General features: G+C 36.9%; 47 protein-coding genes and 6 pseudogenes. 34 read left to right on the top strand and 19 right to left on the bottom strand.

The window, feature by feature from the left end:
• Positions 1-27 precede the first annotated feature (27 nt).
• Positions 28-171 carry an IS3 family transposase gene (locus K6984_RS22590; RefSeq protein ID WP_476693195.1) on the top strand — a complete coding sequence of 48 codons (144 nt, stop codon included), beginning with the start codon at positions 28-30 and terminating at the stop codon, positions 169-171.
• 64 nt (positions 172-235) lie between these two features.
• Here K6984_RS22590 and K6984_RS22595 read toward each other — a convergent pair whose 3' ends face one another.
• From K6984_RS22595 to K6984_RS22615, 5 genes and pseudogenes are all read right to left on the bottom strand, one after another.
• Complete coding sequence (locus K6984_RS22595; RefSeq protein ID WP_221897540.1) at positions 236-793, bottom strand: recombinase family protein; 558 nt, start codon at positions 791-793, stop codon at positions 236-238.
• Positions 794-1,449: 656 nt separating this feature from the next.
• On the bottom strand, positions 1,450-2,130 hold the full coding sequence (locus K6984_RS22600) for a hypothetical protein (RefSeq protein WP_221897285.1): 681 nt from the start codon (positions 2,128-2,130) through the stop codon (positions 1,450-1,452).
• Entirely contained in the window at positions 2,130-3,197 is a 1,068-nt protein-coding gene (locus K6984_RS22605; protein ID WP_221897541.1) for a ParA family protein, read from the bottom strand. Before K6984_RS22605 ends, K6984_RS22600 begins: the two co-directional genes overlap by 1 nt.
• A 206-nt stretch (positions 3,198-3,403) precedes the next feature.
• Positions 3,404-3,517, bottom strand: a pseudogene (locus K6984_RS22610) (IS6 family transposase); the annotation flags it as partial.
• Positions 3,518-3,815: 298 nt separating this feature from the next.
• On the bottom strand, positions 3,816-5,159 hold the full coding sequence (locus K6984_RS22615) for an IS4 family transposase (RefSeq protein ID WP_420831625.1): 1,344 nt from the start codon (positions 5,157-5,159) through the stop codon (positions 3,816-3,818).
• Between the two features lie 320 nt (positions 5,160-5,479).
• Between K6984_RS22615 and K6984_RS22620 the strand changes: the two genes are divergently transcribed.
• From K6984_RS22620 to K6984_RS22630, 3 genes and pseudogenes are all read left to right on the top strand, one after another.
• Positions 5,480-6,253 carry an IS1 family transposase gene (locus tag K6984_RS22620; RefSeq protein ID WP_221894694.1) on the top strand — a complete coding sequence of 258 codons (774 nt, stop codon included), beginning with the start codon at positions 5,480-5,482 and terminating at the stop codon, positions 6,251-6,253.
• 357 nt (positions 6,254-6,610) lie between these two features.
• Positions 6,611-6,916 (top strand): hypothetical protein, encoded by a 306-nt coding sequence (locus tag K6984_RS22625; RefSeq protein ID WP_221897542.1) that lies wholly within the window; start codon positions 6,611-6,613, stop codon positions 6,914-6,916.
• 37 nt (positions 6,917-6,953) lie between these two features.
• Positions 6,954-7,211: pseudogene (locus tag K6984_RS22630) on the top strand (IS66 family transposase); the annotation flags it as partial.
• A gap of 136 nt (positions 7,212-7,347) precedes the next feature.
• On the opposite strand, the pseudogene K6984_RS22635 reads toward K6984_RS22630, so the two are convergent.
• From K6984_RS22635 to K6984_RS36970, 4 genes and pseudogenes are all read right to left on the bottom strand, one after another.
• Positions 7,348-7,908: pseudogene (locus K6984_RS22635) on the bottom strand (IS6 family transposase); the annotation flags it as partial.
• The gene (locus K6984_RS22640; protein ID WP_221897544.1) at positions 7,851-8,030 is read right to left on the bottom strand and encodes a hypothetical protein; all 180 of its coding nucleotides are present in this window, start codon (positions 8,028-8,030) and stop codon (positions 7,851-7,853) included. The pseudogene K6984_RS22635 and the gene K6984_RS22640, both read right to left, overlap by 58 nt.
• A 27-nt stretch (positions 8,031-8,057) precedes the next feature.
• Positions 8,058-8,186 (bottom strand): hypothetical protein, encoded by a 129-nt coding sequence (locus tag K6984_RS34580; RefSeq protein ID WP_263458596.1) that lies wholly within the window; start codon positions 8,184-8,186, stop codon positions 8,058-8,060.
• Positions 8,135-8,326: a hypothetical protein gene (locus K6984_RS36970; RefSeq protein WP_476693196.1), complete on the bottom strand. Its 192-nt coding sequence runs from the start codon at positions 8,324-8,326 to the stop codon at positions 8,135-8,137. Before K6984_RS36970 ends, K6984_RS34580 begins: the two co-directional genes overlap by 52 nt.
• Positions 8,327-8,692: 366 nt before the next feature.
• Between K6984_RS36970 and K6984_RS22650 the strand changes: the two genes are divergently transcribed.
• The 5 genes from K6984_RS22650 (at position 8,693) to K6984_RS22670 (ending at position 12,295) form a co-directional block, all read left to right on the top strand.
• A complete protein-coding gene (locus tag K6984_RS22650) occupies positions 8,693-9,403 on the top strand; it encodes a ParA family protein (protein WP_221897545.1) in 711 nt (236 codons plus the stop codon).
• Positions 9,396-9,764: a hypothetical protein gene (locus K6984_RS22655; protein ID WP_221897546.1), complete on the top strand. Its 369-nt coding sequence runs from the start codon at positions 9,396-9,398 to the stop codon at positions 9,762-9,764. Before K6984_RS22650 ends, K6984_RS22655 begins: the two co-directional genes overlap by 8 nt.
• Positions 9,761-10,846 (top strand): hypothetical protein, encoded by a 1,086-nt coding sequence (locus K6984_RS22660; RefSeq protein WP_221897547.1) that lies wholly within the window; start codon positions 9,761-9,763, stop codon positions 10,844-10,846. The genes K6984_RS22655 and K6984_RS22660 overlap by 4 nt, the downstream gene beginning before the upstream one ends.
• 970 nt (positions 10,847-11,816) lie before the next feature.
• A complete protein-coding gene (locus K6984_RS22665; protein WP_221897548.1) occupies positions 11,817-12,101 on the top strand; it encodes a hypothetical protein in 285 nt (94 codons plus the stop codon).
• A 41-nt stretch (positions 12,102-12,142) separates the two neighbouring features.
• Complete coding sequence (locus tag K6984_RS22670; protein ID WP_221897549.1) at positions 12,143-12,295, top strand: hypothetical protein; 153 nt, start codon at positions 12,143-12,145, stop codon at positions 12,293-12,295.
• A gap of 93 nt (positions 12,296-12,388) precedes the next feature.
• Here the strand turns inward: K6984_RS22670 and K6984_RS34585 are convergent, their stop codons facing one another.
• On the bottom strand, positions 12,389-12,511 hold the full coding sequence (locus tag K6984_RS34585; RefSeq protein ID WP_263458841.1) for a hypothetical protein: 123 nt from the start codon (positions 12,509-12,511) through the stop codon (positions 12,389-12,391).
• Between K6984_RS34585 and K6984_RS22675 the strand changes: the two genes are divergently transcribed.
• The 10 genes and pseudogenes from K6984_RS22675 (at position 12,468) to brxL (ending at position 24,305) form a co-directional block, all read left to right on the top strand.
• Positions 12,468-12,683, top strand: a complete 216-nt coding sequence (locus K6984_RS22675; protein WP_221897550.1) for a hypothetical protein — start codon at positions 12,468-12,470, stop codon at positions 12,681-12,683. The genes K6984_RS34585 and K6984_RS22675 overlap by 44 nt on opposite strands.
• Positions 12,680-12,814, top strand: a pseudogene (locus K6984_RS22680) (IS6 family transposase); the annotation flags it as partial. The gene K6984_RS22675 and the pseudogene K6984_RS22680, both read left to right, overlap by 4 nt.
• Before the next feature lie 149 nt (positions 12,815-12,963).
• Positions 12,964-13,050, top strand: a complete 87-nt coding sequence (locus K6984_RS36520) for a helix-turn-helix domain-containing protein (RefSeq protein WP_420831697.1) — start codon at positions 12,964-12,966, stop codon at positions 13,048-13,050.
• 12 nt (positions 13,051-13,062) lie between these two features.
• The gene (locus K6984_RS22690) at positions 13,063-16,311 is read left to right on the top strand and encodes a helicase-related protein (RefSeq protein WP_221897551.1); all 3,249 of its coding nucleotides are present in this window, start codon (positions 13,063-13,065) and stop codon (positions 16,309-16,311) included.
• Positions 16,311-16,958, top strand: coding sequence for a DUF4391 domain-containing protein (locus tag K6984_RS22695; RefSeq protein ID WP_221897552.1), 648 nt, complete (start codon positions 16,311-16,313; stop codon positions 16,956-16,958). Before K6984_RS22690 ends, K6984_RS22695 begins: the two co-directional genes overlap by 1 nt.
• A 44-nt stretch (positions 16,959-17,002) precedes the next feature.
• Positions 17,003-18,883 (top strand): site-specific DNA-methyltransferase, encoded by a 1,881-nt coding sequence (locus K6984_RS22700; RefSeq protein ID WP_230988250.1) that lies wholly within the window; start codon positions 17,003-17,005, stop codon positions 18,881-18,883.
• 1 nt (position 18,884) lies between these two features.
• Entirely contained in the window at positions 18,885-19,877 is a 993-nt protein-coding gene (locus tag K6984_RS22705) for a DEAD/DEAH box helicase family protein (protein WP_230988251.1), read from the top strand.
• A 265-nt stretch (positions 19,878-20,142) separates the two neighbouring features.
• On the top strand, positions 20,143-21,486 hold the full coding sequence (locus tag K6984_RS22710) for an IS4 family transposase (protein ID WP_420831625.1): 1,344 nt from the start codon (positions 20,143-20,145) through the stop codon (positions 21,484-21,486).
• Positions 21,487-21,597: 111 nt separating this feature from the next.
• On the top strand, positions 21,598-22,908 hold the full coding sequence (locus K6984_RS22715; RefSeq protein ID WP_221897553.1) for a PglZ domain-containing protein: 1,311 nt from the start codon (positions 21,598-21,600) through the stop codon (positions 22,906-22,908).
• Positions 22,908-24,305 (top strand): BREX system Lon protease-like protein BrxL, encoded by a 1,398-nt coding sequence (gene brxL / locus K6984_RS22720; RefSeq protein ID WP_087869664.1) that lies wholly within the window; start codon positions 22,908-22,910, stop codon positions 24,303-24,305. Before K6984_RS22715 ends, brxL begins: the two co-directional genes overlap by 1 nt.
• Positions 24,306-24,616: 311 nt before the next feature.
• Here brxL and K6984_RS22725 read toward each other — a convergent pair whose 3' ends face one another.
• Both K6984_RS22725 and K6984_RS36525 read right to left on the bottom strand, forming a co-directional pair.
• Positions 24,617-24,835: a Tn3 family transposase gene (locus K6984_RS22725; RefSeq protein WP_221897554.1), complete on the bottom strand. Its 219-nt coding sequence runs from the start codon at positions 24,833-24,835 to the stop codon at positions 24,617-24,619.
• Complete coding sequence (locus K6984_RS36525; protein ID WP_221897562.1) at positions 24,832-24,999, bottom strand: Tn3 family transposase; 168 nt, start codon at positions 24,997-24,999, stop codon at positions 24,832-24,834. Before K6984_RS36525 ends, K6984_RS22725 begins: the two co-directional genes overlap by 4 nt.
• A 67-nt stretch (positions 25,000-25,066) precedes the next feature.
• On the opposite strand from K6984_RS36525, the gene K6984_RS22735 reads away from it, so the two are divergent.
• Positions 25,067-26,233, top strand: a complete 1,167-nt coding sequence (locus tag K6984_RS22735; protein WP_087870166.1) for an IS3 family transposase — start codon at positions 25,067-25,069, stop codon at positions 26,231-26,233.
• A gap of 100 nt (positions 26,234-26,333) precedes the next feature.
• Here K6984_RS22735 and K6984_RS22740 read toward each other — a convergent pair whose 3' ends face one another.
• Positions 26,334-27,494: a cysteine desulfurase family protein gene (locus tag K6984_RS22740; protein WP_087869665.1), complete on the bottom strand. Its 1,161-nt coding sequence runs from the start codon at positions 27,492-27,494 to the stop codon at positions 26,334-26,336.
• Between the two features lie 143 nt (positions 27,495-27,637).
• Here K6984_RS22740 and K6984_RS22745 point away from each other — a divergent pair, with 143 nt between their 5' ends.
• Together K6984_RS22745 and K6984_RS22750 are read left to right on the top strand one after the other, a co-directional pair.
• Positions 27,638-28,243, top strand: a complete 606-nt coding sequence (locus K6984_RS22745; protein ID WP_230988252.1) for a P-loop NTPase family protein — start codon at positions 27,638-27,640, stop codon at positions 28,241-28,243.
• Positions 28,244-28,413: 170 nt separating this feature from the next.
• Complete coding sequence (locus tag K6984_RS22750) at positions 28,414-29,580, top strand: IS3 family transposase (protein WP_087870166.1); 1,167 nt, start codon at positions 28,414-28,416, stop codon at positions 29,578-29,580.
• Here K6984_RS22750 and K6984_RS22755 read toward each other — a convergent pair.
• A complete protein-coding gene (locus K6984_RS22755; RefSeq protein ID WP_221897555.1) occupies positions 29,548-30,450 on the bottom strand; it encodes an IS3 family transposase in 903 nt (300 codons plus the stop codon). The two genes, K6984_RS22750 and K6984_RS22755, sit on opposite strands and share 33 nt — an antisense overlap.
• A gap of 146 nt (positions 30,451-30,596) precedes the next feature.
• Between K6984_RS22755 and K6984_RS34590 the strand changes: the two genes are divergently transcribed.
• On the top strand, positions 30,597-30,722 hold the full coding sequence (locus K6984_RS34590; RefSeq protein WP_263458610.1) for a hypothetical protein: 126 nt from the start codon (positions 30,597-30,599) through the stop codon (positions 30,720-30,722).
• Positions 30,723-31,050: 328 nt separating this feature from the next.
• Here K6984_RS34590 and K6984_RS22760 read toward each other — a convergent pair whose 3' ends face one another.
• A complete protein-coding gene (locus tag K6984_RS22760; protein ID WP_087870166.1) occupies positions 31,051-32,217 on the bottom strand; it encodes an IS3 family transposase in 1,167 nt (388 codons plus the stop codon).
• A gap of 30 nt (positions 32,218-32,247) precedes the next feature.
• Complete coding sequence (locus K6984_RS22765; protein ID WP_221897556.1) at positions 32,248-33,267, bottom strand: replication initiator protein A; 1,020 nt, start codon at positions 33,265-33,267, stop codon at positions 32,248-32,250.
• Between the two features lie 365 nt (positions 33,268-33,632).
• Here K6984_RS22765 and K6984_RS22770 point away from each other — a divergent pair, with 365 nt between their 5' ends.
• On the top strand, positions 33,633-33,776 hold the full coding sequence (locus tag K6984_RS22770) for a hypothetical protein (RefSeq protein ID WP_167374225.1): 144 nt from the start codon (positions 33,633-33,635) through the stop codon (positions 33,774-33,776).
• A gap of 237 nt (positions 33,777-34,013) precedes the next feature.
• The gene (locus K6984_RS22775) at positions 34,014-35,357 is read left to right on the top strand and encodes an IS4 family transposase (RefSeq protein ID WP_420831625.1); all 1,344 of its coding nucleotides are present in this window, start codon (positions 34,014-34,016) and stop codon (positions 35,355-35,357) included.
• Positions 35,358-35,370: 13 nt separating this feature from the next.
• On the opposite strand, the pseudogene K6984_RS22780 reads toward K6984_RS22775, so the two are convergent.
• Positions 35,371-35,503 (bottom strand): annotated as a pseudogene (locus tag K6984_RS22780) (IS200/IS605 family transposase); the annotation flags it as partial.
• 166 nt (positions 35,504-35,669) lie between these two features.
• Here K6984_RS22780 and K6984_RS22785 point away from each other — a divergent pair.
• The 3 genes from K6984_RS22785 (at position 35,670) to K6984_RS22790 (ending at position 37,644) form a co-directional block, all read left to right on the top strand.
• Entirely contained in the window at positions 35,670-36,461 is a 792-nt protein-coding gene (locus tag K6984_RS22785) for a phosphoadenosine phosphosulfate reductase family protein (RefSeq protein ID WP_087869656.1), read from the top strand.
• The gene (locus K6984_RS36975; protein WP_087869657.1) at positions 36,461-36,643 is read left to right on the top strand and encodes a phosphorothioated DNA-binding restriction endonuclease family protein; all 183 of its coding nucleotides are present in this window, start codon (positions 36,461-36,463) and stop codon (positions 36,641-36,643) included. Before K6984_RS22785 ends, K6984_RS36975 begins: the two co-directional genes overlap by 1 nt.
• A gap of 242 nt (positions 36,644-36,885) precedes the next feature.
• Positions 36,886-37,644 (top strand): IS1 family transposase, encoded by a 759-nt coding sequence (locus tag K6984_RS22790; RefSeq protein ID WP_221897557.1) that lies wholly within the window; start codon positions 36,886-36,888, stop codon positions 37,642-37,644.
• A gap of 156 nt (positions 37,645-37,800) precedes the next feature.
• Here K6984_RS22790 and K6984_RS34595 read toward each other — a convergent pair whose 3' ends face one another.
• Together K6984_RS34595 and K6984_RS34600 are read right to left on the bottom strand one after the other, a co-directional pair.
• The gene (locus tag K6984_RS34595; RefSeq protein ID WP_263458842.1) at positions 37,801-37,926 is read right to left on the bottom strand and encodes a hypothetical protein; all 126 of its coding nucleotides are present in this window, start codon (positions 37,924-37,926) and stop codon (positions 37,801-37,803) included.
• A 27-nt stretch (positions 37,927-37,953) separates the two neighbouring features.
• Positions 37,954-38,082, bottom strand: coding sequence for a hypothetical protein (locus K6984_RS34600; RefSeq protein WP_263458596.1), 129 nt, complete (start codon positions 38,080-38,082; stop codon positions 37,954-37,956).
• 30 nt (positions 38,083-38,112) lie between these two features.
• Here K6984_RS34600 and K6984_RS22795 point away from each other — a divergent pair.
• The 6 genes and pseudogenes from K6984_RS22795 to K6984_RS22820 all read left to right on the top strand — a co-directional run.
• Positions 38,113-38,319, top strand: a pseudogene (locus K6984_RS22795) (hypothetical protein); the annotation flags it as partial.
• A 59-nt stretch (positions 38,320-38,378) separates the two neighbouring features.
• On the top strand, positions 38,379-39,242 hold the full coding sequence (locus K6984_RS22800; RefSeq protein WP_221897558.1) for a DUF4007 family protein: 864 nt from the start codon (positions 38,379-38,381) through the stop codon (positions 39,240-39,242).
• 12 nt (positions 39,243-39,254) lie between these two features.
• A complete protein-coding gene (locus K6984_RS22805) occupies positions 39,255-39,722 on the top strand; it encodes a hypothetical protein (RefSeq protein WP_087869661.1) in 468 nt (155 codons plus the stop codon).
• 19 nt (positions 39,723-39,741) lie between these two features.
• Entirely contained in the window at positions 39,742-43,404 is a 3,663-nt protein-coding gene (locus K6984_RS22810) for a hypothetical protein (protein WP_087869662.1), read from the top strand.
• Positions 43,405-43,406: 2 nt separating this feature from the next.
• Positions 43,407-45,686: a PglZ domain-containing protein gene (locus K6984_RS22815; RefSeq protein ID WP_087869663.1), complete on the top strand. Its 2,280-nt coding sequence runs from the start codon at positions 43,407-43,409 to the stop codon at positions 45,684-45,686.
• On the top strand, positions 45,686-46,578 hold an 893-nt coding region (locus tag K6984_RS22820), incomplete at its 3' end, for a BREX system Lon protease-like protein BrxL (RefSeq protein ID WP_221897559.1). The genes K6984_RS22815 and K6984_RS22820, both read left to right, overlap by 1 nt.

Here is a 46,578-nt window from a genome sequence, read left to right on the forward strand (position 1 = left end):
CGTATTTATTTAAATGAATATGGTTCAATTAGAGCGTTAATAGAAGATGTTGATGACTATATTGAGTTTTATAATCATCAACGGTTTCATGAAACCCTGGACTATAAAAAACCAATGAATGTATATAGAGAAAGTATTTTAGCTAATGAACAGCAGAATGAAGCGGCTTAGGAATATGGAATAAGGATTGTTGAAAAATCTGTCTTGACTCTTTGGGGTGATATAGGCTAAAATTTTATCTTGACAGGCGCGCCTGAAGTATGGTGTAAATAGTTTGTCTCGTAACACCAAAATGTTTTGCTATATCAGATTTCAATGCACCGCCGTTGAACATCGTTATTGCCATTTCCTTTTGTTGTTCATCAAGAGCTGAGGGCCTTCCTCCAATTCTTCCTTTTTTTCTAGCCGCCTCTAAGCCGGCTTTTACTCTATCTTTAATTAATGAGCGTTCGAATTCTGCAAGTGAGCCAAATATATTAAAAACAAGTTTGCCTGTGCTTGTAGTCGTGTCTATTGATTCAGTTAATGAAGTGAAACCGATTCCTTTATTTTCAAGATCATTTATAACTTCAAGTAAGTGTTGTAATGATCTTCCTAACCTGTCTAGTTTCCAGACAACCAGCGTATCAGCTTTCCTTAAAGACTTTAAACATTGTTCAAGTTCGGGTCTGTCTTTTTTACTTCCTGACGCTTTTTCCTTATAAATTATTTCGCAACCAGCTGCATTAAGCGCGTCTATTTGTAGTGATGTATCTTGAAATGTTGTTGAAACCCGGACGTAACCTATTTTCATTTGTTTACTTCTTTAACATGGGGTTTTATTAACGATAACACATGATATGTTTTTTAACAGCCTTTTTTAACTCTATTTGCGAAGAATCAGGGCGACTTGAAGGTGATTATTGGTGCGGATGGTGATGTAAAAAATACACTTGTTTTTTTTACATCGCCATCAGTGCATCTACCCCCACTCTCCTCTAGTGAGTGTCGAATTGTTAGGATTGCCAAGGGGATGCGTGGTTAAAGAATGAATAAACTAGGTGCGGTGGCAAATGGTACGTATCACCAGTCAAGAATATTGTTGAATGATAAAAGGAAATAAATAGTCTTAGCGTAGCTATCTCGATAACCTCTACGACTCTATCGAGAGCGGTCCACGAATCTTTGAAGCATACTTTATGTATTCCCCCTGTAACTACTCAGCGTAAATAATTAAAAAAGTTCTTGACATGGTTTTAGCCTGGTTTTTGTGATTTTTAGTGAACTGCCCAACAGTCGATTAATCCACGCTTTATTGCTTCTATCGCTATAGTCATCACAAAATGTCCCCTTAAACATCTACGACCTCGAAGAACTTTTTTATTCGCCTTACAATCGCTTAAAACAAGGAAAACTCGGTATTTAAAACCCAATTGCTTAATATAACATGGCTTTTTATGCGGCTTTATTTCATGCGTCAGGGCTAACAAAGCGGTGGTTATCTTTTCGTTTTGATTCTGGAAACTGGTGATTGTAATAGTCAATAAGCCAGATATGTTTACTCCTAATTGAAGGGTTGTCACTTAATTCATCGGGAATTACTTTACATATTGCTTTCCAACTATCATCAGCATTACCATTTTTCATATAGTTTATGAAATACAACCCATCACTCTCGAGTATCAAGTGCTCGTTTTTTGACAGCTCACTAGCAGGGTAAACTAAATCTATTAACTCTTTGCTAATTATAACTCTTGGAGTTAATGCAATGGTAGATTCAATCTTATAAGCATCAATCATTCCATTGCTAAACAAGAAATCTTCAGTTGAAAAATGTTTTCCGTATGAGGCACCACCACGGCATAATATTCCATCATTAAGCAAATCATATTGGTAGTTTGAAATAACGTCTACGACCTTTTTGTAGTTCTCTTGGCTATATGGTATAGCCAGCACGACGGAATCAGAGAACTGTGTTATTTCTAGGCCAATTATTGTCTTTTTCAGCTCTTTAGTTTTAAGGTGAATTGTATATAAAACTTTAATGTAACGATGTTCTTTTTTTGGTCTTTCGCAATCATGTTGTACCATTGCCGAAAACCCTAATAAATCTATAAAAGCGACTATATATTCCTTGAGTTCAATAGCCATTACTTAATTAAGTCCAAATTCGTTGCTATTTCTGATATAGATTGGCGGTATGTTGCCATCCTTTCTTGGGCTCCTTCCCAAGGAGCACCACTCCAAGCTTTACCATTAGAGGCTGAAATAATTTTTGTGTCATTTTGTGATATATCAAACATGGCTTTACCACACTCTTGCATTATTGGAATTAACCCTTCAAAGTCACGAATTTTTGATACAACAATTTTATCTTTAGCCAATCCGCTTGTAATATCTTTTTCATCAGTATTAAATTCACTAATTGAAGGAAGTAATGAGGATGATACTTTTTCTGGGATACGCTCCATCCACATTTGATAAGTTGCTTTTGGCTTACCACCTCTAATTTTAAAATTTTGAAGAATTACACCTAGAAATTGTGGCAGCCCATGCCGAATAGGTAGTTTTAACTCATAAAAATCATTATATATTTGAGAATGATCTTGCATCCATTTTTTAATTATTGTCGATAATGTTCCAATTGCTTGCACATTAAATCGATCAGGTGCTGTTGGTACAAAGTACCCATCACATATCAAAAAGCATGACCTTGTTAATGCTCCTGAACTTGGGCCTACATCGATAAGAATATAGTCAATTTTATTTTCAGCACCATATCTTGTTAAGATATCCCCCATCGCTACGTATGTTCGTTTTTCATGGGTTTTATTGGAAAATCTTTGTATATGAGCTTCTGCCAAAGAATCTTCTATAATACTTAAATTAACATCACCTTTGAGTAATTCAAGCCCTTCAGCTATTTTAATTGTCTTTACACTTTCGATAGATATTTCAGATATATCACCATCTATTCTGGGTTTTAGTAAATCTAATAGACTGCTTCCTTCAATTTCTGTTTCACTTCCTGTCCTTTCCTTTTCATCAAGATCAGCAATTATGGGAGACATCATTAACTCTGTTAAGTTTGATTGGGGATCAGCATCTACCGCTAAAACTTTTTTTCCATTTTGTGCCAAAAAATGAGCAAGATTGAAGGTCGTTGTTGTTTTTGACACACCACCTTTGTGGTTATATAGAGTTACAATTTTTGTCATACCGAAGTCATCCTTTATTTGTTAGCTTTTTAGTTTGAATTCACCATCGCTGAAAATCAGGGAAACGGAGCTAAAGCGAAGTGATGATTTTTAGTCCGTGGTAGGCGACAGGGCAATTCGCCAATCCGAAGGGTTCTGTCGCAAAAATTATCAAAAAGCGTAGTCCTCCTGCTCTTCAGACATAACTATCCTGCTAAAGCCATAAACTACTTATAAGCAGGAATATTTTCCTCAGATAATTGCCCCTTTCGGATGATATGTGCCGTTTCAATTCCATCAATTGTTGCTTGGGCGGAGTGAAACGCTTTAAAGCCCATCAACTATTTTTTGCTTTTTTTCTTTTAAGAAATCAATATATATATATATACAATGAGATATAAAACCTTTGTCATTTACGTTGTTTTTATTTTTGTTTTTTTATATTTGTATATAATGCATTTATAGCTGAGAATATTCCACTTAAGATATTGTTTTTAATAAGGTTTTAAGGGTTTAAGGTTTTGATTTTTTTGGTTTTTTTTCTTTTGTTTTTAAGATATATATCTCTACTGCTAACGTGATATGCGGATACGAAACATCAGGTCTCTTTCTTTTAGGCCACCTCCTTACACACAAGTCCTAAAATACGCCTTTTAGCTTTCTGGCCATTTGAATACCATATACGCAGTCCTGAATCCTCTGAAAACCGATCCAAATACTTTTCGCACCAGGGTCACCATCTGATTTACGCCCTAAAAAACCACCCAATGTCGCTAAATTTCTTAACACGGCATTCAGTGTAGGCACTTTTTTGGGTATCTTTTTGTCCAATAAACCATAAGATGATTTCCATTCTAAAGGATCAAAGATTAATTCAGCAGGCAAGTCAGGACAGATGCGACCTAAGCGCATAAGATACATCACCCGCCAAGCAATAACCATGGCCATGACTAAGGCTTTTTCAATGCGCTCTTTACTGGATAATTGAAGCTTTTCAACCTTGCAGCCCACTTTCAAAATATCAAAAAACATTTCTATTTCCCAGCGACAGCGATACCAGTCAATCAACTCACAGGCTTGATCTTCACTTTCTACCCTTCGATTGCTTAATAAGCGCCATATGAGCGGTGACTTCCCTTTAGGCGGGTTGATTTCTTTTGCCTGAACCAAAGTTACTTCAATACCTTCTTTCCCTTTTACGGGGAAAGTGCAGCGTAACACTTTAATTTCTTGCTGAACTTGTCGCGATTTTTCGCCTTTTTTTCGTGGCTTAATAAAACTAACGCGACTCATAACCTCTTGCTTATCGACGCTATCCCACAGTGTTTCATCCGCTGATAATTTACGGTTATGCCTGGCTCTTACTAGCCAGTCAGCAGGCGTATTTAACGCCTTACTTCTCTGCATAAGACTTAAAATATCACCTTCTCTATCGGCCACATAAACGAGCCGACTTTTAGGGCAACGTTCGGCCATTTCAGCGACACGTTCATAACCTTCTATCCAGCGATCACTTTCTTTTATCGTGGGATTATTTTGATCTTCTGCTTTGCTTTTTCCTCTTGCCCACATCCACGCATCACTAACCCCTAAAGGGAGCCGGTCTGGTGTAATGCAGAGTGTCGGATGCAAGTACATGCCTCTTTGGGCATCGTAAGATAAGCGACCTAAATCCTCAGTTTCTTGTCCATTAAAATCTAATTCTGTCGTATCTTGTAAGCATAAAATAACGGGCTCTTCACTGACTATAATGCGCTGTTCAACTTGATCTGTATGGGCGACTAACAACTTTTCCCATGTCACATTTTCATTTGCATAAAATCGATAAGTCGCTTGTGTTTCAGCCCAGCCTTGGCAAGCCTGAGGAATGCTTAGTTTAGGCGCTTTTACAAAAGTTTCTATCAATTTAACTGCTCTTTTATTAAGCCGTGAATCACCTAAATCTAAATTACAAAATTCCATTTCTGCCCAAGTCTCAGTCATCGTTACTAAAATAATGAGATTTTACACTCTTATATCAGACTTGTGTGTAAGGAGATGCTTTTAGGCTAAGAGTTAACCTTCGGTTTTTTAGTTGTTCAAGTACTAGCTTCATCATAGGAAGCTATACTACATTTTTGATATAAGCAATGATGGGTAAGTTTCTTTTAAAGAGTAGACGCCTCAACTACGCAAAAAACCCCCTAAACAACGTAAGTGATAATTGGTTTATATCTCATTGTATATATATCTGGTAGTGGGTTAAACCTGTGTTTAGCATGAGAGCAATAGAATAAGAAAGTGATTTATTGCATAATTCCCTCATGAAATATTATCAAGAAATCACCTGCCCTAACTGTACTAATTCCAACCTGATGAAATCAGGTAGTAGCGATCGTGGTGTGCAGCGATATCGTTGCCAGACCACAGCTTGCTCAACCAACACCTTCATGTTGGAATATTGTTATAAAGCATGTGAATTTGGAACCAAAGAACACGTTGTCGAAATGGCTATCAATAGTAGTGGCACTCGAGACACGGCTAGGGTTCTTAAAATCAATAAAAATACGGTGACTCGTACTTTAAAAAACAAAGAAAACAGTCTTGTTCAAGTGAACCCTCTTTTTCAGACCTTTGATCAAGGGAAACCATTGGAAGTCAGACTAGAACAGGTCTGCTGTGATGAAGCCGAAATGGATGAACAGTGGTCTTTTGTAGGAAATAAAAGCAATCAACGCTGGCTATGGCATGCTGTTGATCATAAAACCAACACGGTACTCGCTTATGTTTTTGGCAAGCGTAAGGACATTGTTTTCAAAGAATTAAAAGCGTTACTTTTGCCTTTAAATATCAGTCGTTATTACACCGATGACTGGGGCGCTTATGAACGTCATCTCGATGCTGAGAAACATGAAATAGGTAAGAAAAACACCCAAAAAATTGAACGTAAAAACTTGAATTTTAGAGCATGGATAAAACGATTAACTCGTCGAACAATCTGCTTCTCTAAGTTAGAGAAAATGCATGATATTGTGATTGGTCTGTTAATAAATAAGGTGGAATTTGGCAGGGATATTCATGCAAAAACACAGATTTAACCCACTACCATATATCTATTGATTTCTTAAGAAAAAAAACCAAAAAAAATCAAAACCCTAAACCTTTAAAACCTTATTAAAAACAACCCATTAAATGGATTGTCTTTAACTATAAATGTATTTTAGACAAGCTATAGAGGGTATAGATTAAGTTTTCTTCTAAAGCCTTCTCCTTATTAATTTGTTTTGTTTTTTCTTAAGAAATCAATATATATATATATATACAATTAGATATAAACCCTTTGTCATTTACGTTGTTTTGCTTTTTGTTTTTTTTATATTTGTATATAATGCATTTATAGTTGAGAATATTCCACTTAAGATATTGTTTTCAATAAGGTTTTAGGGTTTAGGGTTTTGATTTTTCAGGCGCGCCATGCTACCTCACGAAATTCCGGGACTCCTGTCGCCATAATTCGTTCACCTACGCAGCGAATAGGAGATGCCCTGAACGCCCTGCGTCCGCAACGACTACGCACAAAAGCCGCTTCGTCATTACTACCTCACTGGCTGGACGGCTATTCGGAATGCAATTCTTGCTCCTCTCGCGTGCTGCTAGCACACGTCGAATCAGCGAATTGCCCTGTCGCCTATCAGGGACTAAAAATCACCACTTCGCTAAGCTCCGTTTCCATGATTTTCAGCGTTGGTTTTTTTTCTTAAGAAATCAATGAATATAAATTACTTATCATTTACGTTGTTAGGTAAAGCCATTCGTTACACTATTAACCAGTGGGGTAGCTTGATCCGCTATATTGATGACGGTAATATACAAATTGATAATAATGCAGCTGAACGGCATATCAAACCGTTTGTGATTGGACGTAAAAACTGGCTGTTTAACCAGACACCACGCAGTGCAAATGCCAGCGCACTACTTTACAGTCTTGTGCAAACAGCCGTTGCTAATAACCTGGAACCTTTTGATTACCTGAAAGTAACTACTCAGCGTAAATAATTAAAAAAGTTCTTGACATGGTTTTAGCCTGGTTTTTGTGATTTTTAGTGAACTGCCCAACAGTCGATTAATCCACGCTTTATGGTTCTGTCGCAATAATTATCAAAAGCACAGACCTCCTGGTCTTCAGGCATAACTATCCTGCTAAAGCCATAAACTGCTTATAAGCAGGAATATTTTCCTCAGACAATTGCCCCTTTCGGATCATATGTGCTGTTTCAATTCCATCAATGGTTGCTTGAGCGGAGTGAAACGCTTTAAAGCACATCATTGGCTTTGTTATTTTTTTGATAAATCGATGATCCTGTTCGATGATGTTATTCAAATATTTAACCTGTAATATGTCGATCATAGTGGCAAACCCAGCGAGGATTAACAAGAGGTTAATATTGGCTAATCCTGCATAGTTAGCGCCACTTTTATCCATAACGACCTTATCAGGAAAGCCATTATTGTTAATCGTTTGTTTGAAAAATTCGGTTGCAGCCTCTTCATCACGGTACTCAGAAAGCATGAAATCAAGCGTATCCCCGTGACTATCAACAGCTCGGTATAAATAGGTCCACTGACCCTTAACTTTGATATACGTTTCATCCATGCGCCACGATTTATTGGTTTCTCGTTTCTGAGATTTAGCTTTCACAGCAATGGCAGGAGAATAACGGATAACCCAACGATTGAGCGTAGCATGATCCACCGCTGAAAATCCTGGAAACGGAGCTTTAGCGAAGTGAAGATTTTTAGTCCGCGATAGCCGTAGGGCCGTTGTTTTGTCGGAGTCTGAGCGTTAGCGAAGGTGGAGACAGAATAAAAGGCCATCCGACACGGCGTCAAGTCATTTGGAGCCTATGTTCCGACCCCTTGTTGGGTCGGGACGAGGTGACGAGGACGAATCGGGGCCGCCGGAGGCATAAGTGGTCGCGTTAAGTTTTTGCTGCTTGCTTGGGCTGGGATGCCCAAAACAAGCTTTCGCAAAAATAGCGACTCCCCGATTCAACACCTCTTTCTTCCATAATTTCTTCTAGGTCGCGATACGAAACGCCATACCTGACATAAAAGAAAACAGCATAAAGAATGACATCTTTTTGAAAGTGAGTGCCTTTGAAGCTGAGCATATGATCTACCTTTTATTGAAATTGAGAATTATGATAGCAGATAACGTCGGAAAGGGGGATTTATGCGACAGAACCGTAATTGCTCACATGCGGCATTTACCACGGCTTGTATTACCTTGGGTTTGCGTTCCATAGTTTCACCTGATTTATGTAGTATGGAGTAGTAGTAATATTACTACAAACTACTACTTAAACAATAAAAGATATACAGATAGCTATATAAATATACTACTAACAATTAAGCTATCCGTTTACTTTAGATAGCTATCCTGCTACTCTCTTAATAAGATAGCTTAATAGCTATCTATCTTTATTTGATAGCGTTCTAGCTATCTATATATCTTTTATTATTTAGGAGTTTAAAAAATGACTACAATTGTTTTTGCATCCTCGAAAGGAGGGGCAGGGAAGACAACCGCCGCCGTTGTTTTAACTGGGGAGCTTGCCAGACTTGGGGCAAGTAAAAATATTAAAGTGACATTAATAGACGCAGACCCGAATCAGCATAGCGCGGAATGGGCTTTAAAAGATGGATGCCCCGCTAATATTGCTTTAAAAAGCTCTGATGAAGATACTTTGTTAGATGATATAGAACAAGCACAAGAGCAAAGCGGCTTTGTGGTTGTTGATCTTGAGGGGACGGCTAATATAAGCGTTACCCATGCCATTCATTGCGCTGATTTGGTTGTTTTACCGTGTCAGGGTTCGCATTATGACGCTAAAGAAGTGGTTAAAACTATTAAGTTGATTAGATCACAAAGTAAAATTGCGCGGCGTAATATTCCTTTTTCTATCTTAATGACCAGAACAAACCCAGCCATACAGCCGCGAGGATTAAAGGATATATTAAGCAAATTCGATCAAGCGGGATTTGATATTTTTAAATGTAGCCTGATTGAGCGCGAGGCGTTCCGCGCTATTATTTCTTTTGGTGGTATTGTGAATGATTTAGATAAAAAGCAAGTGTCAGGAATTGAAAAAGCCGCGCAAAATGCCTTTGCTTATGCTCATGAGGTAATCAATAAAATTAAGGGCTACAATCAGGATGAAGAAAAAAGGAGTGCTAAACATGGGTAAAGAAAGAACAGGGCTAGGGATAGAGGAAATAGACCCAGAGGATACTTTAGACCTTGAGGAAGTTATAAGCAGCTCTAAAGGACATTCACGAAGCAATGCAAGTGAGGCAGAAATTAAAACCGCATCCGAAAAAGCAGGATTTACCAGTAGACAGCCCAGATCAAAAAGGGTACGGCCTAAGTCACCTTATACGGTACAAAGCAATTTAAAAACGCGGGCAGGGGTTAAGGAATTATTTCAAGAGATAGGCGCAAGGCTGGAAATTTTCGATCAAGAAACTTTTGAAAGGGCTTTAGTTGCCTTACTTGAAAAAGAGAAAATGAAGGACTTAGAAAAAGAATTTAGGGGGCTTATCAAATGACCGTAATTAAGAAAAAATCAGTTAAAAAGGCGGTTAAAAACCCCCCAAGTAAGGCCATTAAAAGTCTTCAATATGATTTGTTTTCTCAATTTTTAGCTAAGGATGAAAGCAAGGTTTCCAACACGGTTGAATATTGGGAACGTATCCCTAAATATTTTCTGTCAGCGCAGGAGCAAAATAAGCTTAGAACGACGGAAGGACTAGCACAGCTCTATAGTTATGAATATAAAGTAAAAGATAAGCACGGTAATATTTTACCTTATTCAATTGATATTCAACCCGCTTTAATTAAGCAGTCTGATGGAAAAGGAAAGGCATTTTTCCCAACTAAAGCCGAGGAAATTATAGAGGAAGTTTTAAAAAAAATATTCACTGAGCAAAATCTAGGGGTGCATGACCCTAGAAAGGTTGAAAGCTGGGTGAAATTCAGTTACTCGATGATTCGCCGAGAATTGAAAAATAAAGGCTGTGAGCGGAAATATTCACAGATTAAGCATAGCCTTGAAGTAATGAGCAAATGCGTTTTAACAGTCTATGAGGATGGAAAAGAAATTTATATAGGTTCTATTTTACAAGATTATTGCAGTGTGGATAGGGCGGAATATTTAGCCGATACAGAGGCGTTACACGTTGCTAGATTTCCTATTTTTATTTCCCATGCAGTTAATACCTTACAAGCAAGACAGTTTAATTATGCGCGTTTTTTGGGCTGTGAGGAACAGCTTACACGATGGATTTATAAACGGCTGATAAATCGTTTTGTAAATGCTAATTATATGAATACTTATCATTTTTTATATTCGGATATGAAGCAAGCAAGCGGTCTTTTGCGATTAAAAGATGAAAAAGACAATAGAAAAAAAGTTTTATCTTCATTGGAAGAGCTTAAAGAAAAAGGGGTGATTTTGACCTATGAAACAGAGGAACGAAAAGAAGGGCGCAAGATAGCAGAGGTTAAATATACTTTGACCGCACATTCTGAATTTATAGCCGAACAAAAAGCCGCTAATAAACGCGAAAATTTACAGGCGGTTGAAGCAAAAAAACAAGGTTTACTTGTGGATAAGTCAAGCCCAAGGTAGGGGCATAACCTCCCGGTTAAGCCAAATAAGTAGGGGCATAACCTCCCAGTAAGTAGGGGCATAACCTCCCAGTTAACAAAATAGCCACTATTATGACAAAAAATACGTGTTTTTATGTCTAGCAAGTAGGGGCATAACCTCCCAGTTAGCCAAAAAAGTAGGGGCATAACCTCCCGCAAGTAGGGGCATAACCTCCCAGTTAGCCAAAAAAGTAGGGGCATAACCTCCCAGTTAAGCCAAAGGTAGGGGCATAACCTCCCAGTTAAAACAGAAAAAACAACTTAATACCTTAATAAATAAAGGTTTTTTGTATTGTCAAAAATCCCTATTCTTTTCTTATATTATTCTTTAAATACTTATTCTTGTATTTTCCCTTTGTGGATAACTTCAACCTTCCTTAATTTTCCCCCTCTATCATCGTTCTAAAAATATCCAAAAAAACAGCAAGCGATTTTAAAAGGTTTTGAATAGGGTTGCTAATCTCTTGTGTATGTTTGTACATTTAAGCGATAAAAACGCACCAGCGGGCAACCTCAAGCGATTACGGCCTATATTTTCATGCTTTCAAAGGGAAAAAGCTCAAGAGCCAGTTAATTAGGCCGAAAATGAAACTTTCGTTTTATCTATTAAAAAAACAAAATAAATTCTTTAGATCTTAATTTTTTCTTTTCTAATCAGATGTATTTTTTCCTGACTGAAAGAATAATATTTTTATGAAAGCGCATGTTTTCGGTTTTCCCCTGTTTTCGTAAATAAGCGGCTCTTTCTTCAATATTCAATCGCTGTCAGCCCCGGACGGGCTGATAGTCTCCAGAAGGCGCAGGGAAATTTGCCAATCCGAAGTGCGCGATAGCGCGCGAGGGAGGCTAAAATTTTATCCCGAATAGCCGTAGAGCCATTTCAGGCGCGCCATGCTACCTCACGAAATTCCGGGACTCCTGTCGCCATAATTCGTTCACCTACGCAGCGGATGGGAGATGCCCTGAACGCCCTGCGTCCGCAACGACTACGCACAAAAGCCGCTTCGTCATTACTACCTCACTGGCTGGACGGCTATTCGGAATGCAATTCTTGCTCCTCTCGCGTGCTGTTAGCACACGTCGAATCAGCGAATTGCCCTGTCGCCTATCAGGGACTAAAAATCACCACTTCGCTAAGCTCCGTTTCCATGATTTTCAGCGGTGGGATTACCGTCCAGTATTTCAAATTCTGCTTGCATCTTTACAAGGGGGTAAAGTCTCCCCATGATGCCTAGTGCAACCTCAATTGTAAGCGGTTTCTTATGGCCTGTTATCAATGAATACCAAAGCCCCGCTCGGTAAATTGCCAGATTTTCCGCTTTTTCCTTATCTGGAAAATGTGCCGTGTAAGCTTGACGGGCGCAGCGCATTAAAAAAGGGGCAATCTTCTTTTTTTCCATTGCCTGAAAAAGAACAGGCTTTAATCTAGTTCTGTCGCATAAATCCCCCTTCCCGACGTTATCTGCTATCATAATTCTCAATTTCAATAAAAGGTGGATCACATGCTCAGCTTCAAAGGCATTCACTTTCCACAGGCGCGCCATGCTACCTCACGAAATTCCGGGACTCCTGTCGCCATAATTCGTTCACCTACGCAGCGGATGGGAGATGCCCTGAACGCCCTGCGTCCGCAACGACTACGCACAAAAGCCGCTTCGTCATTACTACCTCACTGGCTGGACGGCTATTCGGAAGGCAATTCTTGCTCCTCTCGCGTGCTGCTAGCACACGTCGAATCAGCGAATTGCCCTGTCGACTATCAGGGACTAAAAATCACCACTTCGCTAAGCTCCGTTTCCATGATTTTCAGCGGATGATGGTCTTTAAAGCGTTTCACTCCGCCCAAGCAACAATTGATGGGATTGAAACGGCACATATCATCCGAAAGGGGCAATTGTCTGAGGAAAATATTCTTGCTTATAAGAAGTTTATGGCTTTAGCAGGATAGTTATGCCTGAAGACCAGGAGGTCTGTGCTTTGGATAATTATTGCGACAGAACCGGAAGGAGTCCAAGGTTATCGCTAATGAAGTAAGTAAGGATATGGATAGATAGTCTTATACTCGATGTTCAAGTTTTTCCATCCCATTGCCAATTATTGAACAGTGGGAAAACACAAGCCGAAGTAGGAGAGTTGTTAGGTGTTTCAGCTAATACTATTGATCGGGAATTAAAAAGAAAATAGGGCATTATCATTGTGATAGAAAGTTTTAATAACAAGACCGATAAAGTTGGCGATGATTTTAAGAAAACCTTTACTACGGGTAGTAAAGTTGATATTGCAGCAGGTATATTTTCTATTTATGGGTATGCAGCATTAAAAAAAGAACTCGATAAAATTAAGCAACTCAGGTTTATATTCACCGACCCTACCTTTATAGAACTGGATAAAAACAAAAGAGAGCAAAGACAGTTTCAAATCAATTCTAATCATCGAAAAAAAGCAATCAGTGGTTCTGATTTTGAGATAAATTTAAAAAATGAACTTACAGGGAAAGCTATTGCACAAGAATGTAAAAAATGGATTGAACAAAAGGCTTCCTTCAAAACAAATGCTGTAAATCAATACATACAACCGCATTTAAGATTAAAAAATGATAAAAGTAACTTTGTTTATATGGGGATCAATGAATTCACCAGTGCAGGACTAGGTTATCAAAAAGACAATACTATTTTAAATCAAATCATCAAAACGGATGATTTAGATACAACCCAGCAATATTCCCAAAATTTTGAAGATGTATGGAATGATGAAAAAGTATTAAAGGATGTTACAACAGAAGTCATTGACTACATAGCGGAGCTATATAAAGAAAACTCACCCGAATTTGTTTACTATGTAACCCTACATAATATTTTCAATGAATTTTTAGAAGATGTCTCTGAAGATGAACTTGCCAATGAAAAAACAGGCTTTAAAGAATCTGTTATATGGAACAAGCTCTATGATTTTCAGCGTGACGCTGTTTTAGGCATTATTAACAAATTAGAACGTCACAATGGCTGCATTTTGGCTGATAGTGTTGGTTTAGGTAAAACATTTTCAGCGTTAGGGGTTATTAAGTATTATCAAGAACGCAACCGCACTGTATTGGTACTCTGCCCTAAAAAACTAGGCGATAACTGGAAAACATTCTTAAATAATTATGATGACAACCCATTAATTAAAGACCGCTTTAATTACGATGTTTTGTATCACACCGATTTATCAAGAAACAGAGGATTTTCAAATGGCATTGATTTATCAAGAATTAACTGGGGAAATTATGACCTCGTGGTAATTGATGAGTCCCATAATTTCAGGAACAATGACCCGAAAAAAGATAAAATCACCCGTTACCAAAAATTACTTCACCAAGTCATGCAAGCAGGCGTTAAAACAAAGGTTTTAATGCTTTCAGCCACACCAGTAAATAATAAGTTTACTGACCTTAAAAACCAGATTGCGCTAGCTTATGAAGGGCAAACCCAAGTCATAGATAACCACATGGATGTTAGCCAATCAGTCGATAGCATTCTCAAGAACTCACAAAAAATATTTAATGGCTGGTCTAAATTAGATGATAAAGAACGTACTAGCCAACAACTTTTAAGCCGTTTAAATACAAATTTTGACTTCTTTAAATTACTCGATAGCGTCACCATTGCCCGAAGCCGAAAACATATCGAAAAATATTACGATATGGAGAAAATTGGCAAGTTTCCAACACGATTAAAGCCCATCACACACCGCTCGTATATTACAGAACTCAAAGGCTTTATTGGCATAGCCGAATTATACCAAGAACTATCCAAGCTGAACTTATGCACTTACTCACCTATGAACTATATTTTGGCTAGTAAGGTACAGTTTTATAGTGATTTATATGATACTGAAACCCATCAAGGCTCTAGCTTTAAGCAATCACATAGGGAACAAAGCCTGCAAACGCTTATGCGAGTCAACCTACTTAAACGGTTAGAGAGTTCAGTAGATTCCTTTAGAATTACCCTAGAAAAACTGGTTAATAGAATAGAAAGCAATATCAATAACATTGAAGACTTTGAACAAAATGGCACCAAAAGCTATGCCGATGAGCCACAGGTTAATGATATTAATTTAGATGTTGAAAGTGATGATTGGCTAGACACTGAGTTTAGTATTGGCGATAAAGTAAAAATCAACCTCGCGGATATGAATACATCAGGCTGGAAGATAGACTTACAAGAAGATTATGAAATAGCTAATGCTCTGCTCAATGAAATAAAACAAGTCACACCTGAGCATGATAAAAAACTACAAGACCTAAAACAATTTATAACCAATAAGACCAACAACCCCATTAATGACGTCAATAAAAAAATCATCATCTTTAGTGCCTTTTCGGACACCGTAGATTACCTATATAAAAACACAGCACTCTATAGCAAAGAACAGCATAACCTTGAGAGTGCGAAAATAACGGGATCAGATAAAAATAAAACCACATTAGACATTGCCAATGAATTTAATAATATCCTTATCAACTTCTCACCACGTTCTAAAAGTAGGGGCAACACAACCGCCCCAGAAATAGATATATTAATTGCCACCGACTGTATTTCAGAAGGGCAAAACCTGCAAGATTGTGACACCTTAATCAACTACGATATTCACTGGAATCCTGTAAGAATAATTCAACGCTTTGGGCGAGTGGATAGGATCGGGTCACAAAACGAAGTTATCCAGCTTATTAACTTCTGGCCGCAACTTTCCTTAGATGATTACATTAATTTAAAAAATAGAGTTGAAAGTAAAATGTTCATGGTGGATATGACTGCCACAGGTGAAGACAACGTATTAACTAATCAATCTTCTGATTTATTATTCAGGAAAAAACAACTGCAACAGCTACAAGATGAAGTTGTTGATATAGAAGATGTAGATACAGGCGTGTCTATTACGGACTTAGGGCTTAATGATTTCCGCATGGACTTAGTGAATTACATTAATGAAAATGGCAGTTTAGAGAGCGTCCCAAGTGGCATACATACTGTGTGTAATAAAATCATTGAAAAAGGCATCCATGAAGGGGTTATTTTTGTTCTAAAAAATATTAATAGTGACGTTAATATTGATAGTATCAACCAGCTACACCCGTTCTATCTTGTCTATATTAAAGAAAATGGGGAAATACTTTCTAATCACCTCAATGTAAAGCATACCCTTGATATATTAAGACTGCTCTCAAAAGGCAAAGATGAGCCAATTAGAGACGCTTACGAATACTTTAACTTAGAAACAGACGATGGTAATAATATGGATGCTTACTCAGACATGCTCGGTGATTCCATAAACGCTATATTAAATACCAAAGAAGAGAGTGATGTAGACAGCCTTTTTTCAGAAGGTGGAACTAGCGCATTAGTCAATAGTATTAAAGGGCTAGAAGACTTTGAATTACTCACCTTTACGGTCATAAAATAATGAGCTTACACCTACCTGATAGCGCATTAGTTAATCGATTTATAGCCAAAACCAAGTTCTATGAGAAAGCAGCTATAAGCTCTAAATTAAAAGATGATTTTGTTAATAAAATACAAAAAATCACTTGGCAATATAAGCTCTCAGAAAATACGTTAGGTATCAATAAAACAGCCGCCGTGACAGAAATACAAGTCTTTGAGATTGAATTAAAAGAGCAGCTTATTCCTAAAAACATTCTTGCGCTGATTGATAAAGTCATTCCTTATCAAATTCTTTATCAATTCAGATTTAATGAACATATTGCTTATGCTATTACTTTAAAAGGTTTAAGTGATATTGAAAAACCAATGCCAACAGATTATTACTTTTCAGAATGGAATGAGCCTGTTCAGTTTGATTTTACAGGCACAGACTTAGAGCAAGTCTACCAAAAGCTGATTAAAGCTTTTATTAAAAATCAAACAACAAAACAAAAGGATTTTAAGGTGGTTATCGAAACTGACCATAAAACCAAACAGCTAGAAAAAGACATTGCCTTACTGACTAAGAAAATCAGTAAAGAAAAGCAAATGAATAGAAAAGTCGAGTTGAACAAGACATTTTTAGATAAACAGCAGCAATTACAGCTTATAAAGGACGTATCGTGATCGAAAAATTAAAAATGCAAACCCCGAATATTACTGAGCAGAACATGGAACAGATTGCCAAGCTATTTCCTAATGTAATGACAGAGACCCAAGATGAAAATGGCAACAACAAAAGAGCCATTGATTTTGACCTATTAAAACAAAGTTTATCCAGTGTCTTAGTTGATAATGTCGATGAGCGTTACCGCTTAGATTGGCCTGGAAAGAAAGCCGCTTTATTAAAGGCCAATACACCTATCACTAAAACTCTACGCCCGTGCCGAGATGACAGCGTGAACTTTGATAGCACAGAAAACGTGTATATCGAAGGCGATAACTTTGAGGTATTGAAGATTTTACAAGAGTCATATCTAGGTAAAATCAAAATGATTTATATTGACCCGCCTTACAACACAGGCAAGGATTTTATTTATAAAGATAATTTCGCCGCTAAAAAAGCAGATTATGAAGAAGAACTAGGCACAACGGATGAGGAAGATAACAAGCTGTTTAGAAATACCGATACCAATGGCCGTTTTCATTCTGATTGGTTGAGTATGATGTATGAACGCTTGGTAGTTGCTAGAGATTTATTGAAAGAAGATGGGGTTATCTTTATCAGTATTGATGATAATGAGGTGCATAATTTAAGGAAAATTTGTGATGACGTTTTTGGGGAAGAGAATTTTGTAGCAGAAATTATTTGGCAATCTAAAAGTGGCGGCGGGCATGATGAAAAATGCATAGTTAAAGAATCGGAATACATAGTTTGTTTTTCTAAAACCAAAAATATAACTAAATTTGGCAGAAGGATTATTGAAAACCCAAACTATAAGTTGTCAGACCAAGACGAACCAATTCGAGGAAAGTACCTGACAAATAAATTAGATCGAATGATGAGGGGAGAGCACTATAGCGATGCTCTGAATTATTCAATTTTATCTCCTGATAATACAGAAATATGGCCTGGAAATACAGGAAAGAAGACTGGAGACTGGAACTGGCGGTGGAGTAGAACAAAAGTCGATTGGGGAATAAAAAATAATTTTATTGTAATAAAAAAAGGAAATAATAATAACTGGGCTGTATATTCCAAACAGTATGAAAAGATGGATCATCATGGGAAAGTGGTAGAAAGAAACTACCCATATAGAAATGTAGTGTTGTCTTCAGAATATAACACTACACAAGGAGGTAACGAGTTGCAGAAAATATTCATGGCTAATATTTTTGATTATGCAAAACCATCAAAATTTGTTGGGCACATATTAAAAATGAGTGGCGTAATGGATGACGATATTATAATTGATTTATTCTCAGGTTCTGCCACCACATCCCATGCCGTTATGCAACTCAACGCGGAAGACAAAGGCACGCGAAAATTCATCATGGTACAGCTCCCTGAAGCAACTGATGAAAAATCTGAAGCCTATAAAGCGGGCTACAAAAACATTGCAGAAATAGGTAAAGAGCGTATCCGACGAGCAGGTACTAATATAGTAGAAGACAACCAAAATAAAATAGGCATTGATAAACTGGATATTGGCTTTCGTGTCTATAAGACAGACTCAAGCAATATGGAAGAAGTCTATTACCACCCTGAACAGCTATCTCAAGATAACTTATTTTCTTTAGCAAGCAATATTAAGGAAGAGCGAACCCCTGATGATTTACTCACCCAAGTTATTTTAAATTTAGGGCTAGAGCTTAACCTACCGATAGAACAAAAGAAAATGCACGGTAACAGCGTATTTATTGTGCAAACTAACGCCTTAGTCGCCTGTTTTGATGACAATATCAACATACAAATCATTGATGAAATAGCCCAGTTACAGCCGTTTAGAGTGGTGTTTAAAGATGGTGGTTTTTCTGAAAGCAAAGACCGTATTAATCTTGAAGAACGTTTTAAAAGGCTTTCACATGAAACATTAATTACGGTGATATAACATGGCTAACGATATTAAATTACAGTTTAAACAGCAAGGCTACCAAAGTGATGCTACGCAAGCCGTGGTCGATTGTTTTGCAGGACAAACCAAGGGGCATAGAAAAGAAATAACGGAGCGAACAGAGCTGTTAGTCCATGAAATATTTGCCAATAAAAAGTTTGATTTGAATGACAAAGAACTGATTAAAAATGTTCAAGCCCTACAGAAAGAACAAGGGCTTAATACTAGCAAGCAACTAGAAACCTTAGACGGCACACCGAACTTCAGTATTGAAATGGAAACAGGGACGGGTAAAACCTATGTTTACACTAAATCCATGTTCGAACTGAATAAGAAATATGGCTGGAGTAAGTTTATTATTATGGTGCCATCGGTTGCAATCCGTGAAGGTGTGCATAAATCCCTAGAAATAACAGCAGATCATTTTCAGGATTTGTATGGCAAGAAAATCCGCTTTTCTATCTACAATACACAAAATAAATCCAATATTGTTAATATTAAAAGTTTTGCCAATACTGCAAATATTGAAGTGTTGATTATGAATTATCAGGCTTTTAATGCAAAGAAAAAAGATAAAGAAATTAGAGGGGAATCCGCAAGAAAAATTTATCAAAAACTTGATGCTCTTCAATCAGAACGCCCGATTGATATTATCAGCAGAGCCAGACCTATTCTAATTATTGATGAGCCGCAACGCTTTGGTAAGTCCGAAAGTTTATTTAAAGAATTTAACCCCTTGTGTGTGTTGCGCTATTCAGCAACCCATAAAAAAGACAAAAAATATAATGAAGTTTACAGACTAGATGCGATAGATGCTTATAACCAAAAGCTAGTTAAAAAAATCAAGGTAAAAGGCATTGAAGTACTGGGAAACAGCGGCACGAACAGTTATATTTTTTTAGATGCGATTAATATCCACCCTAAACTCTACCCTACTGCCAGCCTTGAATTTGAAATAAAGCAAAAAACAGGCATAAAAAAAGGTACTTAGAAAAATAACAGAAAAAGATAACTTGTTTAACTTATCCAATGAGTTGAAGCAGTATCAGTATTTTAGTTAATAGAAGATGTTGATGACTATATTGAGTTTTATTAATCATCAACGTTTTCATGAAACCCTGGACTATAAAAAACCAATGAATGTATATAGAGAAAGTATTTTAGCTGACATGAACAGCAGAATGAAGCGGCTTAGGAATCATCTCCTTACACACAAGTCTGATATAAGAGTGTAAAATCTCATTATTTTAGTAACGATGACTGAGACTTGGGCAGAAATGGAATTTTGTAATTTAGATTTAGGTGATTCACGGCTTAATAAAAGAGCAGTTAAATTGATAGAAACTTTTGTAAAAGCGCCTAAACTAAGCATTCCTCAGGCTTGCCAAGGCTGGGCTGAAACACAAGCGACTTATCGATTTTATGCAAATGAAAATGTGACATGGGAAAAGTTGTTAGTCGCCCATACAGATCAAGTTGAACAGCGCATTATAGTCAGTGAAGAGCCCGTTATTTTATGCTTACAAGATACGACAGAATTAGATTTTAATGGACAAGAAACTGAGGATTTAGGTCGCTTATCTTACGATGCCCAAAGAGGCATGTACTTGCATCCGACACTCTGCATTACACCAGACCGGCTCCCTTTAGGGGTTAGTGATGCGTGGATGTGGGCAAGAGGAAAAAGCAAAGCAGAAGATCAAAATAATCCCACGATAAAAGAAAGTGATCGCTGGATAGAAGGTTATGAACGTGTCGCTGAAATGGCCGAACGTTGCCCTAAAAGTCGGCTCGTTTATGTGGCCGATAGAGAAGGTGATATTTTAAGTCTTATGCAGAGAAGTAAGGCGTTAAATACGCCTGCTGACTGGCTAGTAAGAGCCAGGCATAACCGTAAATTATCAGCGGATGAAACACTGTGGGATAGCGTCGATAAGCAAGAGGTTATGAGTCGCGTTAGTTTTATTAAGCCACGAAAAAAAGGCGAAAAATCGCGACAAGTTCAGCAAGAAATTAAAGTGTTACGCTGCACTTTCCCCGTAAAAGGGAAAGAAGGTATTGAAGTAACTTTGGTTCAGGCAAAAGAAATCAACCCGCCTAAAGGGAAGTCACCGCTCATATGGCGCTTATTAAGCAATCGAAGGGTAGAAAGTGAAGATCAAGCCTGTGAGTTGATTGACTGGTATCGCTGTCGCTGGGAAATAGAAATGTTTTTTGATATTTTGAAAGTGGGCTGCAAGGTTGAAAAGCTTCAATTATCCAGTAAAGAGCGCATTGAAAAAGCCTTAGTCATGGCCATGGTTATTGCTTGGCGGGTGATGTATCTTATGCGCTTAGGTCGCATCTGTCCTGACTTGCCTGCTGAATTAATCTTTGATCCTTTAGAATGGAAATCATCTTATGGTTTATTGGACAAAAAGATACCCAAAAAAGTGCCTACACTGAATGCCGTGTTAAGAAATTTAGCGACATTGGGTGGTTTTTTAGGGCGTAAATCAGATGGTGACCCTGGTGCGAAAAGTATTTGGATCGGTTTTCAGAGGATTCAGGACTGCGTATATGGTATTCAAATGGCCAGAAAGCTAAAAGGCGTATTTTAGGACGCCCTTATTTCTACTGAATTAGTAGCTAAATTAGAAAGTTTTCAAGATAAAAAAGCGAGCCAGTTAGCGGTAGAAATAACTGAACAATTAGAGCGTAGTAAATTTTCAGTGTTGCCCGAAAGTGCGACTACAGATGAAGTATTGGCGTGGAGTACAGATTATTTTGAGCTAATGCGACAAAAATTTTCATCCGATGAAGCCATTGAAGAACATCTTAATTTAAGTTTTACCGAATGGTTACTTAAAAAATCAGCTCGAATTGCGCGTTCTGATGCTGATTGGCGACAATTTTCTAAGCGTGTTGAATCCTTTTTAAAACAAAACTACCTTGTCATTGTTTGCATGGTGGATGCTTTATCCGCTTTAAATACCGATTTATTATTAGAAAGCAGTTCTAAAATTGAACACTTAACCCGCTCTAGCGAAACCCTGTTTGCGCCCATCCCGACCTTAACCGAAATTGGCAAAATGGCATTAATTACAGGTACAGAAACCTGTGATTTACCTAGCGATAAAGAAACCGCCATTCGGCAACGCTATAAAAAATATTTACCTGAAGAGAAGTCTTTAAAATTTATCACCAGTTGGAAAGCCACAGATAAAAAATTTAATGAAAAAACAAATTTACTGGTGTTTTTTGAAAACAGAATCGATGAGCAATTACATAAATGTATTGAATTTAAAAATCATCGAAAGGATGTTAGCAATATATTAAGTCAAATGATGTCGTCTGTTGAGAAATGGAAAAAAGATGCAGGCTCTATGAATAGGGATGTGGTGTTTTTAATTACCGCCGATCATGGCATGACGGTTACCCAAGCAAGCTATGAGGGGGGTAATTTAGGTGACGTTAAAGAGCGAGTTTTTGAAGTGGCTAAATCCTATCAAAATAAAAACGAGGCTTTTTCTTATGTCCCTAATGCTGATAAAAATGCGTTTTTAATTCCTAAAAAACGCCTTAGGTTGACGAGAAAAGCCTTGTTATCACATGGCGGTTTAACCCCCGAAGAAGTGTTAATTCCTTTTGTTACCTTGACCTCTAAAATTCCTGACAGTATTAAAACGCCCTTAGAACTCAAAGTATTAAATGAAAAATGCCAGCGTGTTGCAGAAAAGTCATGGGAATTAAGTGTTGAATTAGTCGCCAGTGTTCGCGTAGATAATATCTGCATAAAATTTGAAGCTCCGTTTATAGGTGAAGCTTCTTTAACGACAATTGCCGAAAATAGTACTCAAAAATTACTGTTAAGTTTTTCAGCTCCTGTAGAGCAATCAGGATTAAGAACCTTATCGCTGCAATTAACTTATGACCGTACAGGTGCGCATGAAGTTAATAACAAACTAATAAATTGCCTTTTCACCAAACCCTTACTTGAAAAAGATTTTGCAACACAAAGTTATGAGGATATGTTTAGCTAATGAATAAAGAACAATTAGATTATAAAATTCGAGAAACCTTTAGCGAATTAATTATAGATAAAGCCTTAGTTAGACAATTGAAAATCCGTGATAATCGCAGTATTCCGAGCTTTGTTGAAGAATGGATGGTTTCAAGGTTTCAAACAGGTAATAAATCTGAGGCAGAAGTTCATAAAGAGATTACCGACTTTATGAGCAAGCATTTACCCTCTAAAACGGAAAAAGATAAAATTAAACGCCGTTTACAATTAGGTGAATCGGTTGTTTTGTTAGATCGTTTTGAAGTGCGGATTGATTTAGCGAATAACCGACAATTATTAACTATTCCTTGCTTAGATGAGCGTAACGCTACTATTACTCATGAAGTATTAGATACCAACGAATCCATGTTAGAAGGCGGACAATGGGGGGCGGGGCGTTTATCTTTGCGTGATGAAGGTAAGAAAAAGATTATTGAATTAAGTGAATTTCATCCTATGCAATCGGGTAAAGTCAATTTAACTCATTTAATCAAAGCGCGTGAACAATTCACTACCCGCGAATGGATTTATTTGTTATTGCGAACGATGGGGTATGAGCCTTTTGCCTATACTGAAAAACAGCAAAATCATTTGTTATTGCGTCTTTTACCGATGATTCAAAATAACTTGAATATGATGGAATTAGCCCCTAAAGGCACGGGTAAATCGTTTATTTTTTCTAATTTAAGTCGTCATGTTTGGTTGAACAGTGGTGGCGCATTAAGCAACGCGCAATTATTTAAAAATTTAACCACTAAAGAGATTGGTTTATTAGGCAAGCATGATGTGTTGGTGTTAGATGAAGGGCAGTCGATTAGTTTTAAAGGCGCGGATGATATTCATGCGAAGTTTAAGGATTATTTAGAGTCGGGGCATTACAGTATTGGTAATGACAAAATCACCAGTGAATGTGGTTTGATGATTTTGGCAAATATTGATTTATATGAGGATGGTGAGCCAAGGCGAGTGGATTATATTCGTCATTTGCCTGAGATGTTTCATGATAGTGCGTTAATAGATAGGTTTCACGGCATTATTGCGGGGTGGGAGATTCCGCGTTTTAGTACCGATAGTGCGGCGGATGGCTTAGGGATTAAGGCGGATGTGTTTGGTGAATATTTACATCAGTTACGCACGGTAAGTCATACGGAATTTCCTTTTGGTGATGTGCCTGAGTTGCATCTTAAAGATATGCGCGATTCTAATGCGGTGACACGTTTGGCGACAGCATTATCTAAGTTGTTATTGTTGAATCCTGAGCATCCTGATTATGAGGCTTATGTGTTGAATCCTGCTAAAGATTTGAGAACGCGAGTGAGGACGCAGTTAGCAGAGTTAGATCCGCATGAGTTTGAGGCGGGGTTGAAGGTGAGTTAAGTAGCTTGAAGTATTAGGCTTAATGAATAGAGCGTTTTAATTTTTAAAATAATATAGACTTTCAGAAAAATAACTTCCAAAAAAGCGAAGGTGATTATTGAAAGCTGGTTTATAATTTCCGCACCGACTGGCCTCATTCATAAGGAACATTTAAAGTGGGGGTTTGTGCATAAACGCGATATTTTTCGCTTAATGCGCTGCAATCCTTACAATACGCACTATGCAGAGGCCCTACGTTTTTACAAAGCCTAGCTTCACTTCTTCTCCTCCGTAATTTACGGCTGCAAAAAATCACCTCAAATTTAGATTTATTATGCTTCTAAATGAACTGTTCTGGCTAGCGCTGAGAAATCATGGCTATTTTCAGAGTCAGCAAAGGAATAAAATCCCGAAAAATTAATATGAAACCAGGCTACAGGCGATATTCGTTTTAACGCCTGTAGGTTTTCCGAGCGCCCTTCGTGCTCATTGAATTCTTTGAGTTCTGAGAGAATTTGAGCGTTATAGTGAATAACACAATTGGCAATCAAGCGCGCGCACACTCATTCCACAGTGTTAACTCTGCATGATGACTGCCTCTGAATTTCTTACCGTTCGTTTCAGCTATTACACGCCTTAACTGGTGGAATGCTTCGCCTCGATTGAGTCGGGTAATTTTTTTCCTAAAGGGATATTTTATAATCCCCCAGCAAATCCAGACAAGAAATCAAAGCAATCTTATTCCAAATTAGTTACTATTTGTAAAAAATTGGAGTATTAAAATGAGCAGAAAAAGAACGGTCTACAGTGCTGAATTTAAAAGCAAGTTGGTATTAGAAGTTTTAAAGAATGAAAAAACACTGCAAGAAATTGCCAGTGCAAATAACATCACACCTAAGAACCTACAAAACTGGAAAAAAATATTCTTAGACAATGCAGAAATAGCAATGGAGCCCTCCAAAGCCGTTAAAGATTACAAAGAGGATCTATTAGCAGCTCAAGAACAAAATGAGATGCTCACAAAAATCGTAGGAAAAATGACGGTTGAAAAGGAGTGGCTCGAAAAAAAGCTAAAAAGCTTGGACTCATCTGATAGAAAACAGTTGATTGAGCCCAAGCTTAACACTCTACCTCTAACACAGCAGTGTGCATTATTAGGATTAAATAGAAGCAATCTCTATTACAAAAAAAGAGAGAATAAAAAGAAAGAAGAGATCAAAACTCAGATTAATCACATTTTTAAAGACATCCCTATTTATGGTGCGGCTAAAGTACACCAGCAGTTGCTTGAAGGTGGTTTTAAAGTCAGTTTAAACACGGTGGCGAGTTATCGGCAGCAGATGGGCTTGAAAGCCGTATTAGCGGTAAAACAAGTCAATACAACGATCCCCATAAAAGAACATAAAAAATATACTTATAAGCTTAGAGATCTTGATATATCACACGCTAACCAAGTTTGGAGTACAGATATAACCTATATTAAAACCAAAGAAGGGATGGTTTATTTAGCGGCGATTATTGATTGGCACTCAAAAGCAGTGCTCGCCCATAAAATATCAAACACAATGGATTCTTTTTTAGTTATGGATGTATTAGATGAAGCGCTTTCTCTCTACGGAACACCTGAAATTTTTAATACGGATCAAGGCAGTCAATACACCAGTGAAATTCATACCCAACGACTAAAAAACAAAGGCATTACTATTTCTATGGATGGAAAAGGACGAGCAACGGATAATATTTGTATTGAACGGTTTTGGCGAAGTGCAAAATGTGAGCGTATTTATTTAAATGAATATGGTTCAATTAGAGCGTTAATAGAAGATGTTGATGACTATATTGAGTTTTATAATCATCAACGGTTTCATGAAACCCTGGACTATAAAAAACCAATGAATGTATATAGAGAAAGTATTTTAGCTAATGAACAGCAGAATGAAGCGGCTTAGGAATATGGAATAAGGATTGTTGAAAAATCTGTCTTGACTCTTTGGGGTGCTATATTTTTAACTAAAACTTTATATTCAAGATAGTCCATAAACAACCTCTTTAAGCTAATGCTAATGCGCGTAAACGCTGAACCTGTTCACAAATTTTCCGCCCAGCTTGTTTGATTTCTGCTTCGGTAGTATAACGACCAAAACTAATTCGCACCGCATTATAAAGCCTATCGCCTTCAATCCCCATCGCTCGTAATACATGCGAAGCTTCCATTGCACCACTGTTACACGCTGAACCTGAGGCAATCGCCACGGTTTCACGCAAAGCAATTAATAAAGCCTCTGAAGGTACATCCTCAAAACTCAGGTTAATAATATGCGGAACACTGTGTTGCGTATCACCATTAAGTTGTACACCGTCTAATTGACTCAAAGCCTCTAATAAACATTGTCTTAATTGCGTTAAATAATCCCAGTCCATTTGCAAGCGTTGTTGTTGTAAATTTAACGCCGTTGTCATTGCCACAATTTGATGTACGGGTAATGTGCCAGCGCGTAAACCTTGCTCCTGCCCTCCACCATGTAATAACGGCATTAATGCGGCTTTAGTTCGATGACGAATATACAAACAACCGATACCTTTAGGGGCGTAAAATTTATGTCCTGAAACGGAAAGAAAATCAATCGAGATTTGGTTTAAATCAATCGCCAATTTACCCGCACTTTGCGCTGCATCGATATGAAAAAACACCTGTTTTTGTTGGCATATCTCAGCAATAGCGGCAATATCTTGAATCATACCTGTTTCATTATTAACCTGCATCACTGAAACCAATAACGTTTCATCGCTGATTGCCGTCTCCAATTCATGCAAATCTAGCAAACCTTTACGATTAGGTCTTAAATAAGTCACCCGAAAACCTTGCCGCTCTAATTGTTTACAACAATCCAACACCGATTTATGTTCCGTTGCCGACGTAATAATATGCTTTTTGTGATGTGCTTGACTGTGAGCCAAACCTTTTAATACTAGGTTATTAGATTCAGTTGCCCCAGAAGTAAAAAAAATCTGTTTAGGCTGTGCATTGAAATGTGCCGCTATTTCAGAACGTGCATTTTCCACCGCTTGCTCTGCTTGTTCCCCTAACTGATGTTGTATTGAAGCAGGGTTAGCAAAAATTCCTGTGTGATTTAAGTAATGCAACATTTGCGAAACAGCTTCTTCAGCAACAGGTGTTGTTGCGGCATAATCAAGATAAATTGTCGTCATAAAAATTAAATAGGGTTATTTCAAGTTTAAAGCATAGCCTGAATAAGTTTAAATACACAATAAAAATCTACTTCTAATTACTATATAGTTCTATACTATAACCCCACATACTATAGAGTTTTATAGTTACCTATAATGAGGCTATGTCTATGAAAAATATAAAACTTGTGAGTATTTGGAATCCAAAGGGAGGACAAGGTAAGTCAATGCTTGCGATTAATTTAGCAGCGGCATCTATAGAAATTGGTATTAAACCAATGGTTATTTGTCAGGATCAGCAGGGAACATCAATAAACTATTTCAGAGAAGGAAACCTTAATTTTGAAGTCTTAGGTGAAATTCCCCAAGAAAAGCCCGATGTAGATATTGTCTTTTTTGACCATCAAGCTAGTGACTGGGAAGTTCCTAGTACCCATTTGCTCGTCATGCCTTTAAAACCTGCGCGTGACCAATATGCAACTTATATTGACGCGCTTAAACGTGCAAAAACTAAAAATAAAGAAGTTATTACCGTAGTAACTGGTGGACAGGCACACAGAAAAAGCGAAAAAAGCACCACTGCCTATTTAAAAGAGCAAGGTGCATTCGTTATTCCTTCTAGTGGCGTTTTTAGTCGCGCATCAGAAGACTATAGAAGTATTTTTGATAGCAGTATGAACAAAGCTTATAAGGTGGGTGAACGGCGACGTGAAATTTCAAAAATTCTTGGCGCAATTCTCCTCAAACAATCAGACAACTCTCAAAACTAAAGAAGAAAAGCCATGAACAATAAACCTGCTTGGATGAACCAAGAAGAACAGCGTGCTGACGAATTAACAGAAAATGAAATCAAACTATAATCCCCCAGCAAATCCAGACAAGAAATCAAAGCAATCTTATTCCAAATTAGTTACTATTTGTAAAAAATTGGAGTATTAAAATGAGCAGAAAAAGAACGGTCTACAGTGCTGAATTTAAAAGCAAGTTGGTATTAGAAGTTTTAAAGAATGAAAAAACACTGCAAGAAATTGCCAGTGCAAATAACATCACACCTAAGAACCTACAAAACTGGAAAAAAATATTCTTAGACAATGCAGAAATAGCAATGGAGCCCTCCAAAGCCGTTAAAGATTACAAAGAGGATCTATTAGCAGCTCAAGAACAAAATGAGATGCTCACAAAAATCGTAGGAAAAATGACGGTTGAAAAGGAGTGGCTCGAAAAAAAGCTAAAAAGCTTGGACTCATCTGATAGAAAACAGTTGATTGAGCCCAAGCTTAACACTCTACCTCTAACACAGCAGTGTGCATTATTAGGATTAAATAGAAGCAATCTCTATTACAAAAAAAGAGAGAATAAAAAGAAAGAAGAGATCAAAACTCAGATTAATCACATTTTTAAAGACATCCCTATTTATGGTGCGGCTAAAGTACACCAGCAGTTGCTTGAAGGTGGTTTTAAAGTCAGTTTAAACACGGTGGCGAGTTATCGGCAGCAGATGGGCTTGAAAGCCGTATTAGCGGTAAAACAAGTCAATACAACGATCCCCATAAAAGAACATAAAAAATATACTTATAAGCTTAGAGATCTTGATATATCACACGCTAACCAAGTTTGGAGTACAGATATAACCTATATTAAAACCAAAGAAGGGATGGTTTATTTAGCGGCGATTATTGATTGGCACTCAAAAGCAGTGCTCGCCCATAAAATATCAAACACAATGGATTCTTTTTTAGTTATGGATGTATTAGATGAAGCGCTTTCTCTCTACGGAACACCTGAAATTTTTAATACGGATCAAGGCAGTCAATACACCAGTGAAATTCATACCCAACGACTAAAAAACAAAGGCATTACTATTTCTATGGATGGAAAAGGACGAGCAACGGATAATATTTGTATTGAACGGTTTTGGCGAAGTGCAAAATGTGAGCGTATTTATTTAAATGAATATGGTTCAATTAGAGCGTTAATAGAAGATGTTGATGACTATATTGAGTTTTATAATCATCAACGGTTTCATGAAACCCTGGACTATAAAAAACCAATGAATGTATATAGAGAAAGTATTTTAGCTAATGAACAGCAGAATGAAGCGGCTTAGGAATATGGAATAAGGATTGTTGAAAAATCTGTCTTGACTCTTTGGGGTGCTATCATCTAATACATCCATAACTAAAAAAGAATCCATTGTGTTTGATATTTTATGGGCGAGCACTGCTTTTGAGTGCCAATCAATAATCGCCGCTAAATAAACCATCCCTTCTTTGGTTTTAATATAGGTTATATCTGTACTCCAAACTTGGTTAGCGTGTGATATATCAAGATCTCTAAGCTTATAAGTATATTTTTTATGTTCTTTTATGGGGATCGTTGTATTGACTTGTTTTACCGCTAATACGGCTTTCAAGCCCATCTGCTGCCGATAACTCGCCACCGTGTTTAAACTGACTTTAAAACCACCTTCAAGCAACTGCTGGTGTACTTTAGCCGCACCATAAATAGGGATGTCTTTAAAAATGTGATTAATCTGAGTTTTGATCTCTTCTTTCTTTTTATTCTCTCTTTTTTTGTAATAGAGATTGCTTCTATTTAATCCTAATAATGCACACTGCTGTGTTAGAGGTAGAGTGTTAAGCTTGGGCTCAATCAACTGTTTTCTATCAGATGAGTCCAAGCTTTTTAGCTTTTTTTCGAGCCACTCCTTTTCAACCGTCATTTTTCCTACGATTTTTGTGAGCATCTCATTTTGTTCTTGAGCTGCTAATAGATCCTCTTTGTAATCTTTAACGGCTTTGGAGGGCTCCATTGCTATTTCTGCATTGTCTAAGAATATTTTTTTCCAGTTTTGTAGGTTCTTAGGTGTGATGTTATTTGCACTGGCAATTTCTTGCAGTGTTTTTTCATTCTTTAAAACTTCTAATACCAACTTGCTTTTAAATTCAGCACTGTAGACCGTTCTTTTTCTGCTCATTTTAATACTCCAATTTTTTACAAATAGTAACTAATTTGGAATAAGATTGCTTTGATTTCTTGTCTGGATTTGCTGGGGGATTATACCTCGTCCCGACCCAACAAGGGGTCGGAACATAGACTCCAAATGACTTGACGCCGTGTCGGATGGCCTTTTATTTTGTCTCCACCTTCGCTAACGCTCAGACTCCGACAAAACAACGGCCCTACGGCTATCGCGGACTAAAAATCTTCACTTCGCTTAGGCTACGTTTCCCTGATTTTCAGCGTTAGCTGAGGAAGCTATCAAAATGCTCTTAATAAAATACGGAGAGAATACTAAAAATTTATAGTATAGAATTTGATACTATAAAACTCTATAGTTTTATTTGTACGTTATATATTAACTTTAAAAATATAAATCAATGACAGCTAACAAACAACTTAAAAAGCCTCCAGTCGACAATAGCGAGTATTCAACATGATTTGTTTGCTCAATTTTTAACAAACATGAAAATAATGTTTCTAATACAATTGAATATTGGGAACGCATACCAAAATACTTCATTATAGCACCCCAAAGAGTCAAGACAGATTTTTCAACAATCCTTATTCCATATTCCTAAGCCGCTTCATTCTGCTGTTCATTAGCTAAAATACTTTCTCTATATACATTCATTGGTTTTTTATAGTCCAGGGTTTCATGAAACCGTTGATGATTATAAAACTCAATATAGTCATCAACATCTTCTATTAACGCTCTAATTGAACCATATTCATTTAAATAAATACGCTCACATTTTGCACTTCGCCAAAACCGTTCAATACAAATATTATCCGTTGCTCGTCCTTTTCCATCCATAGAAATAGTAATGCCTTTGTTTTTTAGTCGTTGGGTATGAATTTCACTGGTGTATTGACTGCCTTGATCCGTATTAAAAATTTCAGGTGTTCCGTAGAGAGAAAGCGCTTCATCTAATACATCCATAACTAAAAAAGAATCCATTGTGTTTGATATTTTATGGGCGAGCACTGCTTTTGAGTGCCAATCAATAATCGCCGCTAAATAAACCATCCCTTCTTTGGTTTTAATATAGGTTATATCTGTACTCCAAACTTGGTTAGCGTGTGATATATCAAGATCTCTAAGCTTATAAGTATATTTTTTATGTTCTTTTATGGGGATCGTTGTATTGACTTGTTTTACCGCTAATACGGCTTTCAAGCCCATCTGCTGCCGATAACTCGCCACCGTGTTTAAACTGACTTTAAAACCACCTTCAAGCAACTGCTGGTGTACTTTAGCCGCACCATAAATAGGGATGTCTTTAAAAATGTGATTAATCTGAGTTTTGATCTCTTCTTTCTTTTTATTCTCTCTTTTTTTGTAATAGAGATTGCTTCTATTTAATCCTAATAATGCACACTGCTGTGTTAGAGGTAGAGTGTTAAGCTTGGGCTCAATCAACTGTTTTCTATCAGATGAGTCCAAGCTTTTTAGCTTTTTTTCGAGCCACTCCTTTTCAACCGTCATTTTTCCTACGATTTTTGTGAGCATCTCATTTTGTTCTTGAGCTGCTAATAGATCCTCTTTGTAATCTTTAACGGCTTTGGAGGGCTCCATTGCTATTTCTGCATTGTCTAAGAATATTTTTTTCCAGTTTTGTAGGTTCTTAGGTGTGATGTTATTTGCACTGGCAATTTCTTGCAGTGTTTTTTCATTCTTTAAAACTTCTAATACCAACTTGCTTTTAAATTCAGCACTGTAGACCGTTCTTTTTCTGCTCATTTTAATACTCCAATTTTTTACAAATAGTAACTAATTTGGAATAAGATTGCTTTGATTTCTTGTCTGGATTTGCTGGGGGATTATACCTTTATCCTGTTCTAGAACATAATTAATGTTACCTATAATTCTGTCGGAATCATAGCTGCTTACTAATTCTTTTATTATTATAGGGCCAATACCATGATACTGAAGTAACTCTATTACCTCATTGTTTTTGCTATCCATTTTCCCTTGAGAAACTTCAGATGTTTTACGAGTAAAAGTTACTATGTTCCCAAGAATTGATATTGTGTATCCTGGTAAATGGTTAGATTCTGATATCCTATTTAAATTATATTTAAGCTTTACAATAGGAGCTGTTGCCCCCAATTTGTTACGCAAGGTTTCTAATCCAATACTCCAAGACTTCTGTTTTCCACAGTGCTTTCTAGCTAATTCATACAACCTTCTTTCTGTCGGTTTTCTAAGCCTAAAATATTCTTTATCGATAGTAAGAATTTCTTTACCTATTATAGAGTTATAAAACCAATCAGAAAGTTTTACCTCAATGCCAATCATTCGTCCGTTGTCTGGATGCTTTTCAACAATCTTAAATGATTCCAAAATAGCAAAATTTTCTATAACTCTCGTACCATTTGTTACAATATTTGTTTCAATTCTAGTCCCCACAAGGCGAGCTAAAGCTTCTCGTAATATTTGATAGCCTTTACCACCAGTTTGTCTATTGGTTGATACTAGAAAATCATATGCAACAAACCTAACATTTTGAGCAGGAATATCTCCTTTATTTACATTGCTTATTAAGCTACTCGCAATATAAAGCAAAACATCCTTATCATGAATAGTAGCTAACCCATCTACATAACTTGGTGTTATCTTAATTCGGTCTCCATTATTACTTTCATACTCAAGCACTCTAAAGTCAGTTTTTGTAGATAAGCTGAACACAGGATGTTCCATAGAGGCTAAATCATCTTTATATGTATCAAAAACATCACAACTAAAAAAATTTTGTTGTTTATGCCTTATAGGAAGTAGAGGATTGGCCATTGATATTCGTGCTTCTAGGAATTATTGATAATGATTTTAATGCAAAAAGTGTCGTGCTTCTAGGAATTTATATAAAATATCATTAAAACTATTAAAAATGAGTGTATTTTAATTTTGGCGAAGGTATTGAGACTCCTCATATCCTTCTAAATATAGGAGTGTTACTTTACGGATTAACGTTCGTTACTTTACGGATTAAAGTGTTACTTTACGGATTCAGAGTTGTTACTTTACGGATGTTTATTTCGTTACTTTACGAATCTCTTATATTTATAAGTTCATAATAAATATAAATTTTATTAGAAAAAGTCCTCCTCTAACAAATAAGTATTAACTATATTTAACTACAACAGATTAGAAATGAGATGAAAACAATTATCACTGGGGTGTTCTTTTGGAAAAAAGCAAACCTGCCTATGGCTAAAAAAGTAATGGAAGAACGTTCACGTAAGCGTCAATTACAAGGTTTACCGCCTCGCGTGGAAAAACTACTGGTGGCTTTCGCTTGAGTGGTAGTGCCTTAAGTTGGCGCATATGGGGCGAATAGCCCTGTTATGTTGATTCTCCAAACTCCGTTTTAAAATTATCATTTGGATTTGCTTCAAAATGGTGTTCAAGATAGTTCTTTATCATTTCCTCTGTCATTTGACCCACCGTCACACAAAATTACAGTTGATAGACCTTTAAGACATCTCCTTACACACAAGTCTGATATAAGAGTGTAAAATCTCATTATTTTAGTAACGATGACTGAGACTTGGGCAGAAATGGAATTTTGTAATTTAGATTTAGGTGATTCACGGCTTAATAAAAGAGCAGTTAAATTGATAGAAACTTTTGTAAAAGCGCCTAAACTAAGCATTCCTCAGGCTTGCCAAGGCTGGGCTGAAACACAAGCGACTTATCGATTTTATGCAAATGAAAATGTGACATGGGAAAAGTTGTTAGTCGCCCATACAGATCAAGTTGAACAGCGCATTATAGTCAGTGAAGAGCCCGTTATTTTATGCTTACAAGATACGACAGAATTAGATTTTAATGGACAAGAAACTGAGGATTTAGGTCGCTTATCTTACGATGCCCAAAGAGGCATGTACTTGCATCCGACACTCTGCATTACACCAGACCGGCTCCCTTTAGGGGTTAGTGATGCGTGGATGTGGGCAAGAGGAAAAAGCAAAGCAGAAGATCAAAATAATCCCACGATAAAAGAAAGTGATCGCTGGATAGAAGGTTATGAACGTGTCGCTGAAATGGCCGAACGTTGCCCTAAAAGTCGGCTCGTTTATGTGGCCGATAGAGAAGGTGATATTTTAAGTCTTATGCAGAGAAGTAAGGCGTTAAATACGCCTGCTGACTGGCTAGTAAGAGCCAGGCATAACCGTAAATTATCAGCGGATGAAACACTGTGGGATAGCGTCGATAAGCAAGAGGTTATGAGTCGCGTTAGTTTTATTAAGCCACGAAAAAAAGGCGAAAAATCGCGACAAGTTCAGCAAGAAATTAAAGTGTTACGCTGCACTTTCCCCGTAAAAGGGAAAGAAGGTATTGAAGTAACTTTGGTTCAGGCAAAAGAAATCAACCCGCCTAAAGGGAAGTCACCGCTCATATGGCGCTTATTAAGCAATCGAAGGGTAGAAAGTGAAGATCAAGCCTGTGAGTTGATTGACTGGTATCGCTGTCGCTGGGAAATAGAAATGTTTTTTGATATTTTGAAAGTGGGCTGCAAGGTTGAAAAGCTTCAATTATCCAGTAAAGAGCGCATTGAAAAAGCCTTAGTCATGGCCATGGTTATTGCTTGGCGGGTGATGTATCTTATGCGCTTAGGTCGCATCTGTCCTGACTTGCCTGCTGAATTAATCTTTGATCCTTTAGAATGGAAATCATCTTATGGTTTATTGGACAAAAAGATACCCAAAAAAGTGCCTACACTGAATGCCGTGTTAAGAAATTTAGCGACATTGGGTGGTTTTTTAGGGCGTAAATCAGATGGTGACCCTGGTGCGAAAAGTATTTGGATCGGTTTTCAGAGGATTCAGGACTGCGTATATGGTATTCAAATGGCCAGAAAGCTAAAAGGCGTATTTTAGGACTTGTGTGTAAGGAGGTGCCTTTTATCCTGCGCATTATTTCACTCGGGGCTATATTCGGTGGCGCAGAAACTACTATACTTCGTTACCCAGACAAAATGATATTCGATGTTGTAAACTGTGTGACTGCCGTAGCGATAATCCATTCACTGATTATAACATTTGAGATAAATCTGTTCGCCTGAAAGGCGAAGGTTTTAACCTTGCGAATGGAAAATAAATGGATTGTTAATTCTCAAAAAGCAACGACTTTAGACGATGTTTTTAAATAACTTTTAGCTCTGGTGATGAGTTGAATAGATAGGAGGTTTAATGGTTAAGGAAAAAAAGGTGCGGCATTTATTAGGGATTTCAGGCGGTAAAGATAGTGCGGCATTGGCTATTTATATGCGTGATAAAGAGCCAGATATGGAATATTTTTTTGCTGATACAGGTGCAGAACTTCCTGAAACTTTAGCTTTTGTTGATTTAATGGAAGATTATTTAGGTAAAGAAATTACTCGTCTTAATGCGGGGCGTGATTTTGATTATTATTTAAAATTAAATGGAAATTTTTTACCTACTGCGCGTTCTCGCTGGTGTACAACAAATTTAAAACTCAAACCTTTTGAGGAATTTGTAGGTAATAACCCTGTTATTAGTTATGTGGCTATTCGTGCGGATGAAGCTTACAGAGAAGGTTATGTTTCCACAAAGTCAAATATTAGTGCTGTTTACCCCTTTAAAGAAGATGGTTTAAATAAAGATGATATTGTCAAAATTCTTGATGAATCAGGTTTAGGGATGCCTAAATATTACGATTGGCGTAGTCGTTCTGGATGTTATTTTTGTTTTTATCAACGTAAAGTTGAATGGATGGGGTTACATGATAATCATCCTGAGTTATTTGAAAAAGCGCGACAATTTGAGCTTTATCATAAAAATAAAGGACGAAATCATACGTGGTCAGAAAATGAATCGTTAGATGAAATGTTAATGCGAAAAGATGAAATTAAAGCGCAAGCATTAATTAAAGAACAAAATACCCTTAAAAAGCCTAAAAAATTAATGGATTCTTTATTGGATGATGATTCTGATGATGGCTGTATGATTTGTTTTAAATAATGACTTCCGACTCTTTGTTTTCACTCTTTAAAAATATTTCAGTCCGAAAGGTTAATGGAGTTTATTCACTTTATAAACCTTTAGTTCTTCTTTACGCCTTATCTAAAGTTTCTCATGGGGAAGATAGACTGATTTATTATTCAAATATTGATGAAAGTTTAAATCAACAAACTATGCACTAAAAGATACATAGTTTGACTTACGACTGAAAGTCGTTCATCGGCTAAAGCCGACTAAAGAAAAACATACTTGGAGATTTATATAACTCAGGAGAACACCAACGCTCTCATTCGTTTAACTTTCAACCAATGAGTTGTTTACTTTAATATCTCAATAATTTGGATTTAAATTTGGTAGTGGGTTAAATCTGTTATTTCACTTAAATAATTAGGAGAAGTAAAAGGTTTACATCATAATTCCTCGAATGAAATGTTATCAAGAAGTAAGTTGCCACAATTGTCGCTGTAGCACTATCATGAAATCAGGAAAGAATGCTCAAAATATACAGCGGTATCGCTGCAAAAATAGTGCCTGCCCAACTCAAACATTTATGCTGGACTATCGCTATAATGCATGTGTGCCTGGAGTCCAAGAAAAAGTCGTCGAAATGGCTATTAATAGCAGGGGTATTAGAGACACCGCACGGGTTCTGAAAATCAATAAAAATACAGTCATCAGCATCCTGAAAAGCAAAGAAGATAGCCTTGTACAGGTAAATCCTGTTTTTCTATCTCAAAAATCAGAAACACCTTTAGACGTCCGGCTGGAGCTTGTTTGCGAAGAAGTTGAGATTGATGAACAATGGTCATTTGTAGGTAAAAAGTCGAATCAGCGATGGTTATGGCATGCTGTTGATCATGCGACTAATACAGTCATTGCTTATGTATTTGGCAAGCGTAAAGATGATGTTTTCAAAGAGCTAAAAGCCTTACTGACTCCTTTTGAAATAAGCAGATATTATACAGATGACTGGGGGGCTTATGAGCGAAACTTAGATGTAAATGAACATGAAATAGGCAAACAAAACACTCAAAAAATTGAACGAAAAAACCTAAATTTTAGAACATGGATTAAACGCTTAACGCGTCGAACAATCTGTTTTTCCAAAATAGAACAAATGCATGATATTGTCATTGGACTATTAATTAATAAAGTCGAATTTGGACGAGATATTCATGCCTAATAACAGATTTAACCCACCACCCAAAATTTAAATCAAAATGAAACCTCATAAATGAGAGTTTACTAAAAGTCTTGCACTAAAGTGCATAGTTTTTACTAACGATTAGGACAATAAAATCATTGATAAAAATTCCATTAAATTAAACCATAGAAATTTTCATTGCTGAAAATCAGGGAAACGTAGCCTAAGCGAAGTGATGATTTTTAGTCCGCGATAGCCGTAGGGTCGTTGTTTTGTCGGAGTCTGAGCGTTAGGGAAGGTGGAGACAAAATAAAAGGCCATCCGACACGGCGTCAAGTCATTTGGAGCCTATGTTCCGACCCCTTGTTGGGTCGGGACGAGGTGACGAGGACGAATCGGGGCCGCCGGAGGCATAAGTGGTCGCGTTAAGTTTTTGCTGCTTGCTTGGGCTGGGATGCCCAAAACAAGCTTTCGCAAAAATAGCGACTCCCCGCGAATGCTTTTGGTCGTTTAATAAATGATAATTTATGGGAAGTGGAAAATGGACAAACTTTAAAATCATTAAGTTCTGGCGATTTAGAAAAATTAGAACTTTTTAAGAAAAATATACGCAGTGGCTTTTCAGAAGATGTTTATAAAGCACTGATAGACGATAAAAAAACGTTAAAAGAATATATGATTATCTTGAGAATACTTATTTTGAAAAAACTATAAAATTTAATTTTTTACCCTTAGTCAACGAGTCAAAGCATAAAGGAAGAAAAATGGCGTTAATGAGTAATGAAGGTGAACCTGTAACCAGATGGTGGGTTAGCCAAGGTCTTGAAATAGTAAAATCTGAAAGAGATATTTTTACAAAAGCTAAAATGAGAGCCGCTCGACTTAAATTTATAGCTGGAGCAAATCGTTTAAATACTATTAAAGGCTGGATGGCTTCCGCTCAACTTATAGATAACCAAAGGACTTCAAGAGAGTACGAACTCACAGATTTTGGCTATGCTATTTTGACTAATGACCCAAAATTAGCAAAATCGTCAACGTGGTGGGCTTTTCATTTATCTTTATGTTTTTCAAAAATAAGTGAACCCTATCCTAGCTTTTTTTTAGGTCTGGAATCTATTACTAAGGACTGGATTGATTGGAATAAATTATTTACTAAAATACAAACTGATTTAGTTGATGAAACTGGAAAACAATATAAAGATTCAACCATTGAATCGTTATCAAGTAGTGTTCGGAAAATGCTTATTAATGGTAATCCTTTAGCTGAATTAGCCTTAATAGAATCTAAAAAATCACCCGATGATAAACGGCTTTCAATACGCTTAGGCTCGCCAATACTCTCAGATGAAATCATCATTCACGCCCTAGCAATGGCTAAATTCAGCCACTTTAAAAGCCGTGATAGCATTGATTTTTCAAAACTCATACAAGAAACAGGCTTGCCACACTTCTTATGCTGCCCTAAAGACCAACTACGCCAACACCTACAACGCATGAGCCAAATGCACAAATGGCAAAGCTACTTCAGCTTCGACCATGCCGTTGACCTAAACTCCATATCCTTCAAAGAAAACTACGACCCTAACAAAACCATCCTCTTGCTATTGCAAAAAGGTCAAGATACTTGGTTATAAGGAAAAATAACAATGGACTTAAACTACTTACAAAACACCCTAAAAACCAACCTAGAGCAATACCACCAAAAAGAAAACATCCGCTATCGCAATATAGGTATCTCCAGTAAAAACCTCCATGACCTAGACGACGTAACCCAAACATTAAGAGGACTATTGCCAAACTACGAACTCTGGCAATACTCAGGCATACAAAATGCCCCAGAAGCACGAACCAACAAAAAAAACCTAGAAAAACAAATCCTAGCCGTCCAAAAAGAAGGCATTATCATTCACCAACCCGAACAATGGACAAGCTACTGGAGCTTAGCCGATAAATCCGCCTTCTGGTCAACCCTCGCCATGTGGCACGACAACATAAAAATAGTGCTGGTCTTCACCGCAAGCAATGAATTTCAACAAATAAACCATAACTACTTTAAACCACAACCGCTTGATGGCTTATTCATACAAATTTGGCGACCCACTCGTGCAGAATAGCTCTCTATAAGGAAAAAGAATGAATCTACATGATGTAATTCAAATCAACCCAGAACAAACCAGTGCTGCAATCATACTTGAACAAGGCATTTCTAATAACGCCTTAGTCGCGCATTACACCCCCACCCAAGCCGCCATTCAAGTCTTTAAACATCTAGCAGAAGCCGTATTACCTAGCGCAAAATTTGAACAACGCGCTTTAAATCTATATGGAAGCTATGGCTCAGGAAAAAGCCATCTAGCCGTTGTGTTAGCACAACTGTTGCGCGATGGCGCAAGCACCAAAGGCTTTTCTAAACTAATTGAGCGACTTTGCCTTGCAGGTGAAAATCAACTCGCGGATAAGCTTAAAGAAGCTTTTTTACCTAAAACAGATAAGGAAGCTAAACCTTATTTGTTAGTTTCACTTTATGCCTCAGGTACAACTTCATTAGGTGCGAAACTCATGGAGGGTTTGTTTGATGCCCTACAAAGAGAAAGCGAACTTGATATAAAAGCGATTCTGCCGTCTACAGAATACGAAGTATGCGTGAAACGCTTTGAAAAAATGATTGATGATAATGAAGCCTTTAGTGATGCTGATTTATCACAATGGACATTAAAAAGATCGCATCATTATATTTCAACCGAAGACCTGTTATTTAATTTAAAAGGTCATCAACCGTTAGCATTAGAGGTGTTTTTAGATTGGCATGAAGCGGTGTGTTTTGGTCAAGCTTTTGATATTTCACAAGCAGGCGGTAAAAATTATATTGATGCCTATTTAGAAGCAGGTAAAAACCTTGCTGAAAAATATAACTATGGCGGCATTGTGGTTTTATGGGATGAATTTGGTAATGCACTGGAAGATTTAATTGGTAATACTGCGCGAAATGCAGGACAAGAAATCATGTCTTTACAACAGTTTATCGAAACCGTCTGTGAACCCGATACAGGACATACTTTGTTCTTTGGGGTGACGCATGTTTCTTTTCAAGAATACGGCGATAGAACTCATGCCTCAGAAGTCATTAAAGAAAGTTTAGAGAAAATTTCAGGACGCTTTAATAAAGCCTTTAAGATTGAACTGAATGCGGCTGAAAGTGATGGTTATCATTTATTAGGAATGCAAAAAACGTGGTCAGAACAAGGAAAACAATTATTAAGCCAAGATCAACCAGCTAAATTAAAACTATTAGAAGCCTGTAAATCTTTACCCTTATTCCAATCTTTAAATGAACATTTAGAACAAGTCTTTGAAGATGTCTATCCTCTCCACCCTGTAATGGCTGTCGGTTTATTTAACTTATCAAAACTAGCACAAGCAAACCGAACCGCCTTAACTTTTTTTCGTGATAATGCAGGTGAAATTTTAAATGCTGAATTAAATGACCATCATTTATGGCAAAAAGAATTAGTTCGTCTACCTCAGTTATTACACTATTACGCCGATAATCTTAAAAAAGAATCACCAAGCGATTGGCGACGTTATGAGCAGGCTATTTCTAATGTGAATGGCGACTCAGCCGAAGAGATTAAAATACGAAAAGATATTTTAAGTGTCTTGCTATTAGCGCAATTATTAGAAAATGTTAAAGCCAGCGATGAGCTATTAGCTTGTGTACTTTATGATGATGAGCCTAATACTGCCCACTCAGAAGCCTTAAATCAACATTCAGCCTATTTAAAAGATGCAGGCTTAATTTGGAAAAATCCTGTTACCCATTTTTGGCTATTTGCAGGGGAAAGCGGTGTTGATAGTGAATCCTTAATTGAAAAAGAAATAGATTCGTTTTCGGAACACAGTTATCAATATTTATTAGAAACTTATCCTGATATGCAGGAAGATATTCTGCCAATACTCGGAGAGCATGATTTAGAACCCTCAGCTTGCGGAATTATTCGTTCCTATGCGGTGAATCTTTTAACCCCATCTCTTTTGTCCGAACAACTTAAAACAAAAGGGTTATCTTTATCGGCACAGGTTTTTTTAGTTTTAGCCGATACTCAGCAAGAGGCAAATACCCTAAAAACACAGATTCAAGAAATGCCTAGTGCTAATCATTTCTTTTGGATTCCTGTGTTAGGGATTCAATCAGAAACCACCATTGAAAATGATATTAGCTTTAAGTTTAATGATTTATTATGCCGCTATTTAGCGATTAATGTGCAGCTTAAAAGTTCAGCCTCCTCAGAAAATGTAAAAAAACAACTAGAAGCAAAATGGGAAAGTAATCGTCAAGCGATTAAGCAGCTTTTACAAAAATTTTATGGGCGGTCGGGGTTAAATTCGGCTAAATGTCAGATTTATCAAGCAGGTTCAAGTGAACTCTTAAGCTGTGAAAGTTGGCATGGTTTTAAAGAATTGTTAGCGGTTGATGTTGCCGCGACTTATCCTCAAGAAATTACTATTCGAGCCATGAATATGAATGGTTTAAGAAATGAAAAATATACAGGCTATAAAAAAATTATAAATATAGTTGAACGTATTCTTAAATTTGATGAAAACCCTTCTTATCAAAAGGATTTATTAGGATTCACTGATACCAGTGAAGAAGGGTCTTTAATTGATGGGGTTTTAGGTGCTAATCAATTATTTATTGAGCGTTCGGGTGGTTGGGATATAAAGTTAATCACTGAAACCGAAGGGCATTTAAAAACGGTCTTAAAACTTCTGCATGATAGTTTGTTAAGAAAAAATCGTAAAGATGCTTATGTGGTGAGTGAATTACGAAAAAAATTGATGGCTGCTCCTTATGGTATTCCTGCTTGTACATTACCTATATTTACAGCAATAGCCATTCGTCAAGAAGTAAAACGCTTGCGTTGGGTTGGCTCTGACAATAGTTTTTCTAAGAATTTAACCTTAGCCTTTAAAGAAGGTAGTAAGTTAAAAATTCGTTTATCTGAGTTTGGTGGAAAACAATTTGCAATGTTGTTTTTGATGGGGAAATCTCTTGGTATTGAAAAGGATGAAGCTCTCACTAACGAAGAGTACGCAACCGTTTGTGCCGCTAAATTAAGGAAATTTGTTAATACTAAGCCTGAGGGCGTTAAAGCATCAAATCAATTGGATTTTAAAACGCAAAAACTGGTTGCTTTTTTAAATACTGTTGGCAAAAGTTCGCAAGAATTAGCCGATTTTTTAATAGATATTTTAGATGTCAAAAAGGATTTACCTTCTCATGATGTTTCTAAAGTCATTGCTGCGGTACAAGCCTTATTCAATGATTTTTTAAAAGTTGAAGATGCTAAATTACATGAAATAAAATTGTGTTGGGATGATGCTTTTCCTGTTAATAAAGATGAAAAACAAACCATTGTCACGCGCTTAAAACAAATTGGCACAGGACAAGCCCAGCAATTAGCAGACTTGTTAGTAGAAACTAATGATGCAGAAGATATAGAACCTAAAACAGTGATAGAGAAAATGCTATCGCGTTCATTTGATGAATGTTCTGATTCAGATATAGGACGTTGCACAGGTGCAATTGAACAGTTAATTGAGCAAGCTGTATTAACCCCTGAACCTATCGCTCCTCCCATTACCCCACTTCCTATTATTCCACCTCCTATTATCACTCCAAACCCAGAGCTTGAAGGGATCGTCAATGAAATTCGTTATATTTTTTCTGCATCTAAACTACCCAAAGAAAAAATTATCAACGTGCTAAACCAAGTGTTACAGCACTATAGGGATTAAAAATGACTGTTATATTTGTTATTGACCGCTTTAATATTGATACGGAAGAAGCGATAGTTGCCGAAACATCAATCCATGCGATTGAGCAATTATGGCAAACCATTAATCAACATTTAAGGCATGAAGATAGCAATTTGTTACGCGTTCGCTTTAATAATTTAGCTTTATTTGAACGCTTTAGATATTTTGACGGCGTAGAGGGGGTGTTGCCAATACAGCAACTAATTCCGCGTACTGTTTATAGAAAGCGCGTTGATGAAAATCTGCCGTTATGGTTATCAGACGAATTAATTATTCAGTTAGGCTTGCTCACTCATCAACACGCTACTAGCTTAGATATTCCGTTAATCGACACGATTATTAAAAGCTGTGATGCTGATTTATTAAGTGAAAAGTTTCCAGCCTTTACCAGAGCATCAATTAAACATTCAGAAACGTTTTCGCATTTATTAAAAATAGCAGATATTCAAGCGCGTTTTGTTAATAATTTTCAGCTTGCCTTTGATTTTTCAGAAGACTTAGCCTTACTTTTAATAGAGCAGTTACTTGTAAGTTCATCGCTTAATGATTTTTTTATCACACTTGCTTATGAGCAACATCAACAGTTATTACAAGCACAGCTTACACAATTTAAGTTACCTTTATTAGGTGAATCATTACCCGCTTTGTTATTAACCGTACCTTTATTAACCTTAGAAGAACAGGATGCAAAAGAATTACCGATTCACTGTTTAACCGCATTAGACTTAATAAGCCTTGAAATTAAAAAAGGCAACATAAACGCGAGTGATATTGCTGATTTAATAGTTGCACCTTGGACAACGGTTTTAGATAAATTGCTATTACTAATTTTGGAAAATAACGCCCTTATTTCTACTGAATTAGTAGCTAAATTAGAAAGTTTTCAAGATAAAAAAGCGAGCCAGTTAGCGGTAGAAATAACTGAACAATTAGAGCGTAGTAAATTTTCAGTGTTGCCCGAAAGTGCGACTACAGATGAAGTATTGGCGTGGAGTACAGATTATTTTGAGCTAATGCGACAAAAATTTTCATCCGATGAAGCCATTGAAGAACATCTTAATTTAAGTTTTACCGAATGGTTACTTAAAAAATCAGCTCGAATTGCGCGTTCTGATGCTGATTGGCGACAATTTTCTAAGCGTGTTGAATCCTTTTTAAAACAAAACTACCTTGTCATTGTTTGCATGGTGGATGCTTTATCCGCTTTAAATACCGATTTATTATTAGAAAGCAGTTCTAAAATTGAACACTTAACCCGCTCTAGCGAAACCCTGTTTGCGCCCATCCCGACCTTAACCGAAATTGGCAAAATGGCATTAATTACAGGTACAGAAACCTGTGATTTACCTAGCGATAAAGAAACCGCCATTCGGCAACGCTATAAAAAATATTTACCTGAAGAGAAGTCTTTAAAATTTATCACCAGTTGGAAAGCCACAGATAAAAAATTTAATGAAAAAACAAATTTACTGGTGTTTTTTGAAAACAGAATCGATGAGCAATTACATAAATGTATTGAATTTAAAAATCATCGAAAGGATGTTAGCAATATATTAAGTCAAATGATGTCGTCTGTTGAGAAATGGAAAAAAGATGCAGGCTCTATGAATAGGGATGTGGTGTTTTTAATTACCGCCGATCATGGCATGACGGTTACCCAAGCAAGCTATGAGGGGGGTAATTTAGGTGACGTTAAAGAGCGAGTTTTTGAAGTGGCTAAATCCTATCAAAATAAAAACGAGGCTTTTTCTTATGTCCCTAATGCTGATAAAAATGCGTTTTTAATTCCTAAAAAACGCCTTAGGTTGACGAGAAAAGCCTTGTTATCACATGGCGGTTTAACCCCCGAAGAAGTGTTAATTCCTTTTGTTACCTTGACCTCTAAAATTCCTGACAGTATTAAAACGCCCTTAGAACTCAAAGTATTAAATGAAAAATGCCAGCGTGTTGCAGAAAAGTCATGGGAATTAAGTGTTGAATTAGTCGCCAGTGTTCGCGTAGATAATATCTGCATAAAATTTGAAGCTCCGTTTATAGGTGAAGCTTCTTTAACGACAATTGCCGAAAATAGTACTCAAAAATTACTGTTAAGTTTTTCAGCTCCTGTAGAGCAATCAGGATTAAGAACCTTATCGCTGCAATTAACTTATGACCGTACAGGTGCGCATGAAGTTAATAACAAACTAATAAATTGCCTTTTCACCAAACCCTTACTTGAAAAAGATTTTGCAACACAAAGTTATGAGGATATGTTTAGCTAATGAATAAAGAACAATTAGATTATAAAATTCGAGAAACCTTTAGCGAATTAATTATAGATAAAGCCTTAGTTAGACAATTGAAAATCCGTGATAATCGCAGTATTCCGAGCTTTGTTGAAGAATGGATGGTTTCAAGGTTTCAAACAGGTAATAAATCTGAGGCAGAAGTTCATAAAGAGATTACCGACTTTATGAGCAAGCATTTACCCTCTAAAACGGAAAAAGATAAAATTAAACGCCGTTTACAATTAGGTGAATCGGTTGTTTTGTTAGATCGTTTTGAAGTGCGGATTGATTTAGCGAATAACCGACAATTATTAACTATTCCTTGCTTAGATGAGCGTAACGCTACTATTACTCATGAAGTATTAGATACCAACGAATCCATGTTAGAAGGCGGACAATGGGGGGCGGGGCGTTTATCTTTGCGTGATGAAGGTAAGAAAAAGATTATTGAATTAAGTGAATTTCATCCTATGCAATCGGGTAAAGTCAATTTAACTCATTTAATCAAAGCGCGTGAACAATTCACTACCCGCGAATGGATTTATTTGTTATTGCGAACGATGGGGTATGAGCCTTTTGCCTATACTGAAAAACAGCAAAATCATTTGTTATTGCGTCTTTTACCGATGATTCAAAATAACTTGAATATGATGGAATTAGCCCCTAAAGGCACGGGTAAATCGTTTATTTTTTCTAATTTAAGTCGTCATGTTTGGTTGAACAGTGGTGGCGCATTAAGCAACGCGCAATTATTTAAAAATTTAACCACTAAAGAGATTGGTTTATTAGGCAAGCATGATGTGTTGGTGTTAGATGAAGGGCAGTCGATTAGTTTTAAAGGCGCGGATGATATTCATGCGAAGTTTAAGGATTATTTAGAGTCGGG

Source organism: Bathymodiolus japonicus methanotrophic gill symbiont (assembly GCF_019721995.1).
GTDB lineage: Bacteria > Pseudomonadota > Gammaproteobacteria > Methylococcales > Methylomonadaceae > Methyloprofundus.

Coding starts and splice junctions, on each gene's coding strand:
- K6984_RS22710 (WP_420831625.1), top strand. CDS start 20,143: ATGACTGAGACTTGGGCAGAAATGGAATTTTGTAATTTAGATTTAGGT.
- K6984_RS22740 (WP_087869665.1), bottom strand. CDS start 27,494: ATGACGACAATTTATCTTGATTATGCCGCAACAACACCTGTTGCTGAA.
- K6984_RS22695 (WP_221897552.1), top strand. CDS start 16,311: ATGAGCTTACACCTACCTGATAGCGCATTAGTTAATCGATTTATAGCC.
- K6984_RS22775 (WP_420831625.1), top strand. CDS start 34,014: ATGACTGAGACTTGGGCAGAAATGGAATTTTGTAATTTAGATTTAGGT.
- K6984_RS22800 (WP_221897558.1), top strand. CDS start 38,379: ATGAGTAATGAAGGTGAACCTGTAACCAGATGGTGGGTTAGCCAAGGT.
- K6984_RS22705 (WP_230988251.1), top strand. CDS start 18,885: ATGGCTAACGATATTAAATTACAGTTTAAACAGCAAGGCTACCAAAGT.
- K6984_RS22600 (WP_221897285.1), bottom strand. CDS start 2,130: ATGGCTATTGAACTCAAGGAATATATAGTCGCTTTTATAGATTTATTA.
- K6984_RS22770 (WP_167374225.1), top strand. CDS start 33,633: ATGAAAACAATTATCACTGGGGTGTTCTTTTGGAAAAAAGCAAACCTG.
- K6984_RS22675 (WP_221897550.1), top strand. CDS start 12,468: ATGGGAGATGCCCTGAACGCCCTGCGTCCGCAACGACTACGCACAAAA.
- K6984_RS22700 (WP_230988250.1), top strand. CDS start 17,003: ATGGAACAGATTGCCAAGCTATTTCCTAATGTAATGACAGAGACCCAA.
- K6984_RS22670 (WP_221897549.1), top strand. CDS start 12,143: ATGAATACCAAAGCCCCGCTCGGTAAATTGCCAGATTTTCCGCTTTTT.
- K6984_RS22615 (WP_420831625.1), bottom strand. CDS start 5,159: ATGACTGAGACTTGGGCAGAAATGGAATTTTGTAATTTAGATTTAGGT.
- brxL (WP_087869664.1), top strand. CDS start 22,908: ATGAATAAAGAACAATTAGATTATAAAATTCGAGAAACCTTTAGCGAA.
- K6984_RS22785 (WP_087869656.1), top strand. CDS start 35,670: ATGGTTAAGGAAAAAAAGGTGCGGCATTTATTAGGGATTTCAGGCGGT.
- K6984_RS22665 (WP_221897548.1), top strand. CDS start 11,817: ATGGGAGATGCCCTGAACGCCCTGCGTCCGCAACGACTACGCACAAAA.
- K6984_RS22640 (WP_221897544.1), bottom strand. CDS start 8,030: ATGGCCTTTTATTCTGTCTCCACCTTCGCTAACGCTCAGACTCCGACA.
- K6984_RS22620 (WP_221894694.1), top strand. CDS start 5,480: ATGAAATATTATCAAGAAATCACCTGCCCTAACTGTACTAATTCCAAC.
- K6984_RS34590 (WP_263458610.1), top strand. CDS start 30,597: ATGGCCTTTTATTTTGTCTCCACCTTCGCTAACGCTCAGACTCCGACA.
- K6984_RS22735 (WP_087870166.1), top strand. CDS start 25,067: ATGAGCAGAAAAAGAACGGTCTACAGTGCTGAATTTAAAAGCAAGTTG.
- K6984_RS22655 (WP_221897546.1), top strand. CDS start 9,396: ATGGGTAAAGAAAGAACAGGGCTAGGGATAGAGGAAATAGACCCAGAG.
- K6984_RS36975 (WP_087869657.1), top strand. CDS start 36,461: ATGACTTCCGACTCTTTGTTTTCACTCTTTAAAAATATTTCAGTCCGA.
- K6984_RS22660 (WP_221897547.1), top strand. CDS start 9,761: ATGACCGTAATTAAGAAAAAATCAGTTAAAAAGGCGGTTAAAAACCCC.
- K6984_RS36970 (WP_476693196.1), bottom strand. CDS start 8,326: ATGCTCAGCTTCAAAGGCACTCACTTTCAAAAAGATGTCATTCTTTAT.
- K6984_RS22745 (WP_230988252.1), top strand. CDS start 27,638: ATGTCTATGAAAAATATAAAACTTGTGAGTATTTGGAATCCAAAGGGA.
- K6984_RS22750 (WP_087870166.1), top strand. CDS start 28,414: ATGAGCAGAAAAAGAACGGTCTACAGTGCTGAATTTAAAAGCAAGTTG.
- K6984_RS22650 (WP_221897545.1), top strand. CDS start 8,693: ATGACTACAATTGTTTTTGCATCCTCGAAAGGAGGGGCAGGGAAGACA.
- K6984_RS22815 (WP_087869663.1), top strand. CDS start 43,407: ATGACTGTTATATTTGTTATTGACCGCTTTAATATTGATACGGAAGAA.
- K6984_RS22595 (WP_221897540.1), bottom strand. CDS start 793: ATGAAAATAGGTTACGTCCGGGTTTCAACAACATTTCAAGATACATCA.
- K6984_RS22805 (WP_087869661.1), top strand. CDS start 39,255: ATGGACTTAAACTACTTACAAAACACCCTAAAAACCAACCTAGAGCAA.
- K6984_RS22810 (WP_087869662.1), top strand. CDS start 39,742: ATGAATCTACATGATGTAATTCAAATCAACCCAGAACAAACCAGTGCT.
- K6984_RS22765 (WP_221897556.1), bottom strand. CDS start 33,267: ATGGCCAATCCTCTACTTCCTATAAGGCATAAACAACAAAATTTTTTT.
- K6984_RS22755 (WP_221897555.1), bottom strand. CDS start 30,450: ATGAGCAGAAAAAGAACGGTCTACAGTGCTGAATTTAAAAGCAAGTTG.
- K6984_RS34595 (WP_263458842.1), bottom strand. CDS start 37,926: ATGGCCTTTTATTTTGTCTCCACCTTCCCTAACGCTCAGACTCCGACA.
- K6984_RS22605 (WP_221897541.1), bottom strand. CDS start 3,197: ATGACAAAAATTGTAACTCTATATAACCACAAAGGTGGTGTGTCAAAA.
- K6984_RS22790 (WP_221897557.1), top strand. CDS start 36,886: ATGAAATGTTATCAAGAAGTAAGTTGCCACAATTGTCGCTGTAGCACT.
- K6984_RS22760 (WP_087870166.1), bottom strand. CDS start 32,217: ATGAGCAGAAAAAGAACGGTCTACAGTGCTGAATTTAAAAGCAAGTTG.